Origin of the sequence: Sinomicrobium oceani (genome assembly GCF_900119185.1) — a bacterium.
GTDB classification, from domain to species: Bacteria; Bacteroidota; Bacteroidia; order Flavobacteriales; family Flavobacteriaceae; genus Sinomicrobium; species Sinomicrobium oceani.
The window spans coordinates 1-55,660 of the sequence record NZ_FPJE01000002.1 but is presented as its reverse complement, the minus strand read 5'-3'; the positions used below and the strand labels follow the sequence as shown (position 1 = coordinate 55,660).

General features: G+C 43.4%; 65 protein-coding genes, 1 tRNA gene and 1 other RNA gene (1 of these 67 cut by a window edge). 33 read left to right on the top strand and 34 right to left on the bottom strand.

Annotated features, from left to right (window positions below):
• From BT112_RS01855 to BT112_RS01825, 7 genes are all read left to right on the top strand, one after another.
• Positions 1 to 603: the 3' end of a hypothetical protein gene (locus BT112_RS01855; RefSeq protein WP_072315652.1), read on the top strand. It extends 648 nt beyond the left edge of the window; the window shows 603 of its 1,251 coding nt (coding positions 649-1,251); its start codon lies off the left edge, out of view; the stop codon is at positions 601 to 603.
• A gap of 128 nt (positions 604 to 731) precedes the next feature.
• Positions 732 to 2,612: a MutS-related protein gene (locus tag BT112_RS01850; protein WP_072315650.1), complete on the top strand. Its 1,881-nt coding sequence runs from the start codon at positions 732 to 734 to the stop codon at positions 2,610 to 2,612.
• Complete coding sequence (locus BT112_RS01845) at positions 2,609 to 3,451, top strand: alpha/beta hydrolase (protein ID WP_072315648.1); 843 nt, start codon at positions 2,609 to 2,611, stop codon at positions 3,449 to 3,451. Before BT112_RS01850 ends, BT112_RS01845 begins: the two co-directional genes overlap by 4 nt.
• Positions 3,452 to 3,625: 174 nt before the next feature.
• The gene (locus BT112_RS01840) at positions 3,626 to 4,156 is read left to right on the top strand and encodes a TrmH family RNA methyltransferase (protein WP_083564731.1); all 531 of its coding nucleotides are present in this window, start codon (positions 3,626 to 3,628) and stop codon (positions 4,154 to 4,156) included.
• A 51-nt stretch (positions 4,157 to 4,207) separates the two neighbouring features.
• A complete protein-coding gene (locus BT112_RS01835; RefSeq protein ID WP_083564757.1) occupies positions 4,208 to 4,804 on the top strand; it encodes a HEAT repeat domain-containing protein in 597 nt (198 codons plus the stop codon).
• On the top strand, positions 4,801 to 5,157 hold the full coding sequence (locus tag BT112_RS01830) for a VOC family protein (RefSeq protein WP_072315643.1): 357 nt from the start codon (positions 4,801 to 4,803) through the stop codon (positions 5,155 to 5,157). Before BT112_RS01835 ends, BT112_RS01830 begins: the two co-directional genes overlap by 4 nt.
• A gap of 163 nt (positions 5,158 to 5,320) precedes the next feature.
• A complete protein-coding gene (locus tag BT112_RS01825; protein WP_072315641.1) occupies positions 5,321 to 5,788 on the top strand; it encodes a DinB family protein in 468 nt (155 codons plus the stop codon).
• 191 nt (positions 5,789 to 5,979) lie between these two features.
• Here the strand turns inward: BT112_RS01825 and BT112_RS01820 are convergent, their stop codons facing one another.
• The 5 genes from BT112_RS01820 to BT112_RS01800 all read right to left on the bottom strand — a co-directional run bounded on the left by BT112_RS01820 (position 5,980) and on the right by BT112_RS01800 (position 9,536).
• Positions 5,980 to 6,936, bottom strand: a complete 957-nt coding sequence (locus tag BT112_RS01820) for an alpha/beta hydrolase (protein WP_245776970.1) — start codon at positions 6,934 to 6,936, stop codon at positions 5,980 to 5,982.
• A gap of 115 nt (positions 6,937 to 7,051) precedes the next feature.
• Complete coding sequence (locus BT112_RS01815) at positions 7,052 to 7,561, bottom strand: cupin domain-containing protein (protein WP_072315637.1); 510 nt, start codon at positions 7,559 to 7,561, stop codon at positions 7,052 to 7,054.
• A 16-nt stretch (positions 7,562 to 7,577) separates the two neighbouring features.
• Complete coding sequence (locus BT112_RS01810) at positions 7,578 to 7,928, bottom strand: cyclophilin-like fold protein (protein ID WP_072315636.1); 351 nt, start codon at positions 7,926 to 7,928, stop codon at positions 7,578 to 7,580.
• Between the two features lie 100 nt (positions 7,929 to 8,028).
• Positions 8,029 to 8,592: a sugar O-acetyltransferase gene (locus BT112_RS01805; protein WP_072315634.1), complete on the bottom strand. Its 564-nt coding sequence runs from the start codon at positions 8,590 to 8,592 to the stop codon at positions 8,029 to 8,031.
• A 77-nt stretch (positions 8,593 to 8,669) separates the two neighbouring features.
• Positions 8,670 to 9,536 (bottom strand): helix-turn-helix domain-containing protein, encoded by an 867-nt coding sequence (locus tag BT112_RS01800; RefSeq protein ID WP_139275971.1) that lies wholly within the window; start codon positions 9,534 to 9,536, stop codon positions 8,670 to 8,672.
• Between the two features lie 786 nt (positions 9,537 to 10,322).
• Between BT112_RS01800 and BT112_RS21465 the strand changes: the two genes are divergently transcribed.
• Positions 10,323 to 10,496, top strand: a complete 174-nt coding sequence (locus tag BT112_RS21465) for a hypothetical protein (RefSeq protein WP_175545721.1) — start codon at positions 10,323 to 10,325, stop codon at positions 10,494 to 10,496.
• 107 nt (positions 10,497 to 10,603) lie between these two features.
• Here the strand turns inward: BT112_RS21465 and BT112_RS01795 are convergent, their stop codons facing one another.
• The 9 genes from BT112_RS01795 to BT112_RS01755 all read right to left on the bottom strand — a co-directional run bounded on the left by BT112_RS01795 (position 10,604) and on the right by BT112_RS01755 (position 17,699).
• Complete coding sequence (locus BT112_RS01795) at positions 10,604 to 11,119, bottom strand: hypothetical protein (RefSeq protein ID WP_072315630.1); 516 nt, start codon at positions 11,117 to 11,119, stop codon at positions 10,604 to 10,606.
• A 17-nt stretch (positions 11,120 to 11,136) separates the two neighbouring features.
• On the bottom strand, positions 11,137 to 11,784 hold the full coding sequence (locus BT112_RS01790; protein WP_072315629.1) for a nucleotidyl transferase AbiEii/AbiGii toxin family protein: 648 nt from the start codon (positions 11,782 to 11,784) through the stop codon (positions 11,137 to 11,139).
• A gap of 3 nt (positions 11,785 to 11,787) precedes the next feature.
• Positions 11,788 to 12,276: a helix-turn-helix transcriptional regulator gene (locus tag BT112_RS01785; protein ID WP_072315627.1), complete on the bottom strand. Its 489-nt coding sequence runs from the start codon at positions 12,274 to 12,276 to the stop codon at positions 11,788 to 11,790.
• 223 nt (positions 12,277 to 12,499) lie between these two features.
• A complete protein-coding gene (locus BT112_RS01780; protein WP_245776962.1) occupies positions 12,500 to 12,892 on the bottom strand; it encodes a phage integrase SAM-like domain-containing protein in 393 nt (130 codons plus the stop codon).
• A 106-nt stretch (positions 12,893 to 12,998) separates the two neighbouring features.
• Positions 12,999 to 13,071 (bottom strand) — tRNA-Pro (locus BT112_RS01775).
• Positions 13,072 to 13,262: 191 nt separating this feature from the next.
• Complete coding sequence (locus BT112_RS01770; protein WP_072315625.1) at positions 13,263 to 15,527, bottom strand: M1 family metallopeptidase; 2,265 nt, start codon at positions 15,525 to 15,527, stop codon at positions 13,263 to 13,265.
• Positions 15,528 to 15,593: 66 nt separating this feature from the next.
• Positions 15,594 to 16,103, bottom strand: a complete 510-nt coding sequence (locus BT112_RS01765; protein ID WP_072315623.1) for a DUF6702 family protein — start codon at positions 16,101 to 16,103, stop codon at positions 15,594 to 15,596.
• Between the two features lie 31 nt (positions 16,104 to 16,134).
• Complete coding sequence (locus tag BT112_RS01760; protein WP_139275940.1) at positions 16,135 to 16,905, bottom strand: carboxypeptidase-like regulatory domain-containing protein; 771 nt, start codon at positions 16,903 to 16,905, stop codon at positions 16,135 to 16,137.
• Between the two features lie 50 nt (positions 16,906 to 16,955).
• Positions 16,956 to 17,699, bottom strand: a complete 744-nt coding sequence (locus BT112_RS01755) for a carboxypeptidase-like regulatory domain-containing protein (RefSeq protein WP_072315620.1) — start codon at positions 17,697 to 17,699, stop codon at positions 16,956 to 16,958.
• A 210-nt stretch (positions 17,700 to 17,909) separates the two neighbouring features.
• Between BT112_RS01755 and pepE the strand changes: the two genes are divergently transcribed.
• On the top strand, positions 17,910 to 18,614 hold the full coding sequence (gene pepE, locus BT112_RS01750) for a dipeptidase PepE (RefSeq protein WP_072315619.1): 705 nt from the start codon (positions 17,910 to 17,912) through the stop codon (positions 18,612 to 18,614).
• Here pepE and BT112_RS01745 read toward each other — a convergent pair.
• Both BT112_RS01745 and BT112_RS01740 read right to left on the bottom strand, forming a co-directional pair.
• Entirely contained in the window at positions 18,611 to 18,937 is a 327-nt protein-coding gene (locus BT112_RS01745; protein WP_072315618.1) for a DMT family transporter, read from the bottom strand. The genes pepE and BT112_RS01745 overlap by 4 nt on opposite strands.
• 22 nt (positions 18,938 to 18,959) lie before the next feature.
• Positions 18,960 to 20,003, bottom strand: coding sequence for a glutaminyl-peptide cyclotransferase (locus tag BT112_RS01740; RefSeq protein ID WP_072315616.1), 1,044 nt, complete (start codon positions 20,001 to 20,003; stop codon positions 18,960 to 18,962).
• An 89-nt stretch (positions 20,004 to 20,092) separates the two neighbouring features.
• Here BT112_RS01740 and ffs point away from each other — a divergent pair.
• The 5 genes from ffs (at position 20,093) to fsa (ending at position 22,999) form a co-directional block, all read left to right on the top strand.
• Positions 20,093 to 20,191, top strand: an RNA gene (gene ffs, locus BT112_RS01735) — signal recognition particle sRNA small type.
• A gap of 119 nt (positions 20,192 to 20,310) precedes the next feature.
• Positions 20,311 to 20,895, top strand: a complete 585-nt coding sequence (locus BT112_RS01730; RefSeq protein ID WP_072315614.1) for a hypothetical protein — start codon at positions 20,311 to 20,313, stop codon at positions 20,893 to 20,895.
• Complete coding sequence (locus BT112_RS01725) at positions 20,877 to 21,323, top strand: hypothetical protein (protein ID WP_072315613.1); 447 nt, start codon at positions 20,877 to 20,879, stop codon at positions 21,321 to 21,323. The genes BT112_RS01730 and BT112_RS01725 overlap by 19 nt, the downstream gene beginning before the upstream one ends.
• Before the next feature lie 120 nt (positions 21,324 to 21,443).
• Entirely contained in the window at positions 21,444 to 22,247 is an 804-nt protein-coding gene (locus tag BT112_RS01720; RefSeq protein ID WP_072315611.1) for an SDR family oxidoreductase, read from the top strand.
• A gap of 95 nt (positions 22,248 to 22,342) precedes the next feature.
• On the top strand, positions 22,343 to 22,999 hold the full coding sequence (fsa, locus tag BT112_RS01715) for a fructose-6-phosphate aldolase (protein ID WP_072315610.1): 657 nt from the start codon (positions 22,343 to 22,345) through the stop codon (positions 22,997 to 22,999).
• A gap of 165 nt (positions 23,000 to 23,164) precedes the next feature.
• On the opposite strand, the gene BT112_RS01710 is transcribed toward fsa, so the two are convergent.
• A complete protein-coding gene (locus BT112_RS01710; protein WP_072315609.1) occupies positions 23,165 to 24,580 on the bottom strand; it encodes a TlpA family protein disulfide reductase in 1,416 nt (471 codons plus the stop codon).
• A 190-nt stretch (positions 24,581 to 24,770) separates the two neighbouring features.
• Between BT112_RS01710 and BT112_RS01705 the strand changes: the two genes are divergently transcribed.
• Positions 24,771 to 26,396 carry an ABC-F family ATP-binding cassette domain-containing protein gene (locus BT112_RS01705; protein ID WP_072315607.1) on the top strand — a complete coding sequence of 542 codons (1,626 nt, stop codon included), beginning with the start codon at positions 24,771 to 24,773 and terminating at the stop codon, positions 26,394 to 26,396.
• A 182-nt stretch (positions 26,397 to 26,578) separates the two neighbouring features.
• Here BT112_RS01705 and BT112_RS01700 read toward each other — a convergent pair whose 3' ends face one another.
• Positions 26,579 to 27,103: a hypothetical protein gene (locus BT112_RS01700; protein ID WP_083564729.1), complete on the bottom strand. Its 525-nt coding sequence runs from the start codon at positions 27,101 to 27,103 to the stop codon at positions 26,579 to 26,581.
• A 19-nt stretch (positions 27,104 to 27,122) separates the two neighbouring features.
• Positions 27,123 to 27,977, bottom strand: a complete 855-nt coding sequence (locus tag BT112_RS01695; protein ID WP_072315604.1) for an OmpA family protein — start codon at positions 27,975 to 27,977, stop codon at positions 27,123 to 27,125.
• A gap of 448 nt (positions 27,978 to 28,425) precedes the next feature.
• Here BT112_RS01695 and hisG point away from each other — a divergent pair, with 448 nt between their 5' ends.
• From hisG to corA, 10 genes are all read left to right on the top strand, one after another.
• Positions 28,426 to 29,283, top strand: coding sequence for an ATP phosphoribosyltransferase (gene hisG, locus BT112_RS01690; RefSeq protein ID WP_072315602.1), 858 nt, complete (start codon positions 28,426 to 28,428; stop codon positions 29,281 to 29,283).
• Between the two features lie 199 nt (positions 29,284 to 29,482).
• Entirely contained in the window at positions 29,483 to 30,772 is a 1,290-nt protein-coding gene (gene hisD, locus BT112_RS01685) for a histidinol dehydrogenase (RefSeq protein WP_072315601.1), read from the top strand.
• Between the two features lie 10 nt (positions 30,773 to 30,782).
• Positions 30,783 to 31,826: a histidinol-phosphate transaminase gene (hisC, locus tag BT112_RS01680; RefSeq protein ID WP_139275969.1), complete on the top strand. Its 1,044-nt coding sequence runs from the start codon at positions 30,783 to 30,785 to the stop codon at positions 31,824 to 31,826.
• A 53-nt stretch (positions 31,827 to 31,879) separates the two neighbouring features.
• Positions 31,880 to 33,013 (top strand): bifunctional histidinol-phosphatase/imidazoleglycerol-phosphate dehydratase HisB, encoded by a 1,134-nt coding sequence (gene hisB / locus BT112_RS01675; protein WP_072315597.1) that lies wholly within the window; start codon positions 31,880 to 31,882, stop codon positions 33,011 to 33,013.
• 81 nt (positions 33,014 to 33,094) lie between these two features.
• Positions 33,095 to 33,676, top strand: a complete 582-nt coding sequence (hisH, locus tag BT112_RS01670) for an imidazole glycerol phosphate synthase subunit HisH (protein WP_072315596.1) — start codon at positions 33,095 to 33,097, stop codon at positions 33,674 to 33,676.
• 35 nt (positions 33,677 to 33,711) lie between these two features.
• On the top strand, positions 33,712 to 34,449 hold the full coding sequence (gene hisA / locus BT112_RS01665) for a 1-(5-phosphoribosyl)-5-[(5-phosphoribosylamino)methylideneamino]imidazole-4-carboxamide isomerase (protein WP_072315595.1): 738 nt from the start codon (positions 33,712 to 33,714) through the stop codon (positions 34,447 to 34,449).
• 35 nt (positions 34,450 to 34,484) lie between these two features.
• The gene (gene hisF, locus BT112_RS01660; protein ID WP_072315894.1) at positions 34,485 to 35,240 is read left to right on the top strand and encodes an imidazole glycerol phosphate synthase subunit HisF; all 756 of its coding nucleotides are present in this window, start codon (positions 34,485 to 34,487) and stop codon (positions 35,238 to 35,240) included.
• A 35-nt stretch (positions 35,241 to 35,275) separates the two neighbouring features.
• A complete protein-coding gene (hisIE, locus tag BT112_RS01655; RefSeq protein ID WP_072315594.1) occupies positions 35,276 to 35,872 on the top strand; it encodes a bifunctional phosphoribosyl-AMP cyclohydrolase/phosphoribosyl-ATP diphosphatase HisIE in 597 nt (198 codons plus the stop codon).
• A gap of 42 nt (positions 35,873 to 35,914) precedes the next feature.
• Positions 35,915 to 36,352 (top strand): META domain-containing protein, encoded by a 438-nt coding sequence (locus tag BT112_RS01650; protein ID WP_083564728.1) that lies wholly within the window; start codon positions 35,915 to 35,917, stop codon positions 36,350 to 36,352.
• A gap of 37 nt (positions 36,353 to 36,389) precedes the next feature.
• Positions 36,390 to 37,457 carry a magnesium/cobalt transporter CorA gene (gene corA, locus BT112_RS01645; protein ID WP_072315592.1) on the top strand — a complete coding sequence of 356 codons (1,068 nt, stop codon included), beginning with the start codon at positions 36,390 to 36,392 and terminating at the stop codon, positions 37,455 to 37,457.
• 8 nt (positions 37,458 to 37,465) lie between these two features.
• On the opposite strand, the gene BT112_RS01640 is transcribed toward corA, so the two are convergent.
• Positions 37,466 to 37,873: a glyoxalase gene (locus tag BT112_RS01640; RefSeq protein WP_072315590.1), complete on the bottom strand. Its 408-nt coding sequence runs from the start codon at positions 37,871 to 37,873 to the stop codon at positions 37,466 to 37,468.
• A 266-nt stretch (positions 37,874 to 38,139) separates the two neighbouring features.
• On the opposite strand from BT112_RS01640, the gene BT112_RS01635 reads away from it, so the two are divergent.
• Complete coding sequence (locus BT112_RS01635; RefSeq protein WP_072315893.1) at positions 38,140 to 38,823, top strand: hypothetical protein; 684 nt, start codon at positions 38,140 to 38,142, stop codon at positions 38,821 to 38,823.
• Here the strand turns inward: BT112_RS01635 and BT112_RS01630 are convergent, their stop codons facing one another.
• The 8 genes from BT112_RS01630 to BT112_RS01590 all read right to left on the bottom strand — a co-directional run bounded on the left by BT112_RS01630 (position 38,824) and on the right by BT112_RS01590 (position 44,675).
• A complete protein-coding gene (locus BT112_RS01630) occupies positions 38,824 to 39,315 on the bottom strand; it encodes a GNAT family N-acetyltransferase (protein ID WP_072315588.1) in 492 nt (163 codons plus the stop codon).
• Between the two features lie 96 nt (positions 39,316 to 39,411).
• Positions 39,412 to 39,858, bottom strand: coding sequence for a hypothetical protein (locus tag BT112_RS01625; protein ID WP_072315586.1), 447 nt, complete (start codon positions 39,856 to 39,858; stop codon positions 39,412 to 39,414).
• Between the two features lie 74 nt (positions 39,859 to 39,932).
• On the bottom strand, positions 39,933 to 40,427 hold the full coding sequence (locus BT112_RS01620; protein WP_072315584.1) for a GyrI-like domain-containing protein: 495 nt from the start codon (positions 40,425 to 40,427) through the stop codon (positions 39,933 to 39,935).
• 287 nt (positions 40,428 to 40,714) lie between these two features.
• Positions 40,715 to 41,296 (bottom strand): methyltransferase family protein, encoded by a 582-nt coding sequence (locus BT112_RS01615; protein WP_072315582.1) that lies wholly within the window; start codon positions 41,294 to 41,296, stop codon positions 40,715 to 40,717.
• Between the two features lie 124 nt (positions 41,297 to 41,420).
• Entirely contained in the window at positions 41,421 to 41,651 is a 231-nt protein-coding gene (locus BT112_RS01610) for a helix-turn-helix domain-containing protein (RefSeq protein ID WP_217652313.1), read from the bottom strand.
• Between the two features lie 488 nt (positions 41,652 to 42,139).
• The gene (locus BT112_RS01600) at positions 42,140 to 42,853 is read right to left on the bottom strand and encodes a YqjF family protein (RefSeq protein ID WP_083564726.1); all 714 of its coding nucleotides are present in this window, start codon (positions 42,851 to 42,853) and stop codon (positions 42,140 to 42,142) included.
• Between the two features lie 74 nt (positions 42,854 to 42,927).
• Entirely contained in the window at positions 42,928 to 44,388 is a 1,461-nt protein-coding gene (locus tag BT112_RS01595) for a carboxylesterase family protein (protein ID WP_083564725.1), read from the bottom strand.
• A complete protein-coding gene (locus tag BT112_RS01590) occupies positions 44,349 to 44,675 on the bottom strand; it encodes a winged helix-turn-helix transcriptional regulator (RefSeq protein WP_072315577.1) in 327 nt (108 codons plus the stop codon). Before BT112_RS01590 ends, BT112_RS01595 begins: the two co-directional genes overlap by 40 nt.
• Positions 44,676 to 44,821: 146 nt before the next feature.
• Between BT112_RS01590 and BT112_RS01585 the strand changes: the two genes are divergently transcribed.
• Complete coding sequence (locus BT112_RS01585; protein WP_072315576.1) at positions 44,822 to 45,637, top strand: DNA alkylation repair protein; 816 nt, start codon at positions 44,822 to 44,824, stop codon at positions 45,635 to 45,637.
• Between the two features lie 234 nt (positions 45,638 to 45,871).
• Here the strand turns inward: BT112_RS01585 and BT112_RS01580 are convergent, their stop codons facing one another.
• Positions 45,872 to 46,789 (bottom strand): IS982 family transposase, encoded by a 918-nt coding sequence (locus BT112_RS01580; RefSeq protein WP_139275938.1) that lies wholly within the window; start codon positions 46,787 to 46,789, stop codon positions 45,872 to 45,874.
• Positions 46,790 to 46,907: 118 nt separating this feature from the next.
• On the opposite strand from BT112_RS01580, the gene BT112_RS01575 reads away from it, so the two are divergent.
• From BT112_RS01575 to BT112_RS01560, 4 genes are all read left to right on the top strand, one after another.
• Positions 46,908 to 47,708 carry a matrixin family metalloprotease gene (locus tag BT112_RS01575; protein WP_072315574.1) on the top strand — a complete coding sequence of 267 codons (801 nt, stop codon included), beginning with the start codon at positions 46,908 to 46,910 and terminating at the stop codon, positions 47,706 to 47,708.
• A 68-nt stretch (positions 47,709 to 47,776) separates the two neighbouring features.
• Positions 47,777 to 48,721, top strand: a complete 945-nt coding sequence (locus BT112_RS01570) for a hypothetical protein (protein ID WP_072315572.1) — start codon at positions 47,777 to 47,779, stop codon at positions 48,719 to 48,721.
• Between the two features lie 74 nt (positions 48,722 to 48,795).
• Positions 48,796 to 49,560 (top strand): type I methionyl aminopeptidase, encoded by a 765-nt coding sequence (map, locus tag BT112_RS01565; RefSeq protein ID WP_072315571.1) that lies wholly within the window; start codon positions 48,796 to 48,798, stop codon positions 49,558 to 49,560.
• A 34-nt stretch (positions 49,561 to 49,594) separates the two neighbouring features.
• Positions 49,595 to 49,885: a YciI family protein gene (locus BT112_RS01560; RefSeq protein WP_072315570.1), complete on the top strand. Its 291-nt coding sequence runs from the start codon at positions 49,595 to 49,597 to the stop codon at positions 49,883 to 49,885.
• Positions 49,886 to 49,994: 109 nt separating this feature from the next.
• On the opposite strand, the gene BT112_RS01555 is transcribed toward BT112_RS01560, so the two are convergent.
• From BT112_RS01555 to BT112_RS01540, 4 genes are all read right to left on the bottom strand, one after another.
• Positions 49,995 to 50,783: a DJ-1/PfpI family protein gene (locus BT112_RS01555; protein WP_072315569.1), complete on the bottom strand. Its 789-nt coding sequence runs from the start codon at positions 50,781 to 50,783 to the stop codon at positions 49,995 to 49,997.
• Between the two features lie 5 nt (positions 50,784 to 50,788).
• Entirely contained in the window at positions 50,789 to 51,232 is a 444-nt protein-coding gene (locus tag BT112_RS01550) for a carboxymuconolactone decarboxylase family protein (RefSeq protein ID WP_072315567.1), read from the bottom strand.
• A gap of 66 nt (positions 51,233 to 51,298) precedes the next feature.
• Complete coding sequence (locus BT112_RS01545) at positions 51,299 to 51,871, bottom strand: Crp/Fnr family transcriptional regulator (RefSeq protein WP_072315566.1); 573 nt, start codon at positions 51,869 to 51,871, stop codon at positions 51,299 to 51,301.
• A 187-nt stretch (positions 51,872 to 52,058) separates the two neighbouring features.
• Positions 52,059 to 53,198, bottom strand: a complete 1,140-nt coding sequence (locus BT112_RS01540) for an alkaline phosphatase (protein ID WP_072315564.1) — start codon at positions 53,196 to 53,198, stop codon at positions 52,059 to 52,061.
• Positions 53,199 to 54,174: 976 nt separating this feature from the next.
• Here BT112_RS01540 and BT112_RS01530 point away from each other — a divergent pair.
• Positions 54,175 to 54,633, top strand: a complete 459-nt coding sequence (locus BT112_RS01530; protein WP_072315561.1) for a VOC family protein — start codon at positions 54,175 to 54,177, stop codon at positions 54,631 to 54,633.
• Between the two features lie 359 nt (positions 54,634 to 54,992).
• Positions 54,993 to 55,355 (top strand): hypothetical protein, encoded by a 363-nt coding sequence (locus BT112_RS01525; RefSeq protein ID WP_072315559.1) that lies wholly within the window; start codon positions 54,993 to 54,995, stop codon positions 55,353 to 55,355.
• Here BT112_RS01525 and BT112_RS01520 read toward each other — a convergent pair.
• The coding region (locus BT112_RS01520) for a transposase (RefSeq protein WP_139275936.1) at positions 55,341 to 55,660 on the bottom strand (320 nt) is incomplete at its 5' end. The genes BT112_RS01525 and BT112_RS01520 overlap by 15 nt on opposite strands.

Here is a 55,660-nt window from a genome sequence, read left to right as displayed (position 1 = left end):
CTTCTCGATAAATCTGCTTTCGACCATATCATACGTAACCTGAAGTCTTCATTTGATCCGTCTTCTCATCGGGAGGGGATTATTTTTGACAATTACAGGCAACTGGCTCCTGTATATGATTTCGGTACAAAACCTCAGTTTGTAAGATTCGGGTTCGGTCATCTTGAAAAAGCTCCGGAAGGAAATAGCATATCGTTTTTTACCATGTTACTCCAACATAGTGTTTACGACAAAAACGAGGTGCTTTCGGTTATAGGATATCTGACGGAAAGTCGTGTACTTTGGGATTTTGTATATGATGATCAAGGAAATTACAGTTCCTATACTACCGAAGGTGGATATGGGATCGGGGATTATGAAAAGGAATATTTCCGTGGTATTGAAAACATAAAGAAAAACAAGCTGTCGGACATGACCCTGTTCAGGCTCAATGCAAGCGATACGCCGTATAGCGACGGAACGCCGGATTTGATTGAGGTGATCATGGCAGATGAAAAATCCAACGGGGATCTGGTACGGGGAAAATCTACGACTGATTTCCTGGACTATGCCATCCTGATTTCAGGTTCGGAAGCCAATACCCCCATTCAGGAGATGAAATAAAAGTGTCGTTCACGGCCGCGAGGAGACTGATGATGCATGGAAATCTGAGTTGTCGCTTATTCAGGCCTGGAAACCTTTTGTGTTCTCGCAGCCTGCGGAGTGATTCATCCGATTTAAAAAATAACCTTATGAATATTTACCACGAACATGTAAAGAAGTACGATCTTGAAATTATCCGTTTGAAAAAACGGTTAAGCAGCATATCACTGTTCAGGGTTCTTGTTTTTATCACCGCGATAGCTATGGTGATCACCTTGTTCAGCCTGGAGCTGATCATTCCCTTATGGCTGGCATTACCGGTCTTGATCTTGTGCTTTAACAGGGTTTTAAAACTTCATGATCATATCGCCTACCGTATACGGCACGCCGCATTTCTGAAAGATATCAATGCCTCCGAAATTCGCAGGGGAAAGTGTGAACTGGAAAAATTTGACTCCGGGGAACGATTTATCGATCCCGATCACCCGTACACCTCCGACCTGGATATTTTCGGGCCGCATTCTGTTTTTCAGCTGATAAACAGGACTACTACGGAATCGGGGATGATACGCTTAGCGGAATGGTTGTCCGAATCTGCATCTGACACCGAAATTGTTGAAAGACAAAGGGCAATAAAGGAATTATCCGGGAAACTGGCATGGAGGCAGGATTTCCAGGCCGCAGGGATGCACTTCCGGAATAAGAAAAGCGATTATTTTGAATTGATGAATTGGGTGGGAAAACCAACGGTATTACTGAAACGTCGCCATATTTACAGCACCGTTGCAATTATTCTTCCCGTACTTTTTATTTTTTCGGCATATTGCTTTTACACCGGGCTTGGCACAACAACCGGTGTAGTATATTTCGGGTTTATGATACTGTTGTTGTCTGTTAATGGAATGTTTTTGAAAAAAATAAGGCCCCAAGCCGAAGATATCGTAGAAACTTCTACAAAAAATATGGACACCCTCAGAGGGTACCGGGCCCTTATCCGGAACATGGAAAGTGAGAACTTCAGCTCCGGGAAACTGCAAGCCTTAAGGGCGGTATTTGTCGGTAATGGCTATTCGGCATCTGCCGAAATAGGCCGGATATGCAGTATATTGGAGTTTTCGTATCAAAGACCTGTGAAAAGGATGCCGTTGGGAGGCAATTATATGTACACGATAGTGAACATTTTCCTGTTGCTGGATATACACCTGATTCTTGCTACCGAAAAGTGGAAAACAAAACATGTAACCTATTTAAAATCGTGGGCAGAAGCGGTGAGTGAATTTGAAGTACTCAACAGTTTTGCAGGTTTTTGGTATTCGAATCCCTCCTATACATTTCCGGAACTTTCATCCAAAGACAACGAAGTCTATTTTGAGTCTCTGGGCCATCCGCTGATAGCTCCGGACGACCGGGTATGCAATGATTTTGTGTCGGAAGGGCCCGGGAATGTGGTTATGATCACAGGCTCAAATATGGGCGGGAAAAGTACTTTTTTAAGAACGGTCGGAGTAAACCTCGTACTGGCCCTGGCAGGAGCACCTTGTTGCGCCACATACGCACGGGTTTCTAACCTGGGCGTATTTACCAGTATGCGTACCCACGATAATTTGCGGAGTGGGATATCTTCTTTTTATGCGGAACTACACAGGATAGAAAAACTGCTGAAACTGATAGCCGATAACCGGAACATTTTTTTTCTGCTGGACGAAATGTTCAAAGGAACCAACTCGGAGGACAGGCACAAGGGAGGTTTTTCGCTGATACATCAGTTAAGCGGGCTCAGGACATCCGGAATTATCGCAACTCATGATATAAAGCTGGCCCAACTGGCAGGAGATCAGAAGCTGGTGACCAATTACAGTTTTAACAGCGAGATCAGGAACAAGACCATGGTTTTCAGCTATCAGCTTTACCCGGATATCTGTTATGATTTTAATGCCAGTGCGCTTATGAAAAACAGCGGTATTCATATCCTTTCTGAAATTCCGGACGCGAATAATACCTCACATGATCATAGAACAAAACATCCATGAAAACACTATTTTTAACAGGAATTTTCATGTTTTCCTTTTTGGCTTTCACCCAGGAAGAACCCGATCCTGATGCGTACTATGCAGTATCCGAAACCATATTTATCGAATCGGAAGTTTACAAGAAACAAAGGGAATTACAGATATTCATCCCGGACGAATACTTTTGGGAAAAAAACCGGCATTTTAAAGTCCTCTATCTTTTTGATGCCCAAAACACCCGGATTTTCAATTATATAAGCGGAAATATTCAATTACTGTCTATGAACACCATCGAACCTGTTATTATTGTAGGCATAGTAACCGAAGACCGGTGGGATGAATTTCTACCTCCGAACAACCACGTGGAGACTTTAAAAAGGTATGAACCTCCTATGGGGCATGCAGACCTTCTGATACAACATATACAGGAAGAAGTAGAACCATTTCTCAAAAAAAATTACAGAGTTCAGGATTACAGGTTGGGCATCGGTCACTCGCTCGGAGCAACTTTTGTAACCTATGCTTCGATGAAAACAGACAACTTGTTCGATTACAATATTTTGCTGAGTCCCAATTATAATTATGACCAAAAGCAGTTTGTAGATAGATATAAAGAATTTGTCGGTAATGACCTGGAAAAAAATAAGACGTTTTATTTTACAAATGGATGCGGTGATCGTTACGAAAATGAATTTGACGGTCCGTTACAGGAAGTCATCGCCATATTGGAAGATTCCGGAAATGAAAAAATAAAATGGGAATATAAAAAGACGGATATTGATAATCACGGACTGATCTGGCTTGCAGTCTGCAACGGACTACTGCATTGGAATGCGTATATGACAAAAGAAGACAAATAGAAAAGATCGGGTAATGCACGCTAACTCATTACTGGATATTTCAATGGAGCAGACACGAAATCTTTACCAGGCATAGAATGTGTTTAGGACGATAATTCTGTTTATCTTTAAGGTATGGTATCATCCGGAAATAGGAAATGATATCATCGATCTAAATTTAATCTGTATAAAAAATTGACGGGCCACTTTGAACTTATTGCGGTGTTGGAGAATCCGAATTACATGATCAATATCGGAAATGTTATCCGTAACATCAACGGACTTGGGGTTGACAAGTTATTTATAATCGACGGACAGCACAGGCTTGCGGATAACCCGGAAGAGATCAGACAGCGAAAATCACTTTTAAAACACTCCAACGGAGCTGTCAAATGGACGTTCGTCAAAGTATTTGATACCACCGAATCTTGTATCGGTTTTCTTTCCGATAGTCAGTTTATCTCCGTAGGAACATCCCCGCATCCCGTGTGCAGGAAACAGGTAGGGCTACCCGAATCGGATCTGACATATCCTAAACTTGCCATTTGGTTCGGGGACGAATCCCGCGGATTGAGCGAAAAGGCCATTCAAGCATGCGAATATTGCCTGACCATAGCGATGAAGGGTAGGGTGGAGAGTCTGAATTTGTCCACGACAACCGGCATCGTGATGTATGAAGCTGTAAATCAACGGGAAAAGGGTGTTGTACTGAGATTTGATCTATGAGAGAAACAGTAGGTTTGTCGGTGACAGGGGAGTAACTCCATGACTTTAGCGATGAAAAAACTCCTTGACGACATAAAGAAAATTGAACACGGGTTCAGGCATATTATTGAGGCAGGTGATATTATTTTGGCAGATAAAACACAAAAGCATTTTGATCTTGCGACAAAATTTTTGACGGACCCCAGTTATCAGGTCAGAATGCTGGCCACTTATCTTTTGGGACAACTTTCGGTTAACAATGCCGAAGCCCTCCGGCTTCTCGAAACGAAAGTTGCAGACGACAACGATTGGCGTGTGCAGGAAATGCTGGCAAAGGCATTGGATTACTATTGCCAGGCTATAGGCTATGAAAAGAGTTTACCGACCGTTAAAAAATGGCTGACAGCCACAAACCCGAATGTAAAAAGAGCGGTTATCGAAGGATTGCGTATCTGGACAAGCCGCCCTTATTTTAAAGAAAACCCTGAAACAGCCATTCGGTTTATTGCAAGTGCAAAATCTGACGACAGCGAATATTTGAGGAAATCCATAGGGAATTCCCTGAGAGATATTCGCAAAAAACACAAAGACCTTGTGGATGCCGAAATATTGAATTGGGATCAGGCAGACAAAAAATTAGTATTCATTCAAAAGTTGATTTACAGATGAAAATAGAAGATTACGACAATTTTTTCCTCGGAGCAACAGACCTGGAAAAATCAAAGTTCTTTTATCGCGATACATTGGGGCTCGACCTCAAATTTGATTTTAGCAATATGGGGATGACGGCGTTTAAGGTAGGAGAAAACGAACCCGCGATAATATTGAAAGACCTTACAAAATTTCCGACAGCCAAACCTGCGATCTGGTTTAAGGTAGCGTCTGTTCAGGCGACCTATGAGGAACTAAACAATAAAGGAGTGGAATTTTTGACTGCACCATACAAAATTAGCACAGGCTGGGCTGTAGAATTTAAAGATCCTGCGGGAAATGTTTTGGGATTTACGGATTACGATATGTGAGAATGGTACTGTTTTGCTGATCTTAAATGATTGAATTACAGTCTTCATAATCCGAACCATGCTGTTGCGGTATAAAAGGTTTGTGGTGTTGCTCTTCGGAGAGCATGTGTCATACACAATGCCGTTGACTATAATGTGAAACCATATTTTTGAAACAAAGAGAATGACTCCATCGGAACTTATAATTTTAAACTTTACGGAAATCAGGAGAAAAAGCGTAAAACTCTGGAAAGAACTTCCTGAAAACTATTACCATTGGAAACCTGACGAAAAAGCAATGACTGCAATAGAAATGATCAGGCACGTTTTAGAAGCCGACTATGGATGGAATATCATAATAAATAAAGGGGATATGACAGCTTATAAAACGCCTTGGAAAAATCGGCCATTCCGTAGTGTTACTGACGAACTTGAATTTGCCGAACCCTACCGGAATACATTTTTGGAAAGTGTCCGGCAATTTTCGGATACGGAATTAAACGAAACTGAAATCATTCATCCCGGTAATGGGGAGAAGAAAATCCTCGGAAAATATTTATTGCGTATTGGATATCACGAAGCTGTTCACGCAGGACAGTTTCTTTCCTATTTAAGAGCCATGAATATTAATCGACCAGAGATATGGGATTAAAATAAAAAGACTACAGCCAATACGGGTAAGCGTTACACATCTTAAGGCTCTTAAAATGATTTAGGGATTCGTACTATAAAAACATGTCTGATCCACTTTTATGGGAAAAAAGGAAGCACCTTAATCACATCATCCAAAAAAAGTGTGTAAAGTGCTTCCTTTAAAACTAAACTGAACTTGAATCCTTTTTCTCATTTCAAGTTCTCTTCAAAGAAAGATTCCAATTTGTCAAAGGGAATGACATCGGTTTTGTCATACAAGTCGGTATGTACTTTATTGGGGATAATCAATAACTCTTTGGGTTCGGAAGCAACTTTGTAAGCATCTTCACTGAAATATTTAGAATGTGCATTTTCTCCTGCAATCAGTAACATTGGTCTTGGCGAAATTTCCTTGATGTAAGTCAAAAGCGGCATATTCATAAAGGACAAGCTATTGGTTGCTGTCCATGAGCCATTGGAGTTTAAAGAACGTTCGTGAAAACCTCTTTCAGTTTTGTAATAATCATAATATTCCTTCACGAATTGCGGTGATTTCTCATTGGTTTGTGCCAATCCGTTTTCGGGATATTTTGGTATGCCGTTTTTGGCATCTTCCCAACGTTGCAGGCTCATTTGTTTAAGTATTTCACGACGTTGTTCAGGTGTGGTAGAGCCAAAGTATCCCTCTGCATTTACTCTCGACATATCGTACATACTGGTCGTGGCAACAGCTTTTATCCGTTTATCCACCGCTGTGGCGTTGAGTGCAAAACCGCCAAATCCGCAAATGCCGATGATGCCCAATTTGTTTCTGTCAATATTATCCTGTAAACCAAGAAAATCGATTGCAGCACTGAAATCTTCAGTATTGATGTCGGGTGATGCCACGTTGCGTGGTTCGCCACCGCTTTCTCCTGTGTAGGATGGATCAAATGCCAAAGCTACAAATCCACGTGCTGCCATTTGGTTGGCATACAAGCCTGAAGACTGTTCTTTTACCGCTCCGAATGGCCCGCTTATTGCCAATGCCGGTAAATTGTTTCCACCATTTTTGGGAAGGTACAAGTCACCTGTCAATTCAATGCCGTAACGGTTTTTGAAGGCTACTTTCTGACGTATCACCTTATCGCTCAACTCAAAAGTATAATGTTCTGCTGTCTTGCTCATAATTTCTGATTTTTGTGTTTGTGCTTCTTGTTTAACTTCTCTTTTTTGCTGACAAGCTCCCAATAGCAACAGCGAAAATGTCATTGCTACCAATTGTATCTTCATTTTCCTTATTTTAATTTTGTTGCTTTTTATACTCCTCGTCGGTTACGGCTTCCTGCCAATCGACAATGCCATTTTCAGTGTTGGGCACGATGTACAATTGCTGTAATCCGACATCTGGACTTGCTCCGTGCCAATGCCTTACATTTGGCGGACACTTTACCACATCTCCTTTTTTGATGATTTCAATGGGCTGTCCTTCAATTTGGTGGTAGCCAACTCCATCTGTGATAATCAATATTTGTCCTGATGGATGCGTATGCCAATTGCTTCTTGCTCCGGGTTCAAAAAACACGTTGCCAACGGCTGTGGTGAAAACGGAGTCCACATCTACCAATCCAATATTATATGCATTTCCTGTAAAAAAATCTGAAGGGCCTTTTTCGCCTTTTGGAAAAATAGCGTCCAATTCGTTTTTGTCTGCGTTCATATTTTCTTGCTTTTTTTCATCGTTTGAATTGCAAGCAGTTATCAGGAATAAACTTCCTGTAAGGATTGCAATGGTTTTGATATACTTGTTCATAGCTTTTAATTTTGAGTTATTGTTCCAATTCGAAGGTTACGGCAATTTTTCCTTTTACTTTGAAATACTCTATTCCACTCGTAATTTTTCCCAAGGAAATCAATCCGTTGGAATAGCCGAAATCCTTATAAAACAGAGCAATATTTCCCCAAGGGGCATACAGCGTAATATCGCCAACGGACGGGTTGAAACCTTTTGGGGCATCCTGAACTGAAAGTTTTCGCGACGGATAGAATATCTTTTCCGTATTGGCATAATCGTCCATTTCTACGGTAAGCGGAAGCATGGTCACAAAATCCCTGCTTGTCGGGGTGTTGTATAAAATTGCTGTTGCCGTATTTCCCTCTATTGTTATTTTTAGTTTCATTGTATCTTGTATTGATGTGCTCCACTTTTTGTCCTTACCCCAGGCACACAATTGAATACAGCCAAGAATAAGGATGATGGCACATCGAGTTTTTTCAGTATTATTCAATAGTTTTAATGATTTTTGCCGGAATACCACCTACAATCATATTGTCAGGAACATCTTTTGAAACCACTGAACCTGCGGCAACTACCGAATTTTCGCCGATGGTAACACCTTGTAGAATCGTAGCGTTTGCTCCGATCCAGGCATTCCTTTTGATACGGATAGGTTTTGGAACAAGTGAATGGCGTTCATCTGGCGAAATAGGATGTCCTTCGGAAAGCAAACTGACTTTTGGTGCTATAAGTACATTATCTTCAATGGTAATACCGCCTAAATCCAAAAACACACAATCAAAATTGATAAATACATTTTTACCGATTTTGGTATGCTTGCCATAATTGATATATAAAGGGGTGAACACGGCCACACTTTCGTCAATTTCCGTGTTTGTGATTTGACTCAACAAATTTCTGATTTCAGTTGGGTCTGTTACATTGTTCATTTGCACGAGTAGTTTTTTCGTGTCGTATGAAGCATTTCTTAATTCTTTTCTTTGGCTGTCACTGGATGAAATAATTTCTCCGTTTCCCAATCGCTTAAAAATATCCGATTTATCCATCTTTGTATTCTTTGATACAAAGGTCGGGTGATTTTAATAGGTGCCGTTAAAGATTTTCAAACCAATGATTATGAAAATCAAACTTTTTCTAACCGAATGGAAGATGGACTAACTCCTGTTTGCCTTTTGAAGAAATTATTAAAGTAAGTTGGGTACTCAAATCCCAAAGCGTATGCGATTTCCGAAACATTCCAATCGGTGTTTTGTAAAATGGCTTTGGCTTCACTGATAATGCGCTCTGAAATGTGGGTTGTGGTAGTTTTTCCCGTAACTTCCTTTACGGCACGATTCAGGTAATTGACGTGTACCGAAAGGTCCTTTGCATAATCTTTGGCAGTTCTCAATTGAAGAGGCCTATCGGAACTTTCTACTGGAAATTGCCGTTCCAAGAGCTCCATAAAAACGTTAGTCAATCGTTCCGCTCCGTTTTTGTCCTGGTTGTAATTTTCAGACGGTTTTAATTTTAAGGATTCGTGCAAAATCAAGTCGATATAATTACGAATCAGGTCGTCTTTATGTTCATAGTCAGATTGTTGTTCTTCAATCATCTTTTGAAAAATGCTATTCAAAAACAGTCGTTGGTCTTCTGAAATTTCTAAAATCGGAGTGCCACCCATTTTGAACAAAGGTGATTTTTGCAACGTTTCCGAATGCTTCCCCGAAGTGTAAAAATCTTCTGAAAAAAGAATAGTATAGCCCACATATCTGGTAGAGAGCGTTTCCCAGGAATAGGGAATATTCGGGTTTCCGAAAAATAGAATGGTAGCTTCGGCATCAAAGCTTCTGTCAGCATAGTGAATACGGCTTTTACCCGTGGTCAAACAGATTTTATAAAAATCCTTTCGGCTATACACCTTGGTCGCATTGCCGTCTTTCTCAATTTGAAAGACATTGAAGCCTTTTAGTTTTAACTCGTTGTTGTATGTAGACAAATTTCTTGACATCATGCAAAGTTAATAAATTCAAATAGATCATACGGTACATTGAATAGTGGCAGTTTCCTTTGATTTGTTAAATATTACTTTTTTAAAAACCAATTTGCTTTCTGTTCTTTTGGTCAATCTGTACCTTATCTTTTTGCAACAGGTAGTTCAACGCTTGGTAGATGTCCTTGGATTTAATGTTTATTTCTATTTGAAATTCGGCCATTTGCTCCTTTAAATTCCCATAGTCCGCAAGATGCTTGCTATCCCCTGACGATGGAAATGTTTACCTGTTCAATATACTGAAGGGCATGGTGAACCCTTGTTCGGAAAATGCAAAGGGAGCACATATCGTAATCCTATTTTATTAGATGTGATTGGACATCACAAATGGTGATCTCCAATACTCCAACTTTTCTGTGGTCAGTTTAAACATGAAATCATAGGGAAACGTTGAATGTTCCGTCTCACGACCTGTTCCGGTATCCTTAGTTTCAACTGACGTTCTATCCATTTCAGTTTTTGCGACAGATATAGCAGCTTTCGGAACCGTTCGATAGGCTTCATTATGGTATTGCTACCTATCGGTTTTTGATGGTTCCCCGGAACGTAGCCCCCGTAAATATTTTTCGAACTTTATAATGAAATCATAATCCAGTTCCTGTAAATATTTATCGGCAGTTCTATATGCTTTTAAGGAACTTGAAGATATAGCGCTGGATAGTGAAATAGTTTTTTTGTGTGCCCATGACATTGAACATTCCATAATAGGGGATAGCGTATGTAAACTTTATCAAAATGTGAAACATGGAGTTGGGAAGACAAGGTTCTGATGAGCAATTTTATCCTATAGATTACGGTAATGACGGAACATTTGTTCTATTGACAGCCAAACAATTTGACTTTGTATTACGGAATTATCCAATGGATAATAAACATCCGACAACATTAAGCGCTTGGAAAAGCAGAAACGGAATATAAAACTGCTCCCGATATTAGCTTATAAGCTATTGTAGACTACAACTAATGAACGACTCTGTTAAATTGTTTTTTTTATAATAAGGGAATTCCGGCTAACTCAGCCATAATTAGTTTCGTGTAGGTTTCCAATACTTCTCTATTTGCCAAAAATATTCAAAATTCAAAGTCCTTAATTTTTCAATCAAAAGAAAATATTGTTTTTCACCTAACTGTGTCCATTTTGTATTTCCTACTTTCAATAGCTTATTCTCTTTATGCAGATTTGTTAGCAAAATATTATCTATGGGAGGATGTGCTACCCTGGAAATCTCACCCTTTCCCGAATCCCTGATGATTATGGCCGTTTTAATGTAAATAGAAATAATCTTTGCTACTCTACCATAAGTTGGGTCTTTTATATTAATCCCTTTAAAATAATCCATTAAATCATTTGAGGTCTTACGGTGAAATTCATCAAATTCAGATTCTTGAAAGAAGTTCAGGGGAGTATCTATAAGGTTTTCTTTTAGCCGGGCATGGTCAATAGCAGCTTTAATATTTTGAGTATTGGTAAAATTTCTTTGTACTGCCCTGGCCGCTGTCCAAACAGCAAAATTATGGAGATATTCATTAAAATTGTTCATAAAATATTCGATTAAGGTTAATCTCTGTAATTCTTTATAACCTCCTGTATATCTTCTTTTATAAATTCCCAGTATTTCCCCAATAAACATGAGGGATCGAAATCTTCATCCGCCCTGGAAAAGTCCGTGAATTTTTTTAGTATGAGTTCTTTGTCGTGGTTGTAAGGATAACGCTGTTCGTGTAGCCGTAGCATTTGGTCGATACTGTATGAATCGAAAAGTGCGTGCAAATCCCAAAAATCCTTTTTACGTCCTTCGCGTTGTACTACATCGAGTTTCATAGCAATAATTTCTTCAACAGTAGCCATACGAATGCTATCTTCTACCAGAGGAGGCTGAATAAAAGGGTCTGTATAAAAAACATCAAGTTTTAAGGCATTTTCTGCACGCTCCCCGATAAAGTAGGATTTGCCCAATGCCGGGACTACATCAGACAGGTGATTTATATACGGGAAGTTCGTTTCCAAATATTTGGTTATTCTGTTAAAATCAATATCGCCATAGGCAAGATCGCTAAAGAGATCAATATCGATAGATTCCCGATGCCCGATTTGCAAACTCAATGCAGTGCCGCCTACTAATCTGAAATCGCTGAATTCCCCGGCCGTCATAAGCTGAACCAAGCTGTTGCGGAGCCAATGGTTTACTGTATTGTAATATAGCATTCTTTATGATTCTCTACCTGAAACGGTATAGGGTTTTCTGGTTATTGATTTCAGTACAGCATTTACTTTTTTTGCTCCGTAAAAACGACGGATTTCGTTTTTTTCGGTCTCATTGCCCCGTTCAAAAACTCTTCTGATAACTGCTTTATATTGCTTTTGCCAGTCTATACGGTTTATATCGGTATCCCAAAACAGGGGTTTTCTCAGTAAGGAAAGATCGGGTGTTATTGAAGGCCGTTTTTCTTTTTCCTTACGGATGTCATAATAGGTCTGCAAAATGGCTAATGTACCTTCTTCCAGTCCCAGTTTTTCTTCGATCTTAAGGGCTAAAGCCGTATTTAGCTTTCTTTCGCCCCGGATAATGGCATTCAAAGTTTGCGGATGTTCCTGTATGGCCATAGCAAAAGGACGTTGTTTTAATGAACGCTTTTTTAATTCACGCTTTAAAACAATCCCCGGATGAATTCCCTTGTATTTTAAGAAGTTGGCCATAGTACAAATATAAACAATTTTGTTTACATTTTTAATGCAAGATCCTTGCCAACTTTAATGAAGTTCCTTTTCTCCCGGAGAGACTTCCCATATATTGGGTAAAATAAAATGATTTTATCCTGAATTCTTATCAGATTTATCCGTCTCCTTTGACATTAACCTGCTCTCCGAAATCTGCATATCTTCATGTATTTTTCCTTCCAATACCCATGCATAAATCTGCTTAGTAGAAAGTTTGGTATGCCCCAACACAGGTACGTAGATAGTATTCAAAGTCCGTAATAAAGCGATAATTCAGTTGTTTGAGGTAGATGTCACTTACCTTTAGTTTCTCCCTTAAAAGGGCTTTCAGATACTTCTCCGTAGTGTAGTAGTTCTTCATGGTGCCCGGCTTTAAAGTATGCACCATACTTTCATTGTGATAGGTGACAAGTTGCATCAGGGTTTTGTGCTGCTCGTCCTCACCGAGAAACCGTTTTTTAATGGCATCGGGAGTAATGACTTTAAGTTCGCTCAACAATTGCTTGTGGCAGTCGAGTAGCTGGCTGTACACTTCATCCAGATAAGCGTTGAGCCGACGACTGTTAGGAGTATAAAAATACTCACCAATTTGCACACCGAATTGCACACTTTTTAGATGATTTCAGTTGATATCATAAAAATAAAAAGCACTGAAAATCATACGATTAACAGTGCTTTATAAACTATTGGTTTAACCTCTGTCGGGGTGACTGGACTCGAACCAGCGACCACACGCACCCCATGCGTGTACGCTACCAACTGCGCCACACCCCGATGGTCTGCTAAGACTGCATATAGTAAAGAACGTTTTCTCTAATGCTGCGCGAATATACAGAAAAAATATAAGCTGCAAAACATAAAATACAAACAAAAATCAAAGAGGGCTTTTACCGTATTGATTACCTGTCTGTTTGGCTAAAACCAGCTGAAAACGGGCGTTCCCGAAAGAGACGCCCGTAGTGTATTTAGGGTTTGTTTACCTTTTCTTTAAAGGTCTCGAAGGCCGATTTCTGGGCTTCCTGCGGCCAGAAATTGTTTGTGATATTTACATCGGCTGTTTCCTCCCTGGGGTCTATCGCTATTTTTACGATTTCTTTATCAGTCGCGATAACCTTGGATATTTCCGCATCGTTCTTTCGCCAGATCTCCACCGGATAAGTAACCGTATCGGTAGTGCCGTCTGCATAGGTATATTCTACAATGAGCGGCATAGGCATGCCACCCGGTTTTTCGAAAGTTATTTCGGTAAAGAATGCGGGTTGCCTGAGCTGCGCGCGTTCTTCCGGAGAAAAGTTGTCCAGAAGATATTCCCGTAGCGGTGTGGAGTGGTCCTGCGGTGTGCCGGTTTTAAGGTTGTCGTTGTAATTTTCCTTACCTTCTTCGGCCATAAAAACGATAGGGGCGTTCTCGGGGATGTTCCTTTCGTTCAGTACGGCTTTTACCTCGTCATTGGGTTTGGAGGCTACAAAGAACTTCCGGACGTTTTTAATACCTATATCCACATAATCGGTAGTGTAGAACCATCCTCTCCAGAACCAGTCGAGTTCCACACCGGAAGCGTCTTCCATGGTGCGGAAAAAGTCCTCTGGATTGGGGTGTTTGAACATCCAGCGTCTGGCATAGGTACGAAATGCATAGTCGAAGAGTTCGGGCCCCATAACCGTTTGGCGGAGGATGGTGAGTCCGGCGGCGGGTTTTCCGTAGGCATTATTACCGAGTTGATAGACATTTTCCGGGTTACTCATGATAGGGGTTATAAAATCTTGGTTACCACGCATGTATGTAACCATAGTGGAGGGTTTTCCACGGCGGGAAGGATAATTTTCCATATAATCCTGCTCGGTAAGGTACTGTAGGAAACTGTTGAGTCCTTCGTCCATCCATCCCCATTGTCTTTCGTCGGAATTCACGATCATCGGGAAGAAGTTATGACCGACCTCGTGGATGATTACACTGATCATTCCGTATTTGACCCGGTCGGAATAGCTGCCGTCTTCATCGGGTCTTCCATGGTTCCAGCAGATCATCGGATATTCCATTCCCTGGTTTTTGGCGTGTACGGAAATAGCCTTCGGATACGGGTAATCGAAGGTATGAGCGGAGTATGATTGGAGTGTATGGGCTACAACCCTGGTGGAATACTCTTCCCAAAGCGGATTCCCTTCCTTGGGATAAAGAGATTCGGCCATCACGGTTTTGTCGCCGATTTTCACAGCCACGGCATCGAGTATGTATTTTCTGGAAGTAGAAAAAGCAAAGTCACGGACGTTCTGTGCCTTGAATTTCCAGGTTTTTTTCTGGTCTGAGAATGATTTTTCTTTGGCTTCGGCCTCTTCTTGTGTTACGATGATTACCGGTTCGTCAAATGATCTGGTGGCCTTCTCATAGCGTTCCATCATAGTTTTGGTAAAGACATCCTTACGGTTTTGCAGTTCGCCGGTGGCTTCCAGTACGTGATCAGCTGGTACGGTGATATTTACTTCGTAGTTGCCGAAAGGGAGGGCAAACTCCCCGTTGCCCCAGAACTGGTAGTTCTGCCAGCCCTCGGTATCGTTGTACACTGCCATCCTGGGAAAGAACTGGGCAATGATATAAGCGTTATTACCGTCTTTCGGGAAATGCTCGAAACCGCTGCGGGCACGATTGGTAATATGGTTGTTGATATTGTACCACCACTTTACGGAGAAAGCGATCTTTTCGCCGGGTTTCAAAGCTTCCGGCAGATCTATACGCATCATTGTAAAATTGATGGTGTAGGGTAGGGCCCTTCCTTTGGAATCTTTTACATATTCGATATTAAATCCGCCGTCGAAAGCGGGTGTCAGGTACTTTTCTGTAAAGCCTTGTGGGGTATCGGCAGGAGCCATAGTCTCCTCGTTTTTCTGTAGGGCCGGGGAATTTTTGGAACGGATATTCTGATCGAGCTGTACCCAGAGATATTCCAGCTTGTCGGGAGAATTATTGATGTAGGTAATGGTTTCCGATCCGTATAATTTCTGGTTTTTATCGTCCAGTTCCACATCGATTTTATAGTCGGCCTGTTGCTGATAATACGCAGGCCCCGGAGCGCCCGAAGCCGTACGGAACATATTGGGCGTACTGAATTCCTGGTACATCTGCCGGAACTTATTGGTATTGGTATGTCCCTGTTGTGGCTCTTCCTGGGCTCGTACACCACTGCACAGCGACAGGGTCAGGGCACAGGATACTGCTAATCTCGATACATTCATATTTTAGGGTGGTGTTAGTTCGGTGAAACAAAGTCGCAAATTATTCATTTTTTATACGGCAGGCCATTACTTGTCAAACTTTAACACGCACTGATCCTCATCTTTCTGCAGTAAAAAGCTTTTTCGGGTATCTCCCGACCGTATATGTACGATATTCTGCTGTTCGGGGTATGTTTCGTACAGTAGTTTGTTTTCGGTTTTCAGGGAGGTGGGAAGCGGGACATCTACGGCTTCGAGGTAGGAGACCACCATATCGTCTTTGTATTCTTTGCCCAGGTAACGCAGAGTTACTTTGCGGCCGTTAACGGTGATCAGGAGTTTGGAAGCGTAATAGTTTTCGAGGTACGTATCGGCGTCAGGAAGTTCGTGCTCGGAGATAAGCCCGGATTTGATCTCATACCTGTTATCTATGGTTTTTTCCAGATCATCGGCAAAGACACGCGATACGATCTGTATGGCTCTTGATTCCCTGTCGTAATTGATGTCGGTCGTACTGACATAAAATTTGTGTATAGCCGTAAAGCCCGTCAGGGGAAGAAGGAGGAGCAGTATACTTATTTTTAAAAACTTATGCATATCAGGATAACGGTTTAACCATGGTATAAGATCAGTGGGTTGAAGGCGGGGAAGGGGCGTAGGTACCTGCACATTTTTCGAGGAATTCCTGCAGGGACATCATGTTGTCTGCTGCCAGAATAGCGTCATATCCCGGTTGAACGGAACAAAAGTATAAAAAATTGTAGATGTTTTCTGTTGAAATTCCGATGGAATTAAAGAAATCATCGTCAAAAGCGTTCCGTATTTTTTCCAGTCGGGCAGTAGCTTTTTCTTTGCGCAACCGGTCCTTAAGCATTTTGGTCCTTCCGCTAATGGCATTGATAATAGGGTTTAACGGAATGAACCCTCCGCCTGTAGTAGCTTCGTTTAGCCGGCGTTCGGTCTGTGTGGGAAGACGCCGGGTAGCATTGGGCAGCCCCATGTGGATAGCGGTGACGCTATCGGTTTTTATCCGTCGAAGATCCGTTGTCAGGTTTCCCGTCAGGTTTTTCAGTACGACCTCGTCCAGTTCCGTGACCTTTTCGGTCAGGTGTATCAGCAGTTCCGGGCTATCGAGCATGGCTGCACCGATCACCATCTCTTCTTTTTTAAACTGTACGGCCGAGAAAACTACGGTATCCCCTTGCTGTGCAGGAAGTTCAAAATAGCCTCTGGCATCGGTAATGGTGGCCCTGCCTTGCGAGCGGTTGATGACATGTACGCCGGTGACATCGGAAAAAGCATTTTCTACCTGCCCCTTAAACGTACTTTGAGCCTGAACTCCATATATGGAAAACAGCATGATAAAGAGTGAGAGCCTGTTTTTAGGAAGTGCAGACAAAACGGTGTTTTAAAGATGGTGCCGGTGCTCCGGAAATACTGAAAAAGGATCTATTTTTCCTCCTGGAGTGATTTCCTGTAATTCTCGCTTTGTTTTACGAGAAATTCGATAAGTTCGAATTCGTTGTCTTTTCGGAGAAGTGACTGTCTCGGTATCCTGTCGTCGCAATAATAGAGGAAGTCATCGATCTTATCCTGCGGGATCTTAAGGTCGGCTACGAAAAACTCATCATTATACACCTGGCGTAGAACTTCGCTTACTTTAAGCTGTCTTTTGGTGCCCTCCGCACCTTCATCGGCCTTGAACAATGCTTTGAAGATATTTACAAAGTTTATTCCGTTTTGCAGACTGTGTTCCGGAGTGGCCATGTTCTGCGCAGTCGAAGAATAATCCTGTTCATAATCGAACTTCTTGAATTCTTCTCCCTTGAGCTCCAGGAATTTTTCTTCGTTGTCGGGAGTCACCACAACCTCGTCCAGTTCGTTTACCTTTTCGTTGACTTCGATAACCAGTCTGTTGTTTTTCAGGATACTGTCGTTGATCTCTACGGTTTTCAGTTTATAGTTTACCGCAGTAAAAGCGAGGTGGTCGCCATTTTTGACATAAATTTCAAATTCGCCATCATCGTTGGTGATCGTCGCATTTTCGGTATCTATATTGATGACGTTCTGGTTGGGAACATTGGTGTTTTTATATAATACTTTTCCCCGGAGAATGACCCTGTCGTCGTCTTGAGCCTGAAGTTGTAATGTGAAAATAAGTGAAAGTGTGAGAATAAAAAGTACTTTTCGCATAGGGTCTGTTTAGTTTATCACTCTAATATATACACCGTTACTTCCGGATCCCGGGAGATCACACGGACAAACAGCGTTCCGTTGAGATTTTAAAGATAAAGAAAATACAAGATTACCGGAAAAAAAACAGGATCACAATTAAAGTTTTGTTAAATACAATTATTTAAATTTACAAAAAATCCACTTAAGCATCACATAAAAAACAGGCTGATGAAAAAACTTATCATTGCCAGTACTTCTACGGTTCATGGCAGTTCTTATTTAGCTTATATCTTACCGCAACTCGAAGAATTTTTTAAAGATACCAAAGAGGTCCTTTTTATACCGTATGCCCGTCCGGGAGGGATATCGCATGATGCCTATACCGAAATTGCCCGTAAAGGATTTACCGCTATAGGGAAGTCTGTTTCCGGTATCCATACCTTTGACGATCCGGCAGAAGCACTTCGCAATGCCAAAGCCGTCTTTACCGGTGGAGGAAACACTTTTTTACTGGTGACCCAGTTGTATAAAAACGGGATCATGGAAGTGCTTCGCGACGCAGTACTCGGCGGTGTCCTCTATTTCGGTACCAGTGCAGGGGCTAACATTACGGGACTGACCATGCAGACCACCAATGATATGCCTATTATTTACCCACCGAGCTTTAAAACACTGGGGCTTGTACCCTTTAATATTAATCCGCATTACCTCGACCCGTCCGAAGGCAGTAAACACATGGGGGAGACCCGCGAAACACGCATCAGGGAGTTTCATCGTATCAATACGCAACCTGTTGTGGGATTGCGGGAGGGGAGCTGGCTCGAGGTAACGGGGGATACCATTACACTTCGCGGCGATCTTACCGCAAGGATCTTCGAACAGGATAAAGATCCGTACGAGATCGGGACAAACAGCAACCTCCGGATATCTTAATGCGAAAACACTTTGAGGCCCACGATAGAAAGGATGAGCGTGCTGATAAAGAACAATCTCCAGAAGTCTGCCGGCTCCTTAAAAAACAGTATCCCCATGAGTACGGTACCCACGGCACCTATTCCGGTCCATACGGCATAGGCCGTACCCATGGGTAAGACCTGCGTTGCGCGGTAGAGGAGATACATACTCACCGAAAGGGAGATGAAAAAACCGGTGACCCACCAGTAGGAAGCCGGAGCAGGTACTTCTTTGGCCTTACCGAGGCAGAATGTAAAACCTACCTCGAACAGGCCGGCGATAATAAGGGTTATCCAGGGCATGTTTATAGTATTGATATGGTAATTATTCCTGTTTGGCGACGATCCTGACCTCGAAGATTTTGTCCCAGTTTTTCCCGGTGACAAAAAATGTGTCGTTTTCCTTGTGGTAGGCAATTCCGTTGAGCACATCGAGATTGTTGTTTTGGCTAACTCTGTCCTTAAGTCCCCGGAAATCTATGACACCTTCGATAGCACCGCTTTGGGGGTTGATGATCATAACTCCGTCTTTTTGCCAGGTATTGGCATATATTTTTCCATGTGCAAATTCCAGTTCGTTGGCCATGGAGAATACCGAGGTATTGGTCACCGTTTCGATATGGTCTTTCTCTTCCAGGGTTTCGGGGTCGAGAATCCATATTTTTTCGGTACCGTCACTTTTATATATATGTGTGCCGTCATTGCAAAGCCCCCAGCCCTCGGTACTTTGATCGTAGCGGAATTCTTTGATTTTGTTGAACTTCATATCGTAGACAAAGCCGATGTTGGCTTTCCAGGTCAACTGGTATATTTTTCTGTTGAGAATGGTGAGGCCTTCTCCGAAATACATGGAATCCAGTCCGGTTTTCCGAAGGATGGTACCGGTGCGGTAATCGATCTGCCGTAAAGAAGACTGCCCGCGTCTTCCCGTGCTTTCGTAAAGCGTATCGTTGAGAAACTCCAGTCCCTGGGTAAAGGCATTGCTGTCATGGGGATATTCGTGGAGTATGGTGTAGGAGTAGAGCTGCGGGGCTTTTTCTGCCAGTACGGCAACTTTGGTCGATATCCGGTCCGATTTACCGTCGTAGTACACCTGGGCTTCGAGATTGCGGTGACCGAGACGGATACCTGTAAAAACCATGTTCCCGTCCCTATTGTCCATCCGCTTTCCGTCGATACTGTAAACGACAGAATCGATAGTTTTGTTCTTTCTGTTTTTGAGCTTAACCTGTACGTTCTGGTTGTATTGTACCTTATCGGATCCGTCCCCGATAGTGATGGAAAAATTTTTGGTCGAAGCTTTTTCCCCGTTGCAGGCCATGAACAGGCAGAGTAGTAAATTGACTGTTAACCATTTGAGCATTTTCATTGCGGTTTGTTTAAGATATGGCAATGTATTCAATAAAATTAAGATGGTAAAACCTTTGGCAAAATATAAAAAAGAAGTACATTTGCACCCGGCAAGTCCTACACGACCAGCTCCTGTAGAATCCCCCAGGGTGGGAACGCAGCAAGGGTATACGGTCGTAGCGGTGCGATGTAGGTAGCTTGCCTTTTTTTGTACCCTGAAGTCACGAAAACCACCGGGGTGCAAGTCTTCACAAAGATCCTGAAAACGGGAAAAATGTTCGGCCTTTTTTCTTTATAATTCCTGCGCTCCTTATTATTTTTGCGGCATGAACAGAACGAAAAAAGGCAACCTGGCCAGAAACGGATTGATAGGGGCATTGTTTTTAATTCACTTCATATTTCTGCTGATTATCCTCATAGAGTTTAAAGCGCCATTTTATATCCTCATCTTTATAGCGGCTTTGCTGTTTATTGTGCTTTTTTCCTATCTGAAATCGCCGTTACATATCGAGGGCTTCGATTATGACTCCTGGAAACTGGTGATGTGGGTACCTGCAGGTGCTTTGATCGCATTTGCGCTGAACACGGAAATGGGACTGGGGCCCGTGCTCGGCGGTTCCGTAACGGGGTTTGCCGCTTCTTTTATACCGGCGATAAACAAGAGATCCGCATACCTGTCGCGTTTGCCGGAGGTGCTCTATTGTGGTGCTTTCGTAGGGATGTCCAGTCCGGATGTGGCCAACGGGTTTACCTTTGTAACCATAGCCTCGCTGATCACAGCTTTTTTTCTTATGTTTTCCCGGAATATTCTCCATGGTGTGGGCGGTAAACTGGGAACACTTGCATTTACAGGGGTCGTGATCGCATCGGTTATTTATCAATTATGGAATATATGGAGCTTTTGGTATTGATTATAACAGCTTTGACAGGGACATGGATAACGTACTACAGTTGTACCCGGTGGTCGTGGTCGGCAGTACGTTCTTCTGCAACCTGGAGTATGATCGTAGCGCTGTTTTTCCGGTTTTTTCCCGACCTTTTCCCGGCGGAGCTGACACGGCTTATTCCCGTAGCCTTTATCGGGGCTACCTTTGTCGGGATGGTTTCGGCACGACAGACGACAAGTTATTTGGGTATCGGTCTGGCAGCGCTTATTTATAGTGTAATACTATTGCATACCAGCGCGTATTTTCAGGGATATGGTGGTGCACTTGGTACCACGGCCTGTGTGGCCCTACTGGTGGTTTTGAGCTCGCGCTACCTCAGATCCGATAAAAAAGCATACGTCGGAACCCGGAAAATATGGAAACATCTGAAAAAACCGGTACGCAGATCATAAGCTTGTACTTCGGCCATACAGATGTTTTTTTGAGAAGCTTATTTTTGTTTTTTCCGGGAGTTTTTCACCGAAATAAAGTATCTTCGTTTGCGGAGTCCGTGAGGGATAAAAAAGTATTTTATGTCACAGGTAGTTTTGATTACGGGAGGTTCGTCGGGTATAGGAAAATGTATCGGGGAGTTTCTGGTATCCAAAGGGTATAAGGTCTATGGTACCAGCCGTAATCCGGAACGTGTAAAAGGTTCGCAGTTTCCTTTGCTTCGTATGGATGTGCGGGAAAGGGAGAGTATCTCCGGAGCGGTTGATGAGCTGTTGCGCACAGAAGCCCGTATCGATGTGCTGATCAATAATGCAGGAGTCGGAATCACCGGTCCGCTTGAAGAAATTCCGGATACCGAAATACTCAATAATTTCGAAACCAATGTTTTTGGTCCTATGCGTGTGATTCAGGCCGTGTTGCCTATGATGCGGCAGCAACAAAAAGGACTTATCATTAATGTGACCTCCATCGCCGGCTATATGGGATTGCCGTATCGCGGTATTTATTCAGCTTCCAAAGGTGCACTGGAGTTGCTGACAGAGGCGCTGCGTATGGAGATCAAGGCCTTCGGGGTGGAAGCGGTAAATATAGCGCCAGGGGATTTTGCGACCAATATTGCAGCAGGAAGATATCACGCTCCCGTAAAAGAAGGGTCGCCCTACGAAAAGGTATATGGCGATGTCCTTAGGACAATGAACGATCATGTGAACAGCGGGGGAGATCCTCAGGATATGGCCAGGGCCGTGTATAGTGTTATGCAGAAGAAATCACCTGCCGTGCATTATAAGGTAGGTGCCTTTATGCAGAAGTTCTCTATTGTGCTGAAACGGATTTTACCCGATAAAACTTACGAAAGATTGCTGATGAATCATTATAAATTGTAGTTTTGTAGTCTAAAGTACTATAAGCCCTTTTAGCTATCGGAATACACGTAAGGAACCAAAATAAATGAAAAACCAATATATTAAAAGTTAAAAAAATGAAGTTTTTTATAGACACTGCCAATTTACAGCAGATCGAAGAAGCCCAGGCTCTCGGAGTGCTGGATGGCGTTACCACTAATCCTTCGCTTATGGCTAAAGAGGGAATTACCGGCCGGGATAATATCCTGAAGCATTATGTAGATATCTGTAACATCGTGGAAGGAGATGTTTCTGCCGAGGTTATCGCTACCGATTTTGAGGGAATGATCAGGGAAGGAGAGGAATTGGCTGAACTTCACGAGCAGATCGTGGTTAAGGTGCCGATGATAAAAGACGGAGTGAAGGCTATAAAGTACTTCACCGACAAAGGCATCCGAACCAACTGTACACTGGTATTTTCTGTAGGGCAGGCCTTGCTCGCCGCAAAGGCGGGAGCAACATACGTATCGCCGTTTATCGGGAGACTGGATGATATTTCTACGGATGGGCTTAACCTTATCGCGGAGATCCGTCAGGTCTATGATAACTACAATTTCGCTACGGAGATCCTGGCGGCTTCTGTTCGTCATACGATGCACGTTATCGACTGTGCCAAAATAGGAGCGGACGTAATGACAGGACCGTTATCATCCATCACCGGACTTCTGAAGCACCCGCTGACTGATATCGGCCTGGAGAAATTCCTTGAAGACTACAAAAAAGGAAATTCCTGATGCGGGATTTTATAGAATAAGTACCGGTTTTACCGGATAAAAACGGAGTTTGCAAGATGGTGAACTCCGTTTTTTTATTAATAAACGGAGAGAGGGGATTGGGTTATTTAGTTGATAGTTTGTAGTGGAGAACAGAGGCGGCTGGAATGTACCGAATCCCCTGGGTTAATTCATCGAACGGAGAATATCGTGAAACTCCGGGCTTTGGATATATGTAAAAGCGTTGATGATAGTACTCTTATTATCGACGAGAATAACCTTATTGAGGTTGTTTACAGTAAGTCCTTTGCTGATCTTATCGCGTTTCAGAGAAAGGTATTGTTGTTCTTTTCTCAGGTTGTTAATAGCGATGGTCTCGATCCAGTCTTCGTAGTTTTCATTCAGGCAGATCCCTACGAAATTCACGGCGGGGTATTCTTTCTGAAGGGCCATTATATATTTGTTGATGTATTTGGAGTGGCCTTTCTGGAAAAGAGTCCAGAAATAAACTACGGTATTTTTATTGTGACAGACATCGTCCAGGTTGGTATGATGCCCGCTGATATCTACAAGTTGCAACGACGGAACGTGAGCTCCTTTTTGTAAGTTCCTGATATTGGTGTATAAGGACTGCACTTCGTCGAGATACTTATTGTCCCCGTCCAGTTCCAGGAACTTGTCCATAAACAGTTTGTTGTTGGCTTCGTCCTGATCCTCGAGGTAATAGGTGTAGGCTGTATTGCGGAAGAGGTAATCTTTCAGACCCTTTTCATCGACCTTATTATCGATAAGTTTTAATTTGTGTATGTAATAGTGTACCGAGTTTTCATTGGAATCTTCCTTACGCGGACATTCATCCACGCATTTGCTATAGGCCAGTCCGTTGAAATGATAGACCATGAAATCAAAATAGGGTTTGTAAAACCGTAATTCCTTATCGTTGTAATTGACATTATCGCGGAAGGCATAAAAGCCTTCGGGCATATTTACGGGTTTCTTCCGATCGGTATTCTTTAATTTTTTGTACATATACGGGTAAAATTCCCGATAGCGGTAATTGGGATAGTCTATGGAGGCCCGGGCTACGTTCTTGGCGGGTCCGGAGAGGCGCTGGGTAACAATAAGGTGTTCGTACTGCTCCATTTTCATCTGGCGCAGCGAATCAATTTTACGACTGAAGTGTACAGGCTCCAGGTTGTAATAACTATAAATGAGTTTTTGCTCATCTTCATCGAGCAGGTACATTTCTATCAGGAAATTGTTTTTTTCGGCTCCTTTGCCGGAAAAGACGAGCGATTCGTCAAAATTGAGCGTATTTACCCTGGCCAATACACTATCGCCCCCCTGGATGAACACGTATTGATGCTCAGGGAAGTGCCTGAATTTAAAAAGGTCACCTTTCTTATCTCGCAGTTTTATCCGGAATAAAAATCGGTTTTCACTGTTTAATTGTGCGGTATCTATGGGCTCGTCATCGCGATATAAAATAACGACGCTATCCCTTGGATTTATGACTTCGCCTCCGAAATAGGCGATGGTATTTTTAGAATTATCACAACTAATAAAAGGTAATACCAAAAATGCTATCAGCAAGTTCCTCATACAATCCTTTTAAATGTACAGTGCTGAATACTATACTATTTTGTAATTAGCAAATCTAACAAACCTTGGAGTGATGGCGTGTTAATGCGGAGTTAAAAAATGTTCTTAAAAGGGAGGGGGAATACCCTTTGTAATAGTTTGTGTTTTGTTATTTTTGCATCGAGTTAAACAAACTTCAAAAATAAAATAAATGCTAACAGTATCAAATCTTTCTGTACAATTTGGTAAACGGGTTCTGTTTGACGATGTCAACGTTACCTTCACCCAGGGAAATTGTTACGGTATTATAGGGGCCAATGGTGCCGGAAAATCAACGTTTCTAAAAATTCTTTCCGGCAAGATGGATCCTACATCGGGACATATTCACTTGGAACCCGGTAAGCGGATGTCCGTGCTCGAACAGGATCACTATGCGTATGACGAGTACCCGGTACTGGAAACAGTAATACAAGGGAACAAACCGTTGTTTGCCATTAAAAAGGAGATGGATGATATCTATGCCAAGGAAGATTTCAGTGATGCCGATGGTGAACGGGTAGGGGAATTACAGGTACAGTTTGAGGAAATGAACGGATGGAGTGCAGACAGCGATGCTGCAGCACTGTTGTCCAACCTGGGGATATCCGAAGAGTTTCATTACACCCTCATGGGAGACCTGGACGGGAAACTCAAAGTACGGGTGTTACTGGCACAGGCATTGTTCGGCAACCCGGATGTACTTATCATGGATGAGCCGACCAACGACCTCGATTTCGAAACCATAGGATGGTTGGAGAATTTCCTTGCCGGTTATGACAATACTGTGATCGTCGTATCTCACGACCGTCACTTCCTCGATGCCGTTTGTACCCATATATCGGATATCGATTTCGGAAAAATCTCGCATTATTCCGGTAACTATACATTCTGGTACGAAAGCAGTCAGCTCGCTGCAAGACAGAGAGCCCAGCAGAATAAGAAGGCCGAGGATAAAGCCAAGGAACTTCAGGAGTTTATTCAGCGGTTCAGTGCCAACGTAGCCAAATCCAAACAGGCGACTTCCAGGAAGAAAATGCTGGAAAAGCTTAAAGTAGACGATATCAAACCGTCCAGCAGAAGGTATCCGGCCATTATATTCGAGCGGGAAAGAGAAGCCGGAGATCAGATCCTTCATGTCGAAGGGCTGTCTGCATCGCTGGAAGGAGATATCCTGTTCCGCAACGTAGATATTAACCTGGCCAAAGGTGATAAAGTCGCTGTTATTTCGCGCGATTCAAGGGCTACAACCGCTTTTTACGAAATTATCAATGACAAGGAAAAAGCAGATTCCGGGAAATATCAGTGGGGAGTAACGACATCACAATCCTACCTGCCCGTAGATAATGCGGAATATTTTGATAACGACCTGACCCTGGTAGACTGGTTGCGGCAATGGGCCAAAACCGAAGAGGAACGGGAAGAGGTATATGTACGCGGCTTCCTCGGAAAGATGCTGTTCAGCGGGGAAGAAGCCCTGAAGACCGGACGGGTACTTTCCGGAGGAGAAAAAGTACGTTGTATGTTGAGCCGGATGATGATGCTCAGAGCCAATGTGCTAATGCTCGACGAACCTACCAACCACCTCGACCTGGAAAGTATCACGGCTTTTAACAATTCGCTGAAAAACTTCAAGGGAACCGTTATGCTGACCACGCATGACCACGAATTTGCACAGACCGTAGCCAATCGTATCATAGAGCTTACGCCAAACGGGGCCATAGACCGATACCTGACATTCGACGATTATATGAGTGATCCGGTAGTTCGTGAACAACGCGACAAAATGTACAAAAAATAGGAAATCAGTCGTTGTACGACGGATATAAAAAAAGCCGGGAGATGTGACAAACATCTTTCGGCTTTTTTAATGGTATGATGGAATGGGAGTTATGAAGAGGGTGATCTTTTTTGGTCCGGAACTTTATAATTCGGTGGCCCGGATAGCCGTTTGTTCTGTAAATTTAATATTTCGAATAGTAGTTATTCCGGGCTGTTTTTTTTCTTTTTAAGTGCTGAGGCCTGGCCTTTCCAGTCGTCCCGTTTGATCCTTCCGGGGAAGAACTGGATGAGTTCCGTCACCTGGTTCATATCTTCTTCGCGGAACCTGCTGATCTGTTCGAAAGTATAGATACCGATACTGTTCAGTTTTTCTTCGATAAACGGGCCGACACCATTTATCATTTTAAGATCGTCTTTTTCGGATTCTTCTGCAATCCCGATCCGTTCGAAGTCGAGCAGACTGTCTTTCGGATGGTGAAGTTCTCCTTTACGGTTTCTTGTTTTTCGAGCTTTTATCGAAGGGTTCTGATGTCCGAAAGTACTTTGGGCATGTTTATTGAGACTCTCGCGGAGGGCCAGTTTTTCGGAAAGGCATTCGTCAAGTCTTTTGCCGTAAACTTTGGTGCTGTGATTCTTGGCAAAGAAATAGCCCACCAGAAAACACCCGAAGCACATAATAAACAGCCAGACATATTCTATAGCTGCAACAGGGGTGAGTTGATCCATGATATCCTTAGATTTACGGTTAATTTACTTTTATTTCTATACGCCGGTTTTTTCGCCGGCCTTCGATGGTGCTGTTGCTTTCCAGCGGCTGATGAGAACCTTCCGACAGTGCCTCGATCTGAGATTCGGGAATTCCGGCGCTGACCAGGTAATCCATAACGCTCCTGGCTCGCTGAAGCCCTACCCAGTTATTGGCCTCATCAGTCCCGACATTGTCGGTATGCCCTGTAACCAGTATGTTTTTATCGGGGTACTTATCCAGGTATCTCTTCAATTCCCTGGCATAGGCCTGTAGCGTATTATCCGGCTGAAATTTTTCGGAACCGAAGTTGGAATACAGTATTTTGTTAGAGATTCCTTCCTCGATACTCGCGTTGCGGTCTTCGGTAAGTTCGCGATATTCCATGCGGATTCCCCCGCGATAGCGATTGTTATTATCGAATTTAAAATCTTTACGTGCCGAAGTTACACTGATGCGATCAGGGTTTATTCCGTAGGTCGTAAATCGTACTTTTGCACGTTTGGCACGGGCTTCACCAAGCGAATTTTTCTCGCCGTGATTGTGTAGCCCTGTGATATAAAGCTCCTGATCCTGGTTGTCATTGAGAAAATCGAATACTCTTTTCTCCAGATTAAGCGCTTTCCCGAAAAAGAGTACGGAATCTGTGCCCGCGGTTATAGCGATGTCCTTGAGTAGTTGCGGAGAAAAAATAAGTTTTTTTTCCGCGTCAGACAAGGTGTCGGCAGTAACCGGGGAAGACGTTTTATCTGCTGCGGTATCCACACATAACCCCTTGATATGACAGGAGTATATCCAGGTTCCGAAAACAAACCATCCCAGGAAGAAAATAAAAGCAAGAATAAAATTTTTCATATTTTATCTGTATCGCTGTCTCGTGTTTGTATCCGTTTACAGAAGTGTGGGGTAGCCGCACTCCTTTTATGTTTCCAATTTTTGTTAAAAATATAAAATTCCTACATAAGGGGCAATAGTAAATGAAAGAAGATGTCTCGTATTGCGATTTTTTGTTTGTTACAATATCCGGGGAGAATGTTATAAAATTTTAGTATTATTCTTGTCGTATTAAATAATTTTTCATTTAAATTTGCAGCAGAACAAAAAAGAAATGAATACTATAGTTTTACATCATCATCATTTTTACACTTGCACTCAGGCGAGGTGATCATGGTATGCATGTAATTCTTATAAACCATATTAAGCCCGTTTGAGTGTATCAAACGGGCTTTTTTTATTCCGGTATTGCCGGGATAGGAGGAAAAAATATAAAAACATCCCCCGAAGCGGGGTAAACCAACAAAAAATGAGTAAACTAAAAATTGCTATTCAGAAAAGTGGCCGGCTTAACGAGGACTCCCTGAGGATTCTCAAAGATTGTGGCATTTCGGTAAACAACGGAAATGATCAACTCAAAGCCGAGGCTTTTGACTTTCCGATGGAAGTATTATTCCTTCGTAACTCGGATATTCCGCAATACCTCAAAGACGGTGTGGTGGATGTGGCTATCGTAGGCGATAACCTGCTGGTAGAAAAAGGAGAAGGTATCGAGGTGGTAGAAAAACTGGGTTTTTCCAAGTGCCGGGTTTCGCTGGCTGTACCCAAGACTTTCGATTACGCATCGATCAAAGATCTCGACGGAATGCAGATTGCAACGTCTTACCCCAATACAGTCAATAATTATCTCGTTTCCAAAGGGATAAGTGCCGATCTGCATCAGATATCGGGTTCTGTGGAGATCGCCCCCAATATCGGCCTGGCGGATGCCATTGTCGATATTGTATCCAGCGGAAGTACCCTCTTTAAAAATAACCTGAAAGAGGTCGAAGTAATTCTGAAAAGTGAAGCGGTACTCGCTGTTTCTCCGGCTATTTCCGAGGAGAGCAACGCTATTTTACAAAAATTGCGTTTCCGCATACAATCGGTATTGAAAGCGAGGAACTCCAGGTATATCCTGATGAATGTTCCCAACGACAAAATAGAAGCGGTAGGAAATATCCTCCCGGTACTAAAAAGTCCGACGGTCATGCCACTGGCAGAAGAAGGCTGGAGCAGCCTGCACTCCGTTATAGACAAAGATAAATTCTGGGATGTTATCGATGAACTGAAAGCCGTCGGGGCAGAGGGTATATTGGTATGTCCCATAGAGAAAATGGTACTTTAAGATGCTTTGTGGGTCCGGATGTCCGGCCCCATGCCTGTAACGCAGGTACAGCGAGATCCGGAGAGGCAGCTTATCGCAGGCCCGGCGTTAGATCGGGGACAGGTTCGGAGCAACCGGCCCGAAAGTCGTCGGGTTCAGAGCATGCAGAGTACATCGAAAAGAAAAGGCAGATAACCAGGTAATACAAAACTACAGGGATATGAATACGTTTTATGATCCGGCAAGGGAAGAATGGCCGGAGCTTTTAAAAAGACCCACACAGACTATTGGCGATATCGAAGCTATGGTCAAAGAAATTTTCAAGGAAGTACAAAGTAAAGGAGATCGCGCGATAGCCAAATATACCTCGCTGTTCGACGGGGTGGTACTGAAGAACTGCGTGGTGACCGAAGCAGAGATTGCGGCGGCGGAAGCCCTGGTCCCGGAAGAGCTCAAAGCAGCTATAGGCCTGGCTAAGGATAATATCGAAAAGTTTCATACCGCGCAGAAAACAGCCCGTGTTTCGGTAACCACTGCAGAGGGTATCGAATGCTGGCAGGAGAAAAGGGCGATACAGAAAATAGGGTTGTATATTCCCGGTGGAACAGCCCCGTTGTTTTCTACAGTGCTCATGCTTGCCGTTCCGGCCGGTATTGCAGGATCCAGTGAGGTGGTGCTTTGTTCTCCGCCGGATAAACAGGGAAATATAAACCCGGCCATACTGTATACGGCCAAACTCTGTGGTGTAACCCGTATTGTGAAGGTAGGAGGTATCCAGGCTATTGCCGGAATGACCTTCGGTACCGAACAGATCCCGCAGGTGTATAAAATATTCGGCCCGGGTAACCAATACGTGACCGTAGCCAAGCAGCTGGCCACGCAATTCGGTGTGGCTATAGATATGCCTGCAGGTCCTTCCGAACTTCTTGTTGTGGCCGATGACAGCGCCCGGGCAGATTTTGTCGCATCCGATCTTTTGTCGCAGGCCGAGCACGGTACGGACAGCCAGGTAATACTGGTGTCAACTTCGCGTGACCTTATCGAGGAAACAGCGAAGGAGATCGCTGCCCAGATCGGCGAACTCCCCCGGAAAAAAATCGCCGAAGCTGCGATAGCAAACTCCAGGCTGATCTATTTGTCAGATAAAGAAAAAGCACTGGACCTGATCAATTCCTACGGACCGGAGCACTTTATTATATGTACTTCGGATGAGCAGTTTTATGTAGAAGGAATTATCAATGCCGGTTCGGTTTTTATCGGGAATTATACTCCGGAAAGTGCCGGGGATTATGCTTCCGGAACTAACCATACGCTGCCGACCAACGGATATGCCAGAAACTATAGTGGTGTAAACCTGGATAGCTTTACGAAGTCGGTGACCTTCCAGAAAATAACTGCGGAAGGCATACGCCGGATCGGGAATGCAATCGAGATAATGGCCGAGGCAGAAGGTCTTCAGGCTCATAAAAATGCGGTAACCCTGCGTCTTAAAAGCTTGGATAACAATTGATATGAAGACTATGATTTTTCAGATAGACCAACTGGTGCGCCCCAATGTGGCCGCACTGAAGCCGTATTCTTCGGCAAGAGATGAATTTGAAGATTTTGATGCCGATATGGTATTTATCGATGCCAATGAAAACCCGAACGAAACCGATGTGAACCGTTATCCCGATCCGCAGCAACGTAAGGTTAAGGAAGTGCTTGCCAAACAGCAGGACACCGATGTGAAGAATATTTTGCTGGGGAATGGAAGCGATGAAGTTCTCGATCTGCTGTACAGGGCGTTTTGTGAGCCCGCGAGTGATAATGTGATCACCCTGCCGCCCACCTACGGTATGTATAAGGTGCTGGCAGCTATCAATAATGTGGAAAACCGGGAAGTACTCCTGTCCCCGGATTTTCAGCCCAGGGTAAAAGATATTCTCGGTGCTGCCGACGAAAGGACTAAACTGCTGTTTTTGTGCTCACCCAATAACCCTACAGGGAATTCCTTTTCCGAAGACCTGGTTGCCGAATTGTTGGAGCAATTTGCAGGACTGGTAGTGATCGATGAAGCGTATATCGATTTTTCGGGCCGGGAAAGCTGGCTGAAAAGATTATCGGATTATCCCAATCTCGTGATCACTCAGACCCTTTCCAAGGCCTATGGTATGGCAGGGATACGCCTGGGAATATGCTATGCTTCCGAAGAGATTATCGCCGTACTCAATAAAATCAAACCTCCGTATAACGTAAACGAACTAACCCAGCAACGGGCCTGGAAACGACTCCTGGAGTCGGGGAAGGTCGGTGTGGAGATCGGGGAGATCAAAGAACAGAAGACACGGCTTTACACCGAACTGCAACAAGTGGACTATGTCGCTGAAGTTTATCCTTCCGATGCCAATTTTATCCTGGCCCGGGTAGACGATGCAGGCAAACGCTATGACCAGTTGATTTCACAGGGAATCGTAGCCCGAAACCGGACTACCCAGCCGCTGTGCGAAAACTGCCTGCGTTTTACCGTTGGTACCGCCGAAGAAAATGAAAAACTTATCCGCGTGTTGCGGGAACTAAAATAAAAACCTAAAATACCTGATCTGAAATATAACCGTTAGGAAAACAAAAAAGTAACATGCAAAAAGTACTCTTTATAGACAGGGACGGAACCCTGATCAAAGAACCGGAAGACGAACAGATAGATGCCTTTGACAAACTGGAATTCTATCCGGGGATGTTTACCTGGCTGGCACGTATAGCCCGGGAGCTGGATTATGAGCTCGTTATGGTGACCAACCAGGATGGTCTGGGCACCGACGCCTTCCCGGAGGATACGTTCTGGCCCGTACAGAATTTTATGGTAAAAAGCCTGGAAAATGAGGGGATTCATTTCAATGCCGTACACATGGACCGTACTTTTCCTCATGAAAATTCACCCAACAGGAAACCGAATACCGGGTTGCTTACCGAATATTTTTCCGATCGCTACGACCTGGAAAATTCTTTTGTGATCGGTGACCGGCTTACGGATATAGAACTCGCAAAAAACCTGGGTAGCAAAGGGATCTTCATCAATAACGAGACCAACCTGGGAACGGTAGAGATCACGCTCGGACAAGAGGAGATCAGGAACTGTATCGCCCTGGAGACTTCCGACTGGAAAGCTATTTACGAATTCCTGAAACTGGAAAACCGCACCGCTACCATCATCCGTAAAACCAACGAAACGGATATCGCCATAACACTGAACCTGGATGGTACAGGGAAAAGTGATATTTATACGGGGATCGCCTTTTTTGACCATATGCTCGATCAGTTGGCACGCCACGGACAAATGGACCTGGAGATCAAGGTGAAGGGCGATCTCGATGTTGATGAACATCATACCATCGAGGATACGGCCATAGCATTGGGCGAAACCTTTCGTAAAGCACTGGGAAATAAACTGGGTATAGAACGTTATGGCTTTTGCCTCCCTATGGACGATTGTCTGGCACAGGTGGCTATAGATTTCGGCGGAAGAAACTGGCTGGTATGGGAGACGGAATTCAAGCGGGAGATGATCGGGAAGATGCCTACCGAAATGTTTTACCATTTTTTCAAGTCCTTTACGGACGGTGCTGGAGCCAATCTGAACGTAAAAGCAGAAGGCACTAATGAACATCACAAGATAGAAGCTATTTTTAAAGCCTTTGCAAAAGCCATTAAAATGGCTGTAAAACGCGATGTGGAAAAAATGGTCCTCCCAACGACCAAAGGAATGATTTGATATAATAAATCGATGATGGTAAGAGGTTTATTTTGTGGTGTTTAGTGTGTTTTAATAAATCTTTTACTTTAAAAAATACAAATGAAAATAGTTATTATAGACTACGGAGCGGGGAATATTCAGAGCATCCGGTTTGCCATTGCACGTCTGGGATATGAGGCTGTGCTGAGCCATGATCCCGAAACCATCCGCAGTGCAGATAAGGTCATATTTCCCGGGGTAGGTGAAGCTGCAAGTGCGATGGAAAAACTCCGGGCTACGGGGATCGATAAGCTCATTCCGGAACTCCGGCAGCCCGTGCTCGGTATATGCCTGGGCATGCAGTTGATGTGCGCTTCATCCGAAGAAGGCAATACCCGGGGTATGGGAATCTTCGATGTGGAGATCATCAAGTTTACGCCCGAAGTTAAAGTGCCCCAGATAGGATGGAACAGTATATACGGATTAAAGACCGCTTTGTTTAACGGGATCAGGGAGCAGGAATTCATGTATCTCGTGCACAGCTATTATGCACCGGTAAGTGAGGCGGCCATAGCCCTTACCGATTACGGGGTAAAGTATGCTTCGGCCTTGCATAGAGACAATTTCTACGGGGTACAGTTTCATCCCGAAAAGAGCAGTAGTGCAGGAGCTGTCATTCTCCGGAATTTTCTGGAGTTATAGTCATCATGCGATAACCATTAATTATTTAAAAAAACATGAGAATTATCCCGGCCATAGATATTATAGATGGTAAATGTGTTCGCCTGTCCAAAGGCGATTACAGTACACAGAAAGTATACAACGAAAATCCCGTAGAAGTAGCAAAAGCGTTTGAAGCCCACGGTATAGAATATCTTCACCTGGTAGATCTGGACGGCGCCAAAAGCAGTCATATTGTCAATTATAAAATACTGGAGCAGATTGCTTCCCAAACCGGTCTGAAGATCGATTTCGGAGGAGGGTTGAAATCGGATGAGGATCTTCGTATCGCTTTTGAGTGTGGTGCAGGCCAGATTACGGGAGGGAGTATTGCCGTTAAAGACCGGGAGATCTTCCTGGGATGGCTGAAGCAATACGGTCCGGAGAAAATTATTCTGGGCGCGGATGTTTTACCGGGAGAAAACGGAGAAAAAATAGCCATCAGCGGCTGGCTGGAAAATTCAAGTATAGATTTAACACCGTTCATTCAGAAATATCAGGAAGAAGGAGTTAATTATGTAATATGTACGGACATCAGTAAGGACGGTATGCTCAAAGGTCCTGCTTTTGATCTCTACGAACGCCTGCTCGGCGAATGCCCGGGGCTGAAGCTTATTGCTTCCGGGGGGATATCGGCTTTCGAAGAATTACCCCGCCTGGCTGGGCTCGGATGTGAAGGCACGATCATCGGGAAAGCGATCTATGAGGGTAATATCTCTTTAAAAACACTGGAGCAATTTATTATAGCGTCCTGAACGGGCGTATTGCCAAAAACCAAGAATATCAGATGATGTTGACCAAACGAATTATACCCTGTCTGGATATCAAGGACGGGAGGACGGTAAAAGGAGTGAATTTTCTCGATCTCCGGGATGCCGGTGATCCGGTGGAACTGGCTGCCATATATGCAAAAGAAGGCGCAGACGAACTCGTCTTTCTCGATATTTCCGCTACCGAAGAAAAGCGAAAAACCCTTGCCGAACTGGTGAGGCGTGTAGCGGAGAAAGTGGATATACCGTTTACCGTGGGCGGGGGAATCGCTTCGGTAGAAGATGTGGGGATATTGCTGCACAATGGCGCAGACAAGGTTTCTGTAAATTCTTCTGCGGTCAAGGATCCTGCACTTATCGACCGGCTTGCGGGACGTTTCGGTAGCCAGTGTGTCGTAGTAGCCGTGGATGCCAAAAACGTAAACGGAGAATGGCTGGTGCACCTGGTAGGAGGTAAAGTTCCTACGACAATCGGGTTGTATGACTGGGTAAAAGAAGCCGAGTCGCGCGGGGCCGGGGAGATCCTGTTTACCTCTATGGATCATGACGGTACTAAAAATGGCTTTGCAGATGAAACCCTGTCCGCATTGTCGGAGATGATTAACATCCCTGTTATTGCATCCGGAGGAGCGGGAAACATGCAGCATTTTGCCGATACCTTTAAGCATGGTAAAGCGGATGCGGCACTGGCAGCAAGCGTATTTCACTTTAAGGAAATCACCATAGCGGACCTGAAGCAATTTCTCAGGAAAGAGGGCGTAATGGTCCGGTTATAAGGAACATCGCATAAGAAACACTGAAAACAAACGATATGAATATAGATTTTGATAAAGATAACGGATTGGTGCCTGCCATTGTACAGGATGCAGATACCAGGACGGTTCTTATGCTGGGGTATATGAATGCCGCAGCTTATGAGAAGACCGTAGCGACAGGAAAAGTTACGTTTTACAGCAGGAGCAAAAAAAGGCTGTGGACCAAAGGGGAAGAAAGCGGAAATTTTCTGAACCTTGTGGATATTAAGGCAGACTGCGACCGGGACACCCTGCTGGTGAGGGCACAGCCCGACGGGCCTACATGCCATACCGGAACGGATACCTGCTGGAAAGAAGAGAATACTCCGCATTACGGCTTTTTCTCTACCTTGGAGAACGTTATTGCAGGCAGAAAAGCGCAACAGAATTCGGATAGCTACGTCGCCTCACTTTTTGCCAAAGGCATCAATAAAGTTGCGCAGAAAGTAGGAGAAGAGGCTGTGGAAGTGGTTATAGAAGCCAAAGACGACAATGATGATCTCTTTCTCAACGAAAGCGCCGACCTGCTTTTTCACTATCTCATTTTGCTACAGGCCAAAGGGTTTTCCCTTACCGATGTAGAGAAAATTCTCAGGGAGCGACACAAAAAGTAAGTGTTTTTTATTACCTTTAAAGGAAACATTAACACCTGAATCATGAAAAATATCTTTCGCATGTTTGTTTTGGTATACAGTATGGTTGCCATCCTCGTTTCGTGCAATTCCGAACAGAAAGACCCTTTGGAAACCTTGTCTTCCAAAGTTTGGAAACTGGATTCTTTTGCCGGGGAAAAAGCAGACTCTCTGAGTTTTGCTAACGGTATGCCTTATCTGGAGTTTGACAAGGAAAAGATGCATGTTTCCGGTTTTTCCGGCTGTAACCGCCTGATGGGCGGTTTTACGGTAGGTGAAGATCACCGGATAAATCTCGATAAACTCGCATCTACAAAGATGGCCTGTATGGGGGTAAATAAGGAAACGGACTTCCTGGCTGCCCTCGGCAAAGCAGATCATTACAAAGTTAAAGACCGGACATTGCAACTCCGTTCCGGTGACGAGGAACTGATGACTTTTGTGCCGAAGGAAGATCAATAATATACAAATCGTACCCTGCTTATAGCTTCACTGTTTTATGAAGAAAAAAACAAGGCCCAGAAAGAGACGCAGAAAGAATTTAGGTTCCGTTCCCGGTACCATGACATACACAGGGAGTAAAACCGAACAGGAGTTTTATATCGAAGTGATTGATTTTTCGAAAGAACAGTGTTCCCGGACGGTATATAACGATGTCAAAGATGTATTTCGCTATGCGGAAGAGGAAAATACCACCTGGATCAACGTCAATGGCCTTCATAATGTGGAAGCTATAGAGGCCCTGGGAAAATATTACAAATGGCATCCCCTGGTCATGGAAGATATCGTGGATACCTTTCAGCGCCCGAAGATCGATGAGTTCGAAGATTACCTCTTTGTCGTGTTTAAAATGATTTATTACGATGAAGAAAGACTGGTTACCGAGCATCTGAGTTTATTGATGGGACAGGGGTATGTGGTGACCTTCCAGGAGTCGAAGACCGATGTGTTTGACGATCTGCGTAAACGCATAGAGGAAAACCGGGGTCGCGTTCGTGGGGAAAAGTCTGATTATCTCCTTTTTGTCCTGCTCGATGCCGTTGTTGACCATTATTTCCTGGTCATAGAAAACCTCGGTGACAAGATCGAAGACCTGGAGGATATTTTATTTGAAGAGAACGACGTGGATATATCCAAGGATATTCTCAATCTCAAAAAGGAAATACTGCGCATCAAACGATCCGTGTTCCCTGCCAGAGAGATCATTAACCGGATAGAGAAAACCGATTTCAGCCTCATTGAGGAACATACGCGCAACTATTATCGGGATCTGTATGACCACACCATACAGGTAGTGGAATATGTCGAAGTGTACCGTGAAATGATCCTCAGTCTTATGGAAATGTACATGGGGACCATAAGCAACAAGATGAACAATGTGATGAAGGTGCTCACGGTCATCGCTACCACATTTATCCCCCTGACCTTTATAGCGGGAATTTACGGTATGAATTTCGACAATATGCCTGAACTCCACGGGAAGTACAATTATTTTGTACTCATGGGAATCATGTTGGTGATTTTTATTGCGATGCTTCTCTTTTTCAAGAAGAAGAAATGGTTGTAAAAATGACGTCAGACGGCTACGCTTATGTCCAGTAGCTGTACACAGTCTTTGATGGTTTCTATGACAATGTTCATCATACGTTTGTTCAGGGCCGAAGAGTTTTCTATATATTCCAGATATTCCCCTACGGTAAACTGGCCGATGATCATTCCTTTGAGAGAGTTCCGGAACTTAATGTCTTTATGGATGGCATTGTCGATATATACCAGCCGTTTCTCCAGGGTAAGGGTGTAGAAAACCCCTTTGTGCTTGTTTGCGTAATTCCGGAAGGCCTCTACGAGAAGCTCCCGTTGCAGTTTGATAACCGGACGGATCGTGACGTTCTGGAAACGCTCTTCCGAACTCATATTATCATAAACGATGGCGTTGGGAACTTCCGGACGGATACGAAGCAAATTCTTTGTTCTGGTGTCCATAATAGTAGTTTTCTTAAAAATAATTATATATAGCAGGATAAAGGGCAGAAGCCGCGCATAGTTGTTAACGATCTTATAAACAACAGGAGTGTCCGGGAAACAGTTGCTGCTAAAAGTTAAGTGCTATCCGCTTATTTTAACAGACAGGCCGTCCGTATATGAGATTGTTTGTTTATTTTTGAATCACGGTCGTCCGCAGATCGTAAAAAAGACCTTATTTTGTGTTTTTGAATGCAATAGGGCATGAAATTTGTTATAACCGGGATATGAGACTATTTATCGTACTACTTATTATAGTTACAGGTTTTTCTGCCGGGCTGTATGCCCAGGGAGAGCTTCCGACCAAATCGATCCCGATAAAGGCAGAGACGAAGACATTGCCTAAAACGAACACATCAGATAATAATACGTCCATACTCAATGTTCCTGATTTTACACCATCCCCGCTAAACAGCCGGTACACCGGCAACAAAACTTTTGATCTTTCGACCACGGAGAACGAGAACTTCATGCAGAAAGAGCAATTTATGAACAACGGCACGAAATACGAAAAGCAATTGAACAGGAAATCAGGCCAGGGAGAAGATTACGGTGGTAATTACAAGACTACGGGCTACCTCGGCGACTTCAAGACCAATTCCAAGTTCGTCAGGCTGGCATGTCGGGACCATCAGTATGTCGATGGCGATCGGGTACGTATTTATCTCAACGACAGTATTGTCGTTTACGACGTCGTTCTGGAAGCCGGTTTCAAAGGTTTCGATATTCCGCTGCAGAAAGGGTTCAACAAAATAGAGTTTCAGGCTCTCAACCAGGGGTCTTCCGGTCCCAATACGGCAGAACTCCGGGTGTACAACGACAGGGGAGAACTGGTCTCTGCCAACGAATGGCTCCTCAATACGGGAGGAAAGGCTACCATGATCGTTGTAAAGGACGATGAGGAGATGTAATCAGAGTTCTTTCTGGTAGGCTACCACATCGAGAATTTTCCCGAACTTTTCACCGACATTTTTAAAGCAGGCGCATCGGGTATAACCGCACTTTTCAAAAAGTGATATACTCGCTGTATTATCCCCGGTGATAATTCCTAAGAGATTTTTAAGGCCGTTGACCACGGCCCGTTCTTCGAGATAATTCATGGCTTTTCTGCCTATTCCTTTTCCCGACATTTCCGGTTTCAGATAGAGCGTGACTTCGGCTGTACGGTTATAGGCCTGTCTTTTCTTATAAGGGGTCATGTATAGATACCCTGCTATTTCATCGTCGGCATAAATAAGGGCTGCGATGTATAAGGGGTGACCTGTATATATAAATTCTTTCAGTTCGGTTATGGTAACGGGTTCCGTATGAAAAGTAGCCGTTGAGTGGGCGATATACCAGTCGTATATCTTTTTGATTTCAGGAAAATCTTCTTGCTGTAATTCCCGGAATGTAATTTTCATTGACGTATAGTGATAATAGCGGTATAACCAGAATATAAGCTAAAGACTCATCGTCTTGAAGTACTTTTCGATAATCATTAGTTGGTCACGATGAGATCAGTCGTTACGGTACAGATCCGGATGTACGGAGACTTCCTCGATAAATTCACCCTTCTTATCGTAATAGCGATAATCCATCGTCACTTTTTTCTTCCGGAGCGGTTCCAGCCCGGGATTGTTCTTTACATTCTCGAGGATGACAGGACGGACGTATTTGTTTATCGTATCCGCATTGATTTCAGAAATTTCGGTATCAGGCAGAGTGTAGTAATATACGATCCCCGAACTGCCCGAGGCAGCAACGCTGTCCAGGCGTGTCATTTCATCGACCCTCATCGGGGTCTGCTTGTTCATTTCCTTTACAATTTCTATCAGTTCGGCATCGGTATTGTGATCACCGAAATAATTCCGTGATACCAAGAAAGCAAGGACAAAGGCGATAACGAAGGCCATGACAAAAACGATAATGCCCTTGGTTTTTCCTGATTTGTTATTTTGTTCCATAAAGAGTATTCAACGATAAAAAACAGTTCCGGCGGTTTTCCGGTTGCCGGATGTCTCGCAAAATTATGGAATTTTTACACAGCAACATCCTTATTTCTTACCGGGATCCACAGTTCTTCTTCCGAATCGGGATGCTCGGTTCTGTATTTGGCTCCCATAAGTGCAAAATGCGGGCGGTTATCGAGTGTATATACGGAACCCGGTATCCATGTTCCGTATATAAATTTGTATGCTTCGGAAGCTCCGCTGCCTTTACCTCTATAAGGGAAAACTGCATACAAACCGCCTGGGATGATCAGTTTTTCCATTTCAAAAGGAATGGTAATATGATCACTGACTTCTACTGCAGCCCACTTTTCGAAAATCTTGTTGGGGTCAAATTTTTCAAAAAAACCGGCATCACTATACACTTCTACAGAATAGAGGCTGGTATTGATGTTGTTTTTTATCTCTCTTCGTTTAGGTATAAAATCACGCCATAATTCACCGGTCTTGTTTTCCGTGAAAGACATGCTTACCTTTTTGCCTATGAGTTTGGTTTCCTGTAATTCTTTGATCTTGGGCGTCATAAATGTTTTTTGGATTAGTAAGGCTTTCTATACCTTATCGTTTAAAATGTAAAGGAATCTGTTTGCGGACAAAACAGGGACAACCATCCGGCTTGCATCTTTTCCTCAACCCTTATTCCCTGTTTTGCCCGGTACTATACGATGAATTTTTCCATGGTGTCAGGAAAATATTTTTCCATTCACAGGCGGTCATATCTATCCTACTTCCTATAAAGATAATAAATACAAATTCTTCAGAAATCAAAATTTAAGAAGAATATTCTGTGAAATTTGTTATCTGGTGGTAATCACCAGATAAAAGGGATGAGTTTATAGGTTCTTTTACGGTAGTCGAGATAAGAATCGCCGAAAATATTACACAGAAGCTTTTCTTCCTTATCGATTTTCCCGAAGAGGCCCAGGGTATAGAGCACCGTCACAATTATTCCCGAAAGGCTCCCCATAACCAGGCATGTGCCGATAACACCCGTAATAAAACCGGTATATATAGGATGCCTGACCAAAGCATAAGGTCCGGAGTCTATGAGCTCATGTCCTTTTTTGGCAGAAACTCCGCCACTCCAGTTCCATCCGAGCAGTAATCTGGACCAGATGGCAATAAAGACCCCTGAAATACAGAGTATGAGGCCGATAATTTCCACGACGGCATTCCGGGATATGACGATACGCCCGATGCCTTTGGTTGTCCACAATGGAAGGTATAATGCGGCAAATACGATGACAAAGCCCATAAAGGCTGAAATTTTTTCCCTGAAGGTGAGAGGGCGGACATTTTCTTTGGTTTTATTGCCATACCATATCCAGGTGAGAGAAAACATGATCCAGCAGCTTATGGTAACGTAGGTAAAGGTATTCGGTTGGATATTCACGGTGTTTCAGATTTGATTAACAGCAACTAAAAATACAACTATTTTGACGGAGTACCCGGATTATTTTTTACGGATTTCCTTTCTTTTTGAAGTGGAACAAGAGCTGGTCCTGGAAATCGCTGATTTACAGCCCGAAATCGAACAGTTCCTTTTCCGGAATTTTAAGCGCCTTGGCAATAGCATGGATTGTGGAAATGGTAGCGTTGGTCTGTGCATGCTCTATCTTAAAGACCTGTGAATACTCCACACCTGCGTCATGGGCAAGCTTTTCCATAGACAGTCCTTTTTCCTTACGGATCCTTCTGAGGTTTCTGCCAAAGGCATCAAGGTATGTTTGGTTTCTGATCGTACTCACCTTTGCAATTTGCGCTATAAAATCAAGAATAGTTATAGCGTATAAGCTATATTTTATTATCTTAGCAGCATATTAAAACGAATTCCCCACGGCTTTTATGTACAACATCAGGATATTTTTGTCCTAAAAGAACAATGTATCGTTCCGCAGGACCTGTATGGGTCGTACGGATGTAAACTTCCTACCCCAGGGTTTACCAGAAAGTAATTATCGATGATGCGGAACGCAATAATTTCGGAGTTTTTACTGTTAACGGATTTAACCTTGTTGTTATGTTAAAGTATAATCAGAAGAATACCCAGAACGAGCCTTATTTGCAGACACAGAGCGAATGGAAAACCAGATGCTTTACCTGTTTTCTATTGGGCATCATCGCAGGATGTATCATTATAGCCATTGTATTTGTAATTTTCGCTCCGGAACTTTTCGGATTTTCCTTTTTTTCTGAGGAGGTATAGCGGTATTGCATTAGCTGCCAGGCCGCCTGGTTATTTCGGATCGTCCCAGGCAATGACCTGTACACCCGTACTGTAATGCATGAGATGAGGAGCTCCGGAGAGCAGGCCGGAAAACCGAGGATAATGTATTGTGGTCTCTTTGGTATGCAAGTGGTATAGAGGCCATGGAATATGATGGATTTCAAAAGCACTGATGCCCGAAGAAGTGTCCTGAAAGAGGGCGTATCGCTCGGTCAGCCAAAGGTCGAGTGCTGTTTTTTTGCTCACAGCAGTACCGGCATTGTAGTTCAGTGTCATGGTGTCGCCATATTTTTGGTTTACCGAGGTGTAGACTCCTTCAATTCTTGTCATACGGGAATACCGGTAGGGTAAGGAAGACAGGTTTCTCGCCAGAAAACAGGAGAGTTGTTTTCCACCTTCGATACTCAGAAAATACACCCCGCTTTTACCTTTATATTTTACATAGGTGCGGATATTGATCTCGTGAAAATCGGATACAGGCGGAAATGGTGGTAAACCGGAAGGCCTGATTTTTTCCATGGTAAACGCAACAACGGAAACCCAGGCTTTACCTTCGTAAAGATCTAATTCCAAAGAGGAAGGAAGCCATTTTCTCAGCACTTCCGGAGCCACACACCAGTGAAGGAATACAGCTTTATTCCATTCCTGATAGTATTTCCAGGATCTATCGGGAAGGTTCCAGGGGCGGTGGGTTGTATGTTGAAGTATTTCTTTAATAGTCATAGGCTAAAATATTCAGGATGCTATGAAGTAAACATGATGTTTCTGCCTTCTCCCCGTACTTTTTATAAATAATCTTATGCTTTAGTATTGTTTTTTTGATGGAGGCTGTTGTGCTGATTTCCCGGATATTTCACGAGACGGTATGCGATCAGTCCCGGGATCTCACTTTTTTCCTCCAGTGTTCCGGTACGTGCGAATTCAGTCCATATTTTCCTGATTTTTTTCCCGGCCTCTTTTATTGCCCCGGGTGTCTTTTCCTTTCCGAAGGCCGATCGCTCCCATGATGTTTCAGTGCTGAAGAGCAGGGCTATATCTGTAATATGTGCTGCTTTGACCATGTTGGAATCACTTCCCCAGCTTATGCGATAACTGTACACATTGCCGTTGTGAGCTGCAAGAAGCCTGCCCAGCGCCAATGCAGGTTTACGGTATATCCGGTCGGTCGTTTTTTTTATCAGCCATTCCAGTATGGCTTTTCCGGTCAGTGGTATTCCGGGTAACGACTGTAATACAGGGGAGAAGGGAACGAACAGTGAGGTTTCCCGATCGGTCCAGCCTATCATAACGTCCCATTTTCCGGCCCTTTCCTTCCATATAGTATCCGCGTCTTTTTCCAGGGGCAGCGGAGCCTGTCCGTATTGTATACCAAAGGGCATACCGCCCTTGAGTCCGAAGCGTTTCATAGACAGGATCAGTTGTGTCTGCATATCCAGTATGTTACGGATACCGGTAGTTTTGGGCAGTGTCATGGCTTTTCGGGTCATAGCGCGGATCATGGCTGTTTTACCTTTACGGATTCCCAGTGGAGCACTTTGGATAATAACCCGCCGAAAGAGATGGTCTACGCCCTCAGCCAGCATGAGATGCGCAATAGCATCGCCTCCGGCAGACTGCCCGAAAAGCGTAATGTTTTCCGGGTCTCCTCCGAAAGCTGTAATGTGTTTTTTTGTCCATTGCAGCGCAGCGATGATATCGAACAATCCCAGGTTGGCCGGGATATCCCGATATCCTCCCAGAAAGCCGAGTATACCCAGCCGATAATTGATATTGACGACAATAACCCGGTTTTCCCGGACCAGCAATGCCGGATCGTAAATGGGAGCGTCTCCGGCCCCTGAGGTGTATGAGCCGCCATATATCCATACCATAACAGGCCATCCCCCTTCGGGAGCAGGAGTATCGGGCATAGTGATGGAAAGGTGATGGCAGTTTTCATCTGTTTTCAGTCCTTCCATCATATCCTGTCCGAGCAGTGCACTCGATTTTCCGGATGGATTTTGCGGACACGCGGGCGACCATTGTGTTGCCGGGTAAGGAACTTCCGGCAATACGGTCTCCCGGGGTCTTTCGTACCGTTTTGCTATGGCATAAGGTATTCCGGTAGCCCTTATGACATGGTGGTCCTTCCACCCCTTAATACTCCCTATTTCCGTAAAAAAAAGAGGGGTATGATCCTGTTGTTGATCCGGATGCATAGGTGTCATAGCTGTTTTGGTTAATCGTGGAGTTGTTTCCCCCATTCGTTGAGCTCCCATAATATTTTTACCAGGTTTTCTCCCTTCGGGGTAAGAGTGTATTCCACACGGGGAGGAAGTTCGTTATAAGCTGTTTTTATCAGCAAACCGTCGGTCACCATTTCGGAGAGTTGCTGGCTGAGTACCCGGCGATCTGCTTTGCCTATACTGCGTAAAAACTCACTGGGCCGTTTTTCACCCTTTCCGATCTGCCAGATGATAGCAATTTTCCATTTTCCGCTAATGGCCCGGACCGCTTTTTCGAGGGGGCAATTTTTTTCTTCTGTCGTCAGCTCCTTGGTTTCCATAATATTGACTTTTTTACCCGGTAGGGATTTTTTTATGCGCTATTGCCCATGAGTGATGAGATGCATAAGTTTGTGCGAATCGAACCTTAAAAGTAGGTATATTTTGATAATTACTACAGTCTGTCGTGGTAAAACTATGATTAAATATGACAATGGAAGATATCCTGAACCGCAAGGGTGCCCGTAGGGCTGCAGACGTGCCGGAAGCCGTGTTGCAATTGCTTAACGAAGGAGCCATACCCTCTGTAAATCTTACCGAATGGTTGCTGATTGACCATGTAAAACTGCTTACCCGAAATTTTCGGGTACTCGGCCTGGAGGAAACCTGGCTGGAGACTGTCATTACAGCTATAAAAACGGCCGTGAAGCCTTCCGCGATGAGTACCATAAAACTCATCGGAACGTCCTTGCCCAGAGCTTGTACATATCCCGAAAAACATGTGGAGTTACTACAGGCCCTGATAAGTCATCCCTCCGATAGTATCCGCTGTTATGCCCCCTACCTTATTGCGGCCCATGAAAAATGGACGCTACGTGAAAAGCTGGAGCAGGCACTTCCCCTGGTAGCAGACCCGAATTTCGGGGTCCGGGAAGTGGTATGGATGGCTTTGCGCCCCGATGTTGCGGCCCAACTGGAAAACGGGATCGGGATACTGGAAAGCTGGACTTCACATACCGATGCCAATATCAGGAGATTTACCACGGAGATTATCAGACCAAGGGGTGTCTGGTGCAAACATATTAATGTGTTGAAGGAAAAACCGGAGATGGCCTTACCCATACTGGAAGCATTAAAATCCGATCCGTCGCGTTACGTACAGGATAGTGTAGCGAACTGGCTGAATGATGCCGCCAAATCGCAACCGGTTTTTGTAAAGCTTTTGGGCGATCGGTGGCTCAAAGAAAGCGGCGGTAAAGAAACCAGGTACATTGTAAAAAGAGCTTTGCGCAGTATAGCGTAACGTACAGGTATATCTATATTTTTTTAGGACACTCATGATGTTTTCCCTGTTTTTGTTGCTACAAAGACTTGTTTTTAAGATTTTTTTAGGTTTTTGTTAAGAAATATGTATATTTGTTAGGGTAAGGAAATTCGTATGTGAATCTCTAAATAAGCATAGGATGTCAGGACTTACCTTACAAGCCTCTACCTCACCATATTTTATTTTTTAACCTAAATCTAACGTGAGTTCGATTTAAGCCACTAATCTTTTATCGATAACTTCCAGGTTTAAAGCTGGTTTTTTATCAAAGAAAGAATAAGCTACCAATCCGGAAAGCAGGTTGGTTATAAAATTTTCAAAACTTCTGTGCCTAGTGTGTTCCACTTGACACTGGTTTTTGAGTTCATCATTTACCGTTTCAATTAACGCCCGTTTTCTAAGCATAATCCTGTCCTGTAAAAGCATCAGACAATTTTTCATATTCTTTCGGATTTTGGTCACTAAATGCACCCCATCGATAAAGAGTTGTTCAAACAAATCCTTGCCGATATAGCCCTTATCGCCATATATTTTACCAAAAATGCGTTTGTGAAAGTTATGATTTTTTAAGGGGTCGCGATCATCCACATTCCCTTGAGTAAGCATAAAATCAAGAATTTCTCCTTTGTCATTAATAATTAAATGCAGCTTAATCCCGAAAGCTTTCGGGACAAAGAACCATCCCAAAGAACATTGTCCCTTGGCGGCAGTACCCTTAAATACCTTATGTTGTTTTTCCCGTTTGTTGTGGCACACCCGTAAAGGTGTGGAATCTATAAATGAAATCCCTGTACAATCACCTAAACAACAGGTTTTTAAAAAGAGTGCTAAAGGAAGGACGGATTGTTGTTGTAATTCTATAAAACGGTTATAAGATACCGTTTGTGGAAAGTCCTTTTTCATATGGACTTGCACATAATAAAGATAAAAATGCTTCAGGTTGCGGAACTGCTTATAGTGGAATAATACCATAATAGTCATGACTTCGCTATCGGACAGCTTGCTAGTTCGTTTCCTGGTTTTTATACCTGTATCTTCCACAAGACGGTGTTTCTGGGTTACTTTTTCAAATTCTTTGCAAAATTCATCGATAACATAAAAAATTTCGGTAATTTTATCTGTAGAAATCATAAGCAGAAAGTTTAGTTATATAGTTAAAATTCAACACTTTAATTTACTCAATTTTCTGCTTTTTCTTTCTATAAAACTTACTTTTCTTATATCGAACTCACGTTAAATCTATATTATTATGAAAATGCAAAACCTATTTGTATGGATGCTTATGGTACCCCTTATTTTTGCCTCTTGCTCCAAAGAGGAGATAAACGAAGCCGAGGACCTGAACGGTCAGCAGGAGACCAGGGAATTTACGGCAGAAGAGCTTGCTTCCATGCGGGTATGTAAAGATGTGTACCCGGAAGGGGTAACACCACGTGCTGCCGCCGTAAGTTCCAAGGTATGGCAAAACGGACAGACCCTGAAGGTGAAATTTATAGGGGGGTCCCAGTATGTCAGAAACAAGGTCATGCAATATGCCAACGAATGGTCCGATTACGCCAATATTACTTTCCAGTTCGTAACCAGTGGTACGGCCGATATACGGGTGAGTTTTATGTCCGGTCAGGGATCTTATTCCTATATCGGTACCGATGCCAACCTGATTTCGCAGAACTCCGAGACTATGAATTTCGGTTGGTTCGACAGCAATACTTCCGATTCCGAATTCAGTCGGACTACCATTCACGAATTCGGTCATGCACTGGGGCTTATCCATGAGCACCAGCACCCTGAAGTTACTATTCCATGGGATAAACCGGCAGTATATGCATACTATGCCGGTCCGCCGAACTACTGGTCTCAGTCGCAGGTAGACAACAACCTGTTTGCTACCTATTCTACCTGGGAAACACAATTCAGCGATTACGATCCGCAGTCGATCATGCATTACGCAGTAGATAATTCCCTGACTATCGGTAATTTTTCGGTAGGCTGGAACACCATTTTATCCAATACCGACAAACAGTTTATCGGTGAACTGTATCCTTTTTAGGAAACAGTATTCCAAATAACTTTCACAAAGGAGAGCTATCATGTGTGCAGTTACCTGACGCTGTACACATGATATTTTTTATTCACAAGGCTGTTTTCCGCATGAAACACTATCTCAACTTTATTACATTTATGGTGATGATGTCCGGTACTTTTACCGGGTTGTCACAGCAATTTCCTGAGGAAGACCTAAGTATTTCTCCTTCTATACAATACGGGCAGGAATCGTTGCGCTGGTCTGTCGCAGGAGATACGGACGGACAAAACCCTAACATTCTCTCCGAACTGATCTGGAAAAAGTTACAGGGAGTACGGGCGGGGCTGACGATACGAAAAAGACTATCCGGAAGATTTTCGGTACAGGCCGATATGTCGTACATGGGCATCGCATCGGGCGGGGTAAGCGATACTGATTACAGGGCAGATAACAGGCAGGATATCTCCTATGAAGAGCGATTGCGATCGGACAAGGGGTATGTGCTTTCTTTCGATGCCGTGGTGCAATATGACGTGTATCGTGTATTTCCCATGGTTGTGACCACTTTTGTAGGGTTTACCAACAGCTACCAACACCTGTTTATGCTGGATAATGCTGAAGCCCTTGTAGAAGGTAAAACATTAAAAACCACATATACGCCGCATTGGTATGGCGCTACGGCAGGAGGACGTTTTACGTTTTATGTTGGAAAAACAGTTTTCTGTCTGGAATTCAGCGGTGATCTGATGCGTTATGCTGCCAGGGCCAACTGGAATCTACGTGAAGAATTCGCACATCCGGTAAGTTTTAAACACCGGGCTACGGGTTATGGTGTTAACGGTGCACTCCGTATAGCGTATCCGCTATGGACGAATGTGCATATTACCTTCAATGCGGGTATGGCTTATGCCGATACCGGGGACGGAGAGGACAAGACCTTCTACGCAAATGGTAAGCAGGTCTATACGATGCTCAATGGTGTAGTGCGACGTTCTTACCACGCCGGGATAGGACTGAAAATCGACTTGCCTTATTAGTTGTCTGAGCTATGGATAGTACCCGGTTAAATTTTTTGTTTATACTTTTGTAGTAAACATAAAAAGGAATTTCAATGTCTATTTCCAAAGAATCCGAATTGACCGGAATGCAGGAGGTCAGTAATGCTGTGGCTTATACCCTGAAAAAAATGACCGACTATGCCCGTCCGGGAATGACTACCCGGGAGCTCGATGAGTATGGTGCAGGGGTACTTTCCGGGTTCGGCGCAAAATCTGCTCCGTACCTAACTTACGGTTTTCCGGGACATACCTGTATTAGCGTGGGAGGAGAATTTTGTCACGGTATTCCTTCGGCAAAGCGTGTACTCCGGGAAGGAGACCTGGTCAATATAGACGTTTCCGCAGAGCTCAACGGATATTGGTCCGATAACGGCGGATCTTTTGTGCTTGGAAAAGACATCCATAAGCATCAGGACCTCGTAGATGCTTCCAAAGCCATCCTTAAAAAAGCCATCGATAATATCCGAGGGGGAGTCCGTATATCGGATATAGGCTATCTTATGGAATCCGAAGCAGGAAAGAGGGGATATAAGGTCGTAAAGAATCTCGGAGGGCATGGAGTAGGAAGAAGCCTGCATGAAGAACCGACAGACCTGCTGAACTACAAGAACAAATACGACCGGAGACGATTCCGTAAAAACTCGGTGATTGCTCTGGAAACTTTTATTACGACGACCTCTACCTATGCCGATACACTACAGGATGGTTGGACCATGGTGGGTAACAAAGGCGGTTTTATGGCCCAGCACGAACATACCATGGTCATTACCGGGGGCAAGCCTGTGATCCTTACGGAATGTAACGGGATATTCAATTAAAGATCCGGAATAATTATCGCTTAAAATGTATACTATGTTTATCGTAAACCTTACCTACAAAGCTTCTTTTGATATTGTAGAACCTCATCTGGAAGCGCATATGGCTTTTGTGAACAAACAGTACGAAAGCGGAATTTTCCTCGCGTCGGGTAAAAAGATACCACGTACGGGCGGGGTAATATTATCAGGTGTAGAAAACAGGGAGACGCTGAACAATATCATGATGCAGGACCCTTTTATACTGCACGGTGTAGCCGATTTTGAGATTACGGAGTTTGTAATCAGCAGGGTGAGTGAACACCTAAAAACCACCTTTTCATTGTAATATTTCCTTCAGAAAAAAACGGGGAAGAGGTTCGCATCAGGTGCTTATTTGCAATACGCCCCGTTAATTCCCCTCTAAGGGGTATTGCAAATGAGCACCGATTTATGTATTAGTTTTTCCAATGCTGCAGCCTGTCGAGATATAAATGGGCCTCTACAGATTTCCTGTGTTCCTTGTCCGTGAGTTTTTCCAGCAGTTCCAGGGAAGAGATATAGGAAGCCAGGTTGCCGTTGGAAGATAAAAACTTTCCGTCTTCTACGTAGCTCACTTCCGAATCATCCTGGACCAGCAGGTTGGGGTAATTCTTTTGCAGATCATTACCGCCCCCTATCCAGGTCACTATTTTTTTACCATCCGCAATACCCGTTGCCCCGAGAAGCGATGCACCGGCACAGTTGCTTACCGTATAATCCGTGTTCGTATTCTGCTTCGTAATAAATTCCAGTAATTTTGTGTCTTTGACTTTAGCAGTCATATCATAGGCACTGGGTACAATGACAACGTCCAGCATCGGCGCGTTGCTATAGATGTAGTCGGGAAACATTTTCAAACCTTCTTCGCAGGTTATCATATCATAGCTTTCTCCAATGGTAATCACATTAAATAATGGTTTACCTGTTTGCGAATTTTTAGAGAACACATCGAGCGGGGCGGTAACTTCGGTCATTAAAACATCGCTGTACATGAGTATCCCTATCGTCGGCAGGTACGGATTTAACGGTTTTAACTTTTGAGGTGCTTCCGTTACAGGATCATTTGTAGTCTTGTCGTCGGCACTGCTATTGGCCAGGTCACTTTGTCCGGATTGTTGCATAGCAGCATTTTCCGGCTTTTTTTCATTACAACTCCCTAAAAGGATGGTGCATAAAATAATGGCTACTGTTAAATTTTTATTCATAATGTTCAGTGTATAATGGGTTTATGGGTACTTATAGCTATCCTGTTCCAGACATTAATCATCGTTACGGCCATAATAATTTGTGCCAGGTAAGTTTCCGAAAAAAGATTAATAGCCCGGTTATAGGTGTTATCCGTAAGCCCGCTCTGATGAATAAAAGTAATTTCTTCCGTTATGGATAAAATAACATTTTCTTCTTCAGAGAACAGATCTGTCTCTCTCCAGGCGTTCAAAATAAATATCCGCTCCTGTGTTTCACCGTATTTCAAAGCATCTTTGGTATGCATGGCAATACAAAATGCACAACCGTTAATTTGCGAAGCCCTTATTTTTATAAGTTCCTTATGCGTGGTGGAAAGTTCGCTTATTTTAGACATATGTCCTTCAAGGGCTATTATGGCCTTATACGCTTCCGGTTGTAGTTTGTCTATCTGAATCCTTGGCTCCATAATGATTTGATTTTCAATTCATGGAACAAAGATATGTGTAATGTCTGTGAATAAAATTGAACTGGTTCAAGAAGTGCTTTTCCGCCTTAATTTGCTGACGTATTCCGGCGATAGTCCCAGGAAGGTGGCTACCAGGTATTGCGGAACACTCTGTACAAAATCGGGGAAAGCATCCCTGAACTTAAAGTAAATTTCCTCTTTGGAATAATCAAAAATATATTTCATCCGCATTAAAGCGGCACCATAGGCAATCTGGTAAATCGTTCTGAAATACGTCTCCATTTGGGGAAATCGTTTTAGCAATTCTTCCTGTTTTGGCCCGCTGATTCGGAGAACGTCCGAAGGTTCTACTGCCTGGATATAAAACTCCGAAACCGTTTTGTGCTGAAAGGCCAGATAATCTGTTATCCACCAATCCTTGATGGCAAACTGTATTGTTTGCTCCGCTCCTCTGTCATTGATAAAGTACATATGCATACAACCATTAATAACAAAGTAGTGGTCCAGAGTTTTATCTCCCGCCCGGTAAATGATATCCTTTTTTCGTAACGAAACCCGTTCAAAATAAGAAGCGACCGCTTCAAATTCGGCGTCATTCAGGTCAATGAATTTACAAATATGGTCATATAGTTCTTTCATCTTAAAAGGAAGATTTACAGGGTTGGTGGCAATTTAAAAGCAGTAAATTACCTGAAATACTCCATGTGTCGCCCGTTACACACGGGCATCCATTGTTTTTTATAGTTGTAATGTTTATGGTACCCGTCTGGTGCTTGTTTGCAACGAGTACCTGTTGTCTTCTGCATTTGCAATGCTTATAAACCGACTACCTACCCAAAACCTGTCTGATCTTGTGATAGATCTGGTGGTTGTCATAAATACCCCGAAAAACTTCAGATCCTGGTCCGTAAGCAAATACCGGTACCATTGCCCCGGTATGCCCGCCTGTGGTAAAGGCCCCGTCGAGTTCATTGTAGTTGCCATCTTTACTACGGAGCGAATAACCTCCAGTCTCGTGATCTGCCGTAATGACAATCAGCGTATTGCCGTCTTTTTCCGCAAAGTCCAGCGCTTTGCCGATAGCTTTGTCAAAATCAATCATTTCAGTAATAATGTATTCCGAATCGTTATTGTGTCCGCCCCAGTCGATCTGTGATCCTTCTACCACGAGGAAGAACCCTTTGTCCGATTCGTTTTGCAGGTAACGGATGGATGGCGCTATGGATCGTGGCAAAATATCATCACGGCCTTTAAGGATAGGTTCCGGCTGATTGTCTGCGATAAAATAGCCTACCTTACCGGAGGTTGTCCCTAATTCGTCAAGGGAACGGATAAAGGAAAACCCTTTACCTTCCAGTTCTTTGGTGATGTTCCGGTTATCAAAAGGTTTCCTTTTAGAGTCTACACGGTTTTCAAAATACTTTTTCCCGCCACCGATAAAGAGGTTCACCGGAGCATTGACCATATCCGCCGCGATTTCGTTTTCCATACTTCTTTTCAGCTGGTGGGCAAAAAAGCTGGCCGGGGTGGCGTGCGTAATAGCGCAGGTAGCAATAAGCCCGGTGGAATAACCGTCGTTGCCCAGAAGTTCCAGCAGTGTTTCTTTCGGTTTCCCGTCCTTGTCTACACCAATGGCGCCATTATATGTTTTTTCGCCTATGGAAAAAGCGGTGGCCCCCGCGGCGGAATCCGTAATCAGGTCCGAAGAAGAACTGGTTTTGCTGAAACCTATATTGGTAATCCGTTCAACGTGGAGTGATTTATTCCGGTATATCGCGCTGGAAACCTGGGTAACCCCCATGCCATCCCCGATCATCAGGATTACATTTTTGGGGCGTTTCCCGGTTTGGTTTATGCTGATTTCCGCATTTTCCAGGTCGGTCTTCACCGTCGGGCTTACATTAATGCTGCAAGCGGAAATGATAAAAAGCACGGTAAGTGCACTTAATCTGGTCAGTAATTTCATTGTTATCGTGTTAAATTAGGATTTTAGAATAATAGCTGTTTGCATATCAGTTCTCAAATTTAGCAATCATAAAGGATTATACCCGTTTCCGGGCTTTATATTTCTGGGGTATTTTGTGGAGGGGGTGTTACAAACCTTGCATACGGTAAAGAGGTATTGTTTGCAAATGAGCGCCAGTGGAAGGGGTATCGCAAATGCTGTTTACGGTAAGGAGACTCGTTGCAAATGGGTACTAAAGTGATAGGACTATAATTTCTTTTTGTAGAAGAACAGTATGTTTATTGTCCCCAATGCAGTTAACAAAACTATTGCTATATTGATCTTGATATTGTAGAAAAAAGAGAAGAAAGGTCTGACATAATTGGCATCTACCGACCAGAAAAGAAAGAAGCCTGCTAAGAAACCAATTACCTGCCAAAACCAACGGGTCTTATACCATTTCACAGTTAAAAAAGGCGCTGCTAAACCTATGATATATGGAATATAATAATAAGCTTTATTAAATAGGAATCTTCTGCTATGAAATATGTTAGGTTCTGCATTAAATTCGAAAAAATGCTCATCTTTAAATACCAAATAAAATAACCCCAATGATCTTATTACTGACAGTATGCAATATACCGTTAAAATAATGCAGATAACTTTTATTGCTACTTTTTGCAATGTAGACATAAGGTGTGGCAGCTAAATAGTGGTATATAAATTATTTATTGTTTTCCATAGGTAGCATCTCATAAACTGTGTAAATAAGAAATATCGAGGGTCATGACCCTCGATATTTTTTTATTAATCTTGCCTGTTGTGTTTTTTCACGTATATGAAGTTGGTTGGGGGTAGTTCATTGAATTGACTCTAAATATAAAGGTTTTTTCTTATTTGATAATTCAGGGAAGAAGTTGTATTTATTCTTTTAATTATCTTTATTCCCTTTTCCATGGAATACTAATGTAAAACCATCCTGTAAAATCTATTATTTATGAAAAAACCATTATTGCTCCTCACTTCATTTTGTTTTTTATTATCCTTTCAACTCAGCGCCCAGGAAGCAAAGCCCAGGGCCGTTATTAACCATATTGCCGTGTACGTCAAAGATCTGGGCAACAGCACACATTTTTACAGGGACATTATCGGGTTAGATACCATACCAGAACCTTTTCATGACGGTAAACACACCTGGTTTAGCATAGGTTCCAATGCGCATTTGCATTTAATACAAGGTGCGAAGGCCGTTACGGAGCATGAAAAAAACAGTCACCTTTGTTTTTCCGTCCCGTCTGTCCCCGATTTTATTGAAGTTCTGGATGAAAACAACATTGCCTACGAAAGCTGGACAGGCGAAAAACAAACGGTTACCGACCGGGTAGATGGCGTAAAACAGATTTACATCACCGACCCGGATGGATACTGGGTAGAAGTCAATGATGCCAAGGACTAAACTGTGGGGGTAAAGAGTTGATCGGGATATCAGGCTCAGGCAATACGGTAAACGCATTTGCAATGCTCCGCAAAAAACTCAAAAACGCCCAAAGCCCCATGCCAAGGGGCTTTGGGCTTATCATAATCTATGGCTCAAACCTCAAAACTTCAGCCATCCTGAGTTTTTATTTTTGTGTGCCTGGCACTCCTTTGCAATAAATATCTGCTGTTTATGGTGCTTTTTTCTTGTTAAATATATTAATTTCTTGTTTATACTTAATGTTTTAGAAAGATTATCCTTTCTTGTAAAAGATAATTAATGTTTTTTACGCTAAATTCATAATTCCTACTTAAGGACAGGTCAGCAAAAGAATAAAAGTGGGGGGGAGTTTTGTATACGAATATTCGTCCGGCACTACTTTCAGAAAAGAAGACAATACTTTTAAAGAAACAGGAGAGGTAAGTGCAAACAACTATACCATTGCCGCTGAAGGAAATTACCTTTATTTAAACCATACGAAATTTCAATTGTATTCCGGAATCGGTGCCGGGGTATCCTTTGCAAAGGAGAAATACAACCCCAATGAACCTTCATCCGGATCTGATGATGATTCGCTTTCCCATTTTAATTTTCACCTGAATGCCATAGGACTGAGGTATGGTAATAAACTCGGGGTTTTTGCCGAAGCAGGTTTTGGATATAAGGGTATAATAAGGGTCTGTAAATTAAACTCTGTCTGATTGTTCTCCCCTTCGGGGGGTACCCCCCGAAGGGGAGGCCGCTAAATCCAAGGGAATCCGGTTCCCAAATTTAATGTATAATTGCTGGATGGTCAAACTCCAATTTTGCAAGGGGCTGGTCCATTTCTTCTCGATATTTTTGGTGGCCAGGTACACCAGCTTTAGCAAGGCCATATCGTTGGTAAAGGCTCCTTTGGTCTTGGTCACCTTACGCACCTGGCGGTGGAAGCCCTCTACGGCATTGGTGGTGTAAATGATCTTGCGAATCGGTTCGGTGTACTCAAAATACTGTGAAAGTTCTTCCC

What these genes read in the sequence shown, in the direction of transcription:
- BT112_RS01830 (WP_072315643.1), top strand. Translation starts at nt 4,801, where the DNA reads ATGAAAATAGAAGATTACGACAATTTTTTCCTCGGAGCAACAGACCTG.
- BT112_RS01530 (WP_072315561.1), top strand. Translation starts at nt 54,175, where the DNA reads ATGAAAAAACCATTATTGCTCCTCACTTCATTTTGTTTTTTATTATCC.
- hisG (WP_072315602.1), top strand. Translation starts at nt 28,426, where the DNA reads ATGAGTAAACTAAAAATTGCTATTCAGAAAAGTGGCCGGCTTAACGAG.
- BT112_RS01720 (WP_072315611.1), top strand. Translation starts at nt 21,444, where the DNA reads ATGTCACAGGTAGTTTTGATTACGGGAGGTTCGTCGGGTATAGGAAAA.
- BT112_RS01620 (WP_072315584.1), bottom strand. Translation starts at nt 40,427, where the DNA reads ATGACGCCCAAGATCAAAGAATTACAGGAAACCAAACTCATAGGCAAA.
- BT112_RS01800 (WP_139275971.1), bottom strand. Translation starts at nt 9,536, where the DNA reads ATGTCAAGAAATTTGTCTACATACAACAACGAGTTAAAACTAAAAGGC.
- BT112_RS01725 (WP_072315613.1), top strand. Translation starts at nt 20,877, where the DNA reads ATGGAGCTTTTGGTATTGATTATAACAGCTTTGACAGGGACATGGATA.
- hisF (WP_072315894.1), top strand. Translation starts at nt 34,485, where the DNA reads ATGTTGACCAAACGAATTATACCCTGTCTGGATATCAAGGACGGGAGG.
- BT112_RS01695 (WP_072315604.1), bottom strand. Translation starts at nt 27,977, where the DNA reads ATGAAAAATTTTATTCTTGCTTTTATTTTCTTCCTGGGATGGTTTGTT.
- BT112_RS01810 (WP_072315636.1), bottom strand. Translation starts at nt 7,928, where the DNA reads ATGAAACTAAAAATAACAATAGAGGGAAATACGGCAACAGCAATTTTA.
- BT112_RS01590 (WP_072315577.1), bottom strand. Translation starts at nt 44,675, where the DNA reads ATGGAAACCAAGGAGCTGACGACAGAAGAAAAAAATTGCCCCCTCGAA.
- BT112_RS01740 (WP_072315616.1), bottom strand. Translation starts at nt 20,003, where the DNA reads ATGAAAATGCTCAAATGGTTAACAGTCAATTTACTACTCTGCCTGTTC.
- BT112_RS01770 (WP_072315625.1), bottom strand. Translation starts at nt 15,527, where the DNA reads ATGAATGTATCGAGATTAGCAGTATCCTGTGCCCTGACCCTGTCGCTG.
- BT112_RS01560 (WP_072315570.1), top strand. Translation starts at nt 49,595, where the DNA reads ATGTTTATCGTAAACCTTACCTACAAAGCTTCTTTTGATATTGTAGAA.
- BT112_RS01835 (WP_083564757.1), top strand. Translation starts at nt 4,208, where the DNA reads ATGAAAAAACTCCTTGACGACATAAAGAAAATTGAACACGGGTTCAGG.
- BT112_RS01570 (WP_072315572.1), top strand. Translation starts at nt 47,777, where the DNA reads ATGATATTTTTTATTCACAAGGCTGTTTTCCGCATGAAACACTATCTC.
- BT112_RS01785 (WP_072315627.1), bottom strand. Translation starts at nt 12,276, where the DNA reads ATGGCCAACTTCTTAAAATACAAGGGAATTCATCCGGGGATTGTTTTA.
- map (WP_072315571.1), top strand. Translation starts at nt 48,796, where the DNA reads ATGTCTATTTCCAAAGAATCCGAATTGACCGGAATGCAGGAGGTCAGT.
- pepE (WP_072315619.1), top strand. Translation starts at nt 17,910, where the DNA reads ATGAAAAAACTTATCATTGCCAGTACTTCTACGGTTCATGGCAGTTCT.
- BT112_RS01585 (WP_072315576.1), top strand. Translation starts at nt 44,822, where the DNA reads ATGACAATGGAAGATATCCTGAACCGCAAGGGTGCCCGTAGGGCTGCA.
- hisH (WP_072315596.1), top strand. Translation starts at nt 33,095, where the DNA reads ATGAAAATAGTTATTATAGACTACGGAGCGGGGAATATTCAGAGCATC.
- BT112_RS01730 (WP_072315614.1), top strand. Translation starts at nt 20,311, where the DNA reads ATGAACAGAACGAAAAAAGGCAACCTGGCCAGAAACGGATTGATAGGG.
- hisIE (WP_072315594.1), top strand. Translation starts at nt 35,276, where the DNA reads ATGAATATAGATTTTGATAAAGATAACGGATTGGTGCCTGCCATTGTA.
- BT112_RS01845 (WP_072315648.1), top strand. Translation starts at nt 2,609, where the DNA reads ATGAAAACACTATTTTTAACAGGAATTTTCATGTTTTCCTTTTTGGCT.
- hisD (WP_072315601.1), top strand. Translation starts at nt 29,483, where the DNA reads ATGAATACGTTTTATGATCCGGCAAGGGAAGAATGGCCGGAGCTTTTA.
- BT112_RS01755 (WP_072315620.1), bottom strand. Translation starts at nt 17,699, where the DNA reads ATGCGAAAAGTACTTTTTATTCTCACACTTTCACTTATTTTCACATTA.
- BT112_RS01850 (WP_072315650.1), top strand. Translation starts at nt 732, where the DNA reads ATGAATATTTACCACGAACATGTAAAGAAGTACGATCTTGAAATTATC.
- fsa (WP_072315610.1), top strand. Translation starts at nt 22,343, where the DNA reads ATGAAGTTTTTTATAGACACTGCCAATTTACAGCAGATCGAAGAAGCC.
- BT112_RS01640 (WP_072315590.1), bottom strand. Translation starts at nt 37,873, where the DNA reads ATGGACACCAGAACAAAGAATTTGCTTCGTATCCGTCCGGAAGTTCCC.
- BT112_RS01595 (WP_083564725.1), bottom strand. Translation starts at nt 44,388, where the DNA reads ATGGGAGCTCAACGAATGGGGGAAACAACTCCACGATTAACCAAAACA.
- BT112_RS01820 (WP_245776970.1), bottom strand. Translation starts at nt 6,936, where the DNA reads ATGAGCAAGACAGCAGAACATTATACTTTTGAGTTGAGCGATAAGGTG.
- BT112_RS01630 (WP_072315588.1), bottom strand. Translation starts at nt 39,315, where the DNA reads ATGAAAATTACATTCCGGGAATTACAGCAAGAAGATTTTCCTGAAATC.
- BT112_RS01625 (WP_072315586.1), bottom strand. Translation starts at nt 39,858, where the DNA reads ATGGAACAAAATAACAAATCAGGAAAAACCAAGGGCATTATCGTTTTT.
- BT112_RS01580 (WP_139275938.1), bottom strand. Translation starts at nt 46,789, where the DNA reads ATGATTTCTACAGATAAAATTACCGAAATTTTTTATGTTATCGATGAA.
- hisC (WP_139275969.1), top strand. Translation starts at nt 30,783, where the DNA reads ATGATTTTTCAGATAGACCAACTGGTGCGCCCCAATGTGGCCGCACTG.
- BT112_RS01745 (WP_072315618.1), bottom strand. Translation starts at nt 18,937, where the DNA reads ATGCCCTGGATAACCCTTATTATCGCCGGCCTGTTCGAGGTAGGTTTT.
- BT112_RS01650 (WP_083564728.1), top strand. Translation starts at nt 35,915, where the DNA reads ATGAAAAATATCTTTCGCATGTTTGTTTTGGTATACAGTATGGTTGCC.
- BT112_RS01795 (WP_072315630.1), bottom strand. Translation starts at nt 11,119, where the DNA reads ATGAACAATTTTAATGAATATCTCCATAATTTTGCTGTTTGGACAGCG.
- BT112_RS01540 (WP_072315564.1), bottom strand. Translation starts at nt 53,198, where the DNA reads ATGAAATTACTGACCAGATTAAGTGCACTTACCGTGCTTTTTATCATT.
- BT112_RS01635 (WP_072315893.1), top strand. Translation starts at nt 38,140, where the DNA reads ATGAGACTATTTATCGTACTACTTATTATAGTTACAGGTTTTTCTGCC.
- BT112_RS01555 (WP_072315569.1), bottom strand. Translation starts at nt 50,783, where the DNA reads ATGAATAAAAATTTAACAGTAGCCATTATTTTATGCACCATCCTTTTA.
- BT112_RS01805 (WP_072315634.1), bottom strand. Translation starts at nt 8,592, where the DNA reads ATGGATAAATCGGATATTTTTAAGCGATTGGGAAACGGAGAAATTATT.
- BT112_RS01600 (WP_083564726.1), bottom strand. Translation starts at nt 42,853, where the DNA reads ATGACTATTAAAGAAATACTTCAACATACAACCCACCGCCCCTGGAAC.
- BT112_RS21465 (WP_175545721.1), top strand. Translation starts at nt 10,323, where the DNA reads ATGGAGTTGGGAAGACAAGGTTCTGATGAGCAATTTTATCCTATAGAT.
- BT112_RS01710 (WP_072315609.1), bottom strand. Translation starts at nt 24,580, where the DNA reads ATGAGGAACTTGCTGATAGCATTTTTGGTATTACCTTTTATTAGTTGT.
- BT112_RS01705 (WP_072315607.1), top strand. Translation starts at nt 24,771, where the DNA reads ATGCTAACAGTATCAAATCTTTCTGTACAATTTGGTAAACGGGTTCTG.
- BT112_RS01550 (WP_072315567.1), bottom strand. Translation starts at nt 51,232, where the DNA reads ATGGAGCCAAGGATTCAGATAGACAAACTACAACCGGAAGCGTATAAG.
- BT112_RS01575 (WP_072315574.1), top strand. Translation starts at nt 46,908, where the DNA reads ATGAAAATGCAAAACCTATTTGTATGGATGCTTATGGTACCCCTTATT.
- BT112_RS01700 (WP_083564729.1), bottom strand. Translation starts at nt 27,103, where the DNA reads ATGGATCAACTCACCCCTGTTGCAGCTATAGAATATGTCTGGCTGTTT.
- BT112_RS01790 (WP_072315629.1), bottom strand. Translation starts at nt 11,784, where the DNA reads ATGCTATATTACAATACAGTAAACCATTGGCTCCGCAACAGCTTGGTT.
- BT112_RS01765 (WP_072315623.1), bottom strand. Translation starts at nt 16,103, where the DNA reads ATGCATAAGTTTTTAAAAATAAGTATACTGCTCCTCCTTCTTCCCCTG.
- BT112_RS01545 (WP_072315566.1), bottom strand. Translation starts at nt 51,871, where the DNA reads ATGAAAGAACTATATGACCATATTTGTAAATTCATTGACCTGAATGAC.
- BT112_RS01815 (WP_072315637.1), bottom strand. Translation starts at nt 7,561, where the DNA reads ATGAACAAGTATATCAAAACCATTGCAATCCTTACAGGAAGTTTATTC.
- hisB (WP_072315597.1), top strand. Translation starts at nt 31,880, where the DNA reads ATGCAAAAAGTACTCTTTATAGACAGGGACGGAACCCTGATCAAAGAA.
- BT112_RS01825 (WP_072315641.1), top strand. Translation starts at nt 5,321, where the DNA reads ATGACTCCATCGGAACTTATAATTTTAAACTTTACGGAAATCAGGAGA.
- corA (WP_072315592.1), top strand. Translation starts at nt 36,390, where the DNA reads ATGAAGAAAAAAACAAGGCCCAGAAAGAGACGCAGAAAGAATTTAGGT.
- hisA (WP_072315595.1), top strand. Translation starts at nt 33,712, where the DNA reads ATGAGAATTATCCCGGCCATAGATATTATAGATGGTAAATGTGTTCGC.